Source organism: Myxococcus dinghuensis, from assembly GCF_024198235.1.
GTDB lineage: Bacteria > Myxococcota > Myxococcia > Myxococcales > Myxococcaceae > Myxococcus > Myxococcus dinghuensis.
In genome coordinates this window covers 56,185-105,516 of the sequence record NZ_JAKCFB010000033.1, presented here as the reverse complement: position 1 = coordinate 105,516, position 49,332 = coordinate 56,185, and the positions used below count along the sequence as shown (strand labels likewise).

Below are 49,332 nucleotides of genomic sequence, written 5' to 3'. Positions count from 1 at the left end.
GACCGCCGCTACCTCGACATGTCCCTGCTCAACTCAACCCCAGACACTGCCGCTGCTTGACCCCACCAAGGAGCATTCCTTCCCCGTACCCCTCCGGACCAATTACACACGATTCGGGACTTGACCACGCGCGACCTCACGAGCTACACCAAGCAGCCTTTCGCGCTTCGGATGACTCGTTCCGTGATCAACCCAGGCCAATCAGGAGCCATTGCCGTCGTGGCGGACAAAAACGCCTTCGAGAAGGACGGACAGCTCGTGGATTTGGCCCTCCAGATTTTCCGAGCGGACGGAAACCTCCAGGTCATGGTCAAGATGGATCGCACTCTGGTTCGGCAGTAGAAGTGGCGATCATGCCCACCAGCCGAGCCCGACGACGCCTCTTCACCATCCTACTTGCTACGTCCTCAGCATGCACTACGACCGGTGGCGTCTCCCTACGTTCGGACGGCTCACCTGGACCGCAGGAGTGCCCTGAGAAGGCACTTGAAGCGATGCGATACCTGAAGCTGCATGTCGGTGACGCCGCGCTCGTGGAACTGGACGCCAACCAGATCCGGTCGCGCCGCATCACGCTCTACGACGGCCCCGTTGAGAGCGTCCTTCTGCGTGATTTGGGCCCGTTTGAGGTGCCGACCCGCTTGTATGGGCAGGTCTGGACGAGCGGCCCGCAGGTCGTCATCCGATGGTACGAGGCCCACCCGCCGGACGGCGACAAGGTGCCCATCTGCGCGGTGGCACGGCTCAGCGAAGACCAGATGCGGAAGCGGCCTGAGTCCAAGCCCGGCACGGCTATTCTCGACGGCTCCGTTGCCTCTGCCGTTGTGGTCAACGCGTTCCGGTAAGGACCAGGGGGCGAGCGCACCAGTTCCTGGCCGCGCGACTCGTGGGGCTCAGCTCGGGAAGACCTACTTCTTCCCCTTCAGCAAGCCATGGTTCTGGAGCACGAGGACGGACAGCTCCGCGATGATCTCGTTCTTCCGCGCCAGCTCGGCCTCCAGGAGCCGCACCCGCTTCTCCAGCCCCACGTTGTCGTAGACCGGGTGGTTCGTTTTCTCCTCGCCCTTCTCATGCCGGACTTCTTCGCGCCCAGCCGCCTCCTGGACCTCTTTCCTCCAGGTGTAGAGGGTCGGAACGCTCACACCGGTCTTGCCTGAGATGTCGAGGATGTTCGCGTCAGGAGCCGCGAGCATCTTCAGCACCTGAGCCTTCTGCTCGGGGGTGTAGCGGGTGGTCTTGGGCTTCGACATGGCGCAGACCTGCCTGAGGCAACCCCGTGGCAACAAAGAGAAAGGGCCTGGGTAACCGAAGTCACCCAGGCCCTTGATTTCTTTGGAGCCGACATCCGGATTTGAACCGGAGACCTACTGATTACGAATCAGTTGCTCTACCAACTGAGCTATGTCGGCGGAAGGCGGTGCGCGAAGTACCATGGCGTTTCGGGTGGGGCAAGCAGAATTGATGTGCTCCCTTGCCTGCTGCCCGAGCACGACCGGTTGAGCACGAATGAAATCCTTCAGACCGTGACATCCATGACACGGTGCATCCCGCGTTGCTGACACAGCGCGTTGCCATAAGTCCCCGTCATCGTTCCGGTTTTCGGCATTGGAGGGTGGCGCCTCGGCGGTTGACCCCCTGAATCGCCTATGCGCATAAGGGCGCCGCTATCCCCGAGTGCCTGGCCCGAGCGTGGCTGGGACCACAAGGAGCAACTTTCGTCATGGCCAGTGAAGAGAACTTCATGCGCGCCCCGGCGCCCACGCCGAAGCGCACCGTCTACACCGAGGCGATGGAGATCTTCCATCGGGCGGCGGACCTCATCCGGCTGGACAAGCGCGTCCGCCTCGAGCTCGAGGAGCCCGACTACGAGCACATCTTCTACGTGACGGCGAAGCTGAAGGATCGCCTCATCCCCCTCGCGCCGGAGCGGGCCAAGCAGTTCGCCGACCTGCCGGAGACGCAGGTGCGCAACAAGGAGGGCCTGGAGGCCCTCGCCAACGGCAACATCATCCTGAACGGCCGCGCCCTGCTGGGCTCCGACGTCGCCATCCGCCAGGGCCACCTGCGCCTGCCGGACGGCAAGGTGTACCAGTTGGTCCCCGGCGAGTCGCAGCGCTTCAAGGCGTACCGCGTCCAGCACAACCAGGCCCGCGGCCCGTACAAGGGCGGCCTGCGCTACCACCGCGAGGTGTCCCTGGACCTCTTCAAGGCGCTCGCCGCGGAGATGACCTGGAAGACGGCCATCTCCGAGGTGCCGTTCGGCGGCGGCAAGGGCGGCATCCAGATCGACCCGCGTGAGTACGGCCGCGAGGAGTTGGAGGCCATCACCCTGCGCTTCATGTACCGGCTCAAGAGCCTCATCGGGCCGAACATCGACATCCCGGCGCCGGACGTGGGCACCAACCCGGAGATCATGGCCCTGCTGTACCGCCAGTTCTCCGACGGTGAGCGCGAGCGCCACAACCTGCGCGGCATCGTCACCGGCAAGGACGTGCGCATCGGCGGCTCCGAGGGCCGCGGCAAGGCCACCGGCCAGGGCGTCGCCTTCTGCATCGAGGACTACTACGCCGACCGCGGCGAGAGCGTGAAGGGCAAGACCTTCGTGCTCCAGGGCTTCGGCAACGTGGGCAGCCACGCCGCCACCATCCTCTGTGGCATGGGCGCCCGCCTCCTGGCGGTCAACGACGCCGACGGCACCGTCTACAACGGCGACGGCATCGACGTGCAGGCGCTCGCCGCCTACGTCCAGGACTCCAAGAACCTCAAGCGCAGCGTGCTCGGGTTCCCTGGCGCCCAGAAGATCGAGAAGAAGGACCTGTGGGACGTCCAGGCGGACATCCTCGTCCCCGCGGCGCTGGGTGGTGAAATCACCGCCGACATCGCCGAGCGCCTCAAGGTGAAGCTCATCGCCGAGGGCGCCAACGGCCCCACCACCCCGGAGGCCGACCGCGTCCTCCAGAAGCGCGGCATCGAGCTCATCCCGGACATCATCGCCAACGCCGGCGGCGTGACGGTGTCCTACTACGAGTGGATCCAGAACAAGCGCATGGAGCGCTGGAGCGAGGCCGAGGTCGACCAGCGCCTCGAGCGCGCCATGAAGCGCAACTACCGCATCATCCGGGACATCTCGCGCAACCAGCCGCGCAAGACGGACATGCACGACAGCCGCCAGTACTGCATCGGCGAGGCCGTGGACACCCGCTGCGCCGCGATGATCCTCGCGCTCAAGCGCATCGAGGCCCACTACCTCCTCGAGGGCTTCTCGCAGTAACCGGCGTGCGCGCCTCCGAAGCCTGAAAGCGCCAAGGGCACGGCGCCTCCCATGTCGGGGGGGCCCGTGCCCTCGTCGTTTCCCGGGGCCTGCCTGGAAGTCGCTCGGGCGGCCCCGCCTTCCGGGACCGACAGGCCGCCCCTGGGTCCCTTCCGGGCCCCGGGTGCCGCCTCCCGTCAGTGCATCACCCGCTCGCGGTCCACCAGCAGCAGCGGCGCGTCGTCCTGGATCTCGTACGCCACGATGCGCAGCCCCACCCCGCGGCTGCTGCCCTCGCGCCCGTCCTTGCGGCCGAAGGCCAGCGCCACCTGGTAGCGGACCTCGCACAGGCACGTCATCTCCGTGCCGTCCTCGCCCGCGAACGTCACCTTGAGCTTCTCCCCCAGCCCCACCGCGTCGCGGACCTCCACGAACATGCCCCGCGCGCTGATGTTGCGCCCCACCCCCCTCATCATCCCGTCCTGGGTCGTGAGGTAGACGGTGAAGACCTTGTCGAAGCGCAGGTGACTGCGACGCTCATGAGGACGCTCGAACACTGGGGGTGCCTCCCGGAACAGGTAGTGACAGGCACACCCTACATGGTAGCTAGATGTAGGCAACTTCTTCACCTACATCCACCCCCACTCACCTACGAAAGGGCCGCCTGCCCGGTGAGCGGACGTGGCACCATCCGGCTTCCCCCGTTCCCGGAGTCCCCCGTCTTGAATCGCTTCCTGGTCGCCGCCGCCCTGCTCCTGCCCACCCTGGCCCTGGCCGACGTGGACGCCCGCTTCGCGAAGCTGCGCGACGAGGCAGAGCCCTTGGGGGGGTTGGGGGCCTTCCTGGAGAACTACATCGGCGCGTGCGAGGGCGCGCTCGTGGACGCCCAGTGCAAGTCGAAGGCGGAGGCGTTCCGGAAGAAGTACCAGGGCAAGCGGCTGTACATGATCGTCACCGAGGACGACGCCAGCATGCTGGCCCCGGGGCCGTACTCCCCGGGCACGGGTGAGTACACCATCAACATCACCCCGTTCTTCCCGGGCGGGCGCTCGGCGCTGACCCACGGCGCCCCGAAGAAGGGGGACGCCAACGGCAACCCGGTGCTGCCCTTCATCACCGTCACCGGCACGCTGCCGGAGGGGTGGAACGGGTCGCTGTTCAACCGCATGTTCTCCATGCACGCCATGCGCGTCGCGGTCGTCTTCACGCCGCAGGGCGTGTGGTCGCTGCCGAAGAAGGCCGGCGGGAAGAGCTACGGCGTCACCGCCCGCATCGAGGGCCTCCTCGTCACCGAGGGCCGCACCGGCCATCAGCTGGGCCTGTGGCTCAACGGCAAGGACGCCAACGCCAGCCGCTAGCATGCCGTCCGGGGCGCGCGGCCCGGCGGAGGACGCGCGCGCCTTCAGCGGGCGATGGCGATGTACTGGAGCGAGTCCCCGCGCTTGACGCGCAGGAGGATGCTGGCGCCGGAGCTCCCCCGGGACAGCGCCGCGCGCACGCCCGCCACGTCCTTCACCCGCTTGCGGTTGACCTCCGTCACCACGTCGCCCGCGCGCAGGCCGGCCTCGTCCGCCGGGCTGCGGGGCGTCACCGCGGACACCAGCGCGCCGGCCCAGGCCTCCTGGCCCATGGGCGCCGCCACGTCCGGCGTCAAATCCCGCAGGGCCAGGCCCAGGTCCTCGTCGCTGGAGGTGCGCTGGACCAGCCCCTCGGTGGCCTCCTGCGCCGGCCGCGCCACCAGCCGCACCGTCACGTCCTGCTGCGCGCCGCCCTGGCGCATCAGCGTCAGCCGCGCCTCCGTGCCCGGGGCCAGCAGCGCCACCTTGCGCAACAACTGGAGGTAGGAGCCGATGGCCCGCCCGTTCACCGCCACCAGCCGGTCCCCGGAGCGGATGCCCGCGGCGTCCGCGGGGCTGCCCCGGTAGACGTCCTTCACCACCGGCGCGCGGCGCTCGCCGCTGTCGCGGTCGTCGTTGATGACCACGCCCAGCCAGCCGCGCTCCAGCTTCCCGTTCTCCCGCAGGTTGGGCAGCAGGTCCTTCACCAGGTTGATGGGCACCGCGAACCCGATGCCCTGCCCCTGGCTGATGATGGCCGTGTTCACCCCCACCACCTCGCCCTTCATGTTGAAGAGCGGGCCGCCGGAGTTGCCGGGGTTGATGAGCGCGTCCGTCTGGATGAAGTCGTCGAACTGCCCCACCCCCAGCACGCGCTCCTTGGCGGAGATCATCCCGTGCGACACGGAGTGGTCCAGGCCGAAGGGGTTGCCGATGGCCACCACCCAGTCCCCCACCTCCATCCGGTCCGAGTCGCCCAGGAAGAGCGCCGGGAGGTCCGCCTCCACCGTGCCGCCCAGCCGCAGGAGCGCCACGTCCGTGGACGCGTCGCGCCCCACCACCTCCGCGGAGAACTCGCGGCCGTCCGACAGGCGCACGGCGATCTTGCTCGCCCCGGAGACGACGTGGCTGTTGGTGACCACCAGCCCGTCGGGCGTCAGCACGAAGCCCGACCCGGTGGAGCGCTTCATCCCCGCCTGGCCGCTCTCCCGGGGGCTCACCGTGGTGATGTTGACGACGCCCGCCTCCACCGCGCGAATCAGGGGCGCCAGGGAGGTGGGTGGCACGAAGTTCGGCAGCGCCGTCTCTCCTGGCGCCCGCTCCCGCCACAGCCCGAGCGAGCCCGAGCGGGCCTCGCCGTTCTGCTGGGAGGAGAACCAGGCGGCGTGCTCACGCACCCGCGCCTGGAGCCACGGGCCCACGGGGCCCTCCGTGGCGCCCGCCACCGGGGCGAACGCCAGCACGAACAGGACGGACAGCAGTCGGGAAGACACGGAGCGGCAGCTTATACGGCGACGCATGACGAACGCCGCCAACAACCCGCGCGCCCGCGCAGTTCCCGGCTGCCCGGACCTCAGGCGTCGGCCGGAGCCACGTACTTGGCGACCTTCACCCGGGCGGGGCGGATGAGGCGGTCCTTCAGGCGGTAGCCGGCGCGAATCTCCGCCACGACCTTCTGGTCGTCCTCGGGGGTGGCGGTGATCTCCATGTCGGAGGCCTCGGCCACGTTGGGGTCGAACCCCTGCCCCACCACCTGGATGCGCTCGATGCCCATGCCCTGGGCCTTGGCCACGAGCGAGTCGCGGATCATCCGCACGCCCTGGGCGAGCGGCGAGGCGTCCTGGGTGCTCATGGAGAGGGCCCGGTCCAGCTCGTCGATGGCCTCCAGGAGGGAGACGGCCACGTTGCCGCGCTCCACGTCCATCATCCGCTCGCGCTCGCGGGTGAGCCGCTGCTTGAACTCCTCCTTGTCGCGGTTGACGGCCTGGTAGGCCCGCGCCAGCTCATCCACCCGGCGGCGGGAGGCCTCCAGGTCCGTCTTCAACTGCGCCACCTCCGCGTTGCCGGCCGCCTCCGACACGACGTCGTCGGCGACGGGCTTCTCCTGGCCCTCCCGCGGCCCGGAGGGCTCCCCGGCGCCGGGGGCCGTCGAACCGGTACCGTTGGCGTTCTGGGCGTGCTGGGCTTCCTGGGGAGCGTCGGTGTGGGAATTGCCGGACATGTCGAACCTGGATGCGGGTGGTGGATGCGCTCGCGCGCGGGTCGGGTGAGGCGGGCCCAACCTAACCGCGAGCGAGCGCCTGTCAACGCGCGGGAGCTAGTGCTCCTGCGGGGCGGGGGCCTCGGCCATGAAGCCATGGTCGACCTGGCCCGTCACCTCGTCGATGATTTCCACCTGCGCGGCGCGAAGCGAGTAGTAGAGGAGCCAGCGCTCCGCCGCCGTCAGCGTGCCCGCCGGCAGCGCCTCCTCGATTTCCTGCACCGTGAGCCGCCCCTCCTTGAGCCCCTTGGCGAAGAGGGCCTTCCGGGCCATGTAGCTCTTGCCGATCCTGTTCTCCACGGCGACGCCTCCTTGTTCCGCCACAAGATAATTTCGCCCTCGCGTCACCGCAGGAAGGTGCGGTGACGGAGGGCGCGGGCCCGCCAGGAGGGCAGCCACCCGAGCGGCTACGCGTCCAGCTTCGTCTCGCTGTGCTGGGTGGGTGGGTTCTGCTCCTCGGTGCTCCCCACCGGGTGCGCGGAGATGACCTGCCGGGCCTCGGGGTGCAGCAGCCCCCGCTGCGCCACGACCTTGGGGCCGAGGATGGCCACCATGGTGTCCTCCTCCACCACCTCCACGGCCAGCAGGCGCGCCGCCAGCGCCTGGACCTTGTCCTTGTTGATGGTGAGCACCTCCCGGGCGCGGGCCAGGGCCTCGCTGACCAGCTTGCGCACCTCCTCGTCGATCATCCGCGCCGTCTGCTCGGAGTACGTCCTGGACTCGGGGAGGCCCGCGGAGCGCAGGAAGTTGGGCCCGTGGTCCGCGCTGAGCGCCACCGGCCCCAGGGTGCTCATGCCGTAGTCGCGCACCATCATCCGCGCCACCTCCGTGGCCTGGCGGATGTCGTTGGACGCGCCGGTGGACACCTCGCCGATGAAGATCTCCTCCGCGGCGCGCCCGCCCATCATCCCCGCCATCTTGTCGCGCAGCTCGTCGAGCGACATGAGGTAGCGGTCCTCCAGCGGCAGCGACATGGTGTAGCCCAGCGCCGCCAGGCCGCGCGGGATGATGGAGACCTTCGTCACCCGCTCGGCGTGCGGCAGCATCCACCCCACCACCGCGTGGCCCGCCTCGTGGTGCGCGACGATCTCCTTCTCGCGCTCGTTCATGCGGCGGTTCTTCTTCTCGAGGCCCGCGACGACGCGCTCGATGGCCTCCTCGAAGTCCGCGCGCATCACCGCGTCGCGGTTGCGCCTCGCCGCCAGCAGCGCCGCCTCGTTCACCACGTTGGCCAGGTCCGCGCCCGCGAAGCCCGGTGTGCGCGCGGCGATGGCCTTCAGGTCCACGTCCGGCCCCAGCTTCACGCCCCGGGCGTGGATCTCCAGCACCCGCTCGCGGCCGCGCTTGTCCGGCCGGTCCACCAGCACCTGCCGGTCGAAGCGGCCCGGGCGCAGCAGCGCGCTGTCGAGGATCTCCGGCCGGTTGGTGGCCGCCAGGATGATGAGCCCCGCGCGGCTGTCGAAGCCGTCCATCTCCGCCAGGAGCTGGTTGAGCGTCTGCTCGCGCTCGTCATGGCCTCCCGCGATGCCCGCGTTGCGGCTCTTGCCGATGGCGTCCAGCTCGTCGATGAAGATGATGCACGGCGCCTTCGCCGTGGCCTGGGCGAAGAGGTCGCGCACCCGCGCCGCGCCCACGCCGACGAACATCTCCACGAACTCCGAACCGGACAGGCTGAAGAAGGGCACCCCCGCCTCGCCCGCCACGGCGCGCGCCAGCAGCGTCTTGCCCGTGCCCGGCGGCCCCACCAGCAGCACACCCTTGGGGATGCGCCCGCCCAGGCGGCGGAACTTCTCCGGCGTCTTGAGGAACTCGACGATCTCCCGCAGCTCGTCGACCGCCTCGTCCACGCCCGCCACGTCCTTGAAGCCCACGCCCGTGTCGGACTCCGCCTGCACCTTGGCGCGCGTCTTCCCGAAGCTCATGACGCTCTGCGGCCCCTGGCCGATGCCGCCGGCCACCCGGCGCATCATGAAGCTCCAGAAGAGGAAGAACAGGCCCAGGGGCAGGAGCCAGATCCACAGCGCCTCCCCCAGCCCCGACTGCGGCACCGCCTCGAACTGTACGCCCTTCTGCTCCAGGAGCGGGACGAGCGTCTCGTCCCCCTGGACCCGGTAGGCCATCCACGGCAGCGCGCTGGGCTCGCCACGCAGCGGCCGTTCCCCCTGCGGCGGCGGCTGCGCGGTGTCCTTGAGGAAGCCCTTCACCCACTCGTTGGAGATCTGGACGCGGCTGAAGTTGCCCGCCTCCACCGCGTCGCGGAACTGGCTGTAGCTGACCCGCCGGACACCCGCGTCCTGGAAGACGTTCCGGAAGAGCAGGAAGCCCAGGACGAGCAGCAGGATGTAGCCCAGGGGCGAGCCGAACTTGAACCCCTTGCCCGGCGACCCTGGCTTGTCTGACTTCTTTCCCCGCGGGCCCATACCCGGCGGGAGCTCCTGTGGCTTCATCGTCGGCACGCTCGCCCTCCCCCTCCCCGCGCATGCGGACCCCGTGCCCGCATGGCGACACCTCTAGCCGGCCAAAGATGTTCACCGGCGCGATACCGTCAACCCGGCAGGCGGGCTTCACGACACTCGCGTGGACCGGCGACGCGGATCAGCGACACCCGACACGCCACAAGGGTTGACCGCTGAACTCCGTGCCCTGCAGGTAGCCCTGTCCATCCGACAGGAAGGTGATGGCCTCGCCCTGGGGCTGGCTGCCATGGGGCACCTGCACCACCGTCCCCGTCAGCAGGTCCTCCAGGCTCCCAGCCCCCGCGCGCCGCACCTCCCACACCCGGCTGTAGGTGCGCAGCAGCAGGCGCTCGCCGGACGGATGCAGCGACGCGGCCGTCGTCACGCGGTCCACGTTCTCCGGCGCCGACAGCGTGCCCAGCTTCGTCGCCTGGACGACGGTGCCCGGGCGCAAGCCGTCCAGGGCGTAGACGTCGCCGAGCGACAGGCGCGTCTTGGTGATGAGGGCGAGCCGTCCCGTGCGGGCGTCGGCCACCAGCGCTTCCGCGTCGTGCGCGCCGTCGGGATAGGTGAAGGACAGCACCTCCACCGGCACGGTGGCGTCGGCGAGCGTCTCCGGCTCCGGCAACCGGTACAGCCGCACGTCGTCGCGCAGCGCGAAGTTGTCGCCGATGTCCCCCAGGAAGAGGCACACCCGCGACACGCCCGGCGCGCACGGCCCCAGCGTCACGTCCTCGATGTCGCGGGGTTCCGCGCCGGTGAGCGCCAGGCGGGCGAGGACCTTGCCCGTCTCGTCGATGGCGAACAGCTCGAAGTCGTTCCCCGAGTCGTTGTGCGCCCAGAACACGCCGGGGTGCCGCACGCTGGCGACCAGGCCGGACAGCTCCGGCAACTGTCGGGGCACCACGCCCGTCTTCACCGGCTCGCCATAGGCCGGACACCCGGGCAGTCCCACGGTGGACGGCTCGGGGGCGGCGCTCACCCCGGGGCCGGCGTCCGGGGGCACCGGCTTCGGGCTGGAGCAGGCGCCCAGCGCCAGGGCCAGCAGCAGCGCTCGGCGGGCCGACCCACGCACGTCAGGAATCCAGGTCGAGCAGCTTCGCCAGCGTCTTCGCGTCGGCGTCCGGGAAGCGGTAGCCCGACATCTCCTCCAACGTCACCCAGCGGTGGTCGTGCACCCTCAGGTGCCGGATGTTGCCCTCCGCCTCCGCGAGGCGGCAGCGGAACACGCGGAAGTCGATGTCGTAGGTCGGGTACTCGTGCCGGGTGTGCATGGCCTGGTCGAGCACCTCCACGGCCACGCCCATCTCCTCCTGGATCTCACGGACCAGGGCCTCCGGGTCGCTCTCGCCCTCTTCGACGCGGCCCCCGGGGAACTCCCAGAGCAAGGGGAGCGACGCGGTGGGCGGGCGCTGGGTGATGAGGTAGCGGCCCTGCTCGTTCTCGAGCATCGCACCGACGACGCGGACCTGGCGACGGGTCATTCGCTTCTCCTGGCTCCTGGGCAGGCTTGCGGGGAGGGGCGGCCTAACACAGCCCCCGCCCGGCGCCAATGCCGCAGCCCCCCTGGGCACCGTGCACATGGCCCGGACGGGCGCCCACCCCCACTCCAGGGCAGCCCCGGGCCGTCCCACGCGCCGGGGGCTCCTCCTCCCGTCCCAGGGAGGGGGCGACCCGAGGACCCCTGGCACTGTTGGGGGGCATGCTTCGGACATCAAGCATGTGGTGAATTGGATGACGAGCGGGCCAGATGGCGTCATGCTCGCATCCATGAAGACGAGTCGCGCGGAAAGGGCCGAGGTGCTCGGGGCAGCACTGAAGGCCGCCCGCCAGCAGGCGGGGCTCGGCATGGAGGAGGTCGCCGAGCGCCTGGAGATGCCCGTGGAGGTGCTCGCGCGCGTGGAGCGAGGGGTCATGGTCCCGACCATTTCCACCCTGACGCGGCTGTGCGTCATCCTGAAGCTGGACCCGGACACGCTGCCGGACCTTCCGGAGATGAGCGACTAGCTCGTCCTGGTGTCGTCCCGAGGGGGGAGGCTTCCGTCGGTGCCGCGAAAGCGGCGATGCTGCGACGGGCCATCCGCACGAACGTCGAAGCCCGGCCCCTCCGCAGACGACCTTGATGCGCTGTCCCACCTGCCACCGTCGCGTGGTGGACCGCTGTCCCCTCCACCCGACAGCGCCGCCCCCCTCCCGAGCGCCGCTCGCCGCGCCCCCGCTCCCGGACGTCCCTGGCTTCACCCTGGACGCGCCCCTGGGAAGAGGAGGCTTCGGACGTGTCTACGCGGCGACCCGGCACGGGGACGGACGGCGGGTGGCCCTCAAGGTCTTGGAATCACTCGCCCTCGAGCGGCTCCCCCGCGAGGTCGAGGCGCTGCGGAGAACCGGCCCTCCCGCCGCCCCCGCGCTGCTCGGAGAGCACCGCACCCTCCTGGGCGAACCCGTGGTGGAGATGGAGCTGATCTCTGGCGCCACGCTCGCGCGGGTGCTGGCGGAGCGGGAGGCGACGGGCGCCCTGCCCTGGGTGGAGGCCCGCCCCTGGCTGATCGGCCTCGCCCGGGCCCTGGAGCAGGTCCACGCGGTGGGGGTCCTCCACCGGGACCTCAAGCCGGAGAACGTGATCGCCCATGGCGAGCGCCGGGTGCTCGTCGACTTCGGCCTGTCACGCCTCGCGGGCGACTCCCTGGATGAAGCCCCCGCCCCGACGGTGACGCGGACCGGCCAGCGCCTGGGGACCCACGAGTACATGGCGCCGGAGCAGTGCCTGGACGCGCGGGCGGTGGACGCGCGCGCGGACCTGTACGCCCTGGGCGTCATCGCCTTCGAGTTGCTGACGGGGCGACCGCCGTTCGTGGGGGACGCGGCCGACGTGGTCCACGCCCAGGTCTCCCGGCGCCCGCCCCTCGTGAGCCAGCTTTCCCCAGCCCCCGTGGCGCCCGGGGTGGAAGCGCTCGTCCAACGGCTGCTCGCGAAGGCCCCCGAAGCACGCCACCAAAGCGCGGCGGAGGTCCGCGAGGAGCTGGAACGCCTCGCCGCCGCGAGCCCCTCGTCGCCCCCTGCCGCGAGGGACGCGAGCGAAGACTCCACCTCCCGTCCGTTGGAAGCCACGGCACCGCGTCCCCAGGAGCCCCGGGACGTGGCGCTGCTGGCGGTCCGGACGACGCGGGAGGTTTCCATGCTGCGCACGGCCATCTCGACGACAGGAGCGGAGCTGGCGCGGCTGGAGGCGGGGCTCGCGGTGTTCGCCTTCCCTCGGGCGCTCCACGTGGAGGCCGGCCTGAGGGCCGCGCTCAAGGCCGCCGAGGCGCTGGCGCCCACCCTCCCACCCGGCTCCGCGACCGCGGTGCACGCCGCGCCGCTGCGCCTGCGGGAGCGCGCGGGGCGATGGACGCTCGCTGGCGCCGCGCTGGAGCGACCCGAGCGTTGGTGGCCCGACACGGGCGACGCGTCGCGCCCGCGCGTGACGCCCGAGGCCCGGACCTGGCTCGGGGACGAACCGACCGCCCCCGCCGGGGTCCCCCAGACGGAGTCCTCGGTCGAAGGTCCCCGCTCCGTCGCCTTCGTCGGGCGTGACGCGGAGCTGGACTGGCTGCGCCAGGGGACGCCGCGCCCCCAGGACGACGGCGGCGCGTCGCTGAGTGTCCTGCTGGGTGAAGAGGGCGTGGGGAAGACGCGACTGCTGGAGGCGTACCACCACGCGCTGTCCACGGCGGAGACGGCGCGGGTCCTCCGCATCGAGCCCTCCCGGGAGGAAGCCAGCGCGAGCGACAACGGCCTGCGCCACCTGCTCGTCTGCGTCCTCGGCCTGCCACCCGAGACGGCCACCACCGACGCGGTGGAGCGGCTGCTCCAGGAGGAAGGCCTCGCGCCGGGGCAGCTCCCCTCGCACCCGGCGGCACGACGGCAGCAACTGGCCCGGTGGGTGGCGGCGCGGCTCCATCACCTCGCGGCGCGACAGCCGCTCGTCCTGCTGGTGGACGACGCGCACCTGCTCGACCCCATCGCGCTGGACGCGCTGGAGCTGGCCACCCTCGCGGGCGTTCGTGTCCCGCTGGCGGTCGTCCTCGCGGGCAGGCCCCGGCTGTTGGAACTCCGCCCGTACCTGGGAGAGCGCGCCCGAGCGTCCCGCCGCCTCGAGCTGGGCCCGCTGGACGACGGCGCCGCGCGCGAGCTGCTGCGCCAGTGGCTCTGGCCGGTCGACGTCCCCGCCGAGGGCATCCTGCGGGAGCTGGCCGAACGCGGTGGCCGCTCTCCCCTGCGGATGGTCGAGCTGGTGCGCGCGCTGCGGACCGCGGGTGCCATCCGCGTGAGGCCCGGCGGCGGGGCCTATCTGGTGACGGACGCGCTCGACACCTTCTCCGAGGGGGCGGGTCCGGACGAGCGGCTGGCGGAGCGCGGCCTGATGTCGCTGGCACCGGGACTGCGCGCGCTGCTCCAGGTCGCGGCGGTGCTGGGCGACGACGTGCGGCTGGAAGAGGTGTCCACCGTGCTCCAGCGCCTGGAGTCGAGGGGCGCCGCGCTCGACCTGTCATGGGACGTGGGCGTCGGCCTGGAGCGGTTGGCCCGGACGGGGCTCCTCTCCGCCCGGGGCGCACGACGCTGGCGCTTCGAGCACCCCTCGCTGCGCGAGGCCTTCGCGTCCCGGCTCGCGGAGGCCACCCGACGACAGGTGTGCGCCGTCGCGCTCGAATCCCTTCCGGACCTGTCCGCGCCTCGCCGCGCGCGGCTGGCCCTGGACGCGGGTGACACGCGCCTCGCGCTGGCGCTGCACCACGCCCTGGCCGAGTCGGGACGACGCGCCCACCGCCTGCTGGAGGCCGAGCGGCACTACACCGCCGCGCTGGAGCTGGCACCCCGGGAGGACGAGGGCCGGCGGCTGGAGTTGCTGTCGGGACGTGGACGCCTGCGCTACCGGCTCCAGCGTGTCGAGGAGGCCCTGTCGGACCTCCGCGCGGCGCGGAGCCTGGCCGAACGCCGGGGGGAGGACGTGCTCGAAGCGGACCTCCTCCTCGAGGAGGCCACCGTCCTCGACTGGCAGGACGACACGGAAGGGTCCACCGCGCTGATGGAGCAGGCGCTGCGCAAGGTCGGCGCCCCGGTGCCGCCGGAGCTGGCCGCACGCCATGCCCTCGCCCGCGCGCGCGTCTTCGTCCGTGGAGAGGACATCGTGGGCGCGGTCGCGCCGCTCGAGGAGGCCGTGGCCGCGGCGCGGTCGGCGCGAGACGACGAGACGCAGGCCATCGCCCTGGCCATGCTCGGCGCGATGCTGGGGTGGACGGGACGGCTGGAAGAGTCCGCGCGGCGCTTCGACGAGGCCATCGCGCTCTGCGAGTCCACGGGCGACACGTTGCACCTGGGCGCGGCGCTCAACAACCGAATGGTCCTGCACATCCAGCGGCGAGACATCGCGAGCGCGCGCGGCGACCTGGAGCGCGCGGTGACGTTGGGACGCGAGCTGGGCAACGTGCAGATCGAACGGACCTCGGCCTTCAACCTGGCGTTGCTGCTCGGCTACCAGGGGCGCGCGGCGGAGGCGCTCCCCCTGGCGCGTCGCGCGGGTGTGCTGAGCCAGCGCTTCTTCCCGCGTTCCACGGCGCAGGATGCGCTGCTCGTGGCGCGCCTGTGCTGCGAGCTGGGCGAGCTCGCGGAGACGCGGCGACACCTGGCCTGGCTCGAGGAGCCCGCCACGCTCGCGCACCTGTCCGTGGCGGATCGACACATGCGCGCGGTGGTGCGCCGAGTGGTGGATGAAACAGGCGGCGCCGTCCCCTACGCCGCGGAGTTCTGGCGGGAGCAGGTGGAAGCGGCCCGCACCCAGGTCACCTCCGAGGATCGCATGGAGATCCTCGTCTGGGCGGCGCGGGCGGCACATCGCGCGGGTGACGGGAGTGTGGCGGGCGCGTGGGTCGCGGAGCTGGAGGCCTCGGCCCCGGAGGCCCCCCTGTGGGCCGCGCGCGTGCGGCCGTTGGAAGGCCAGAAGCGAGAGGGTGACGGGCCGTGGTAGCAGGCGGAACACCGGTGGACGCAGAGGGGGAATGATGGCGGAAGACGAGCGAGACACGGCGCCGCCCGACAGCTCGGTGTCCTTGTACGGCAGCGCGCTGGAGGCAGGCGCCCTCGTGGGGCCTTGGGTGGTGGAGGCGCGCGTGCACCCGGGAATCACCGCGTACCTCTATCGCGCGACCCACGTCGTCACGCGCGTGCCCGCGGCCCTCAAGGTCCTGCACCCGGAGCTGAACCACGTCACGGAGGTGCTCCGTCGCTTCAAGCAGGAGGCCGAGACGCTCCAGCGCTTGGACCATCCGAACATCGTCCGCATCCTCGAACACGGTGAGCTGCGGGACGGACGCCCCTGGCTGGCCATGGAGTGGCTGGAGGGCGAGGACGTGGAGTCCTGGCTCGCGCATCGCGGCGCGTTCTCCGTCGAGGAGATGGGGACGGTGATGGAGGAGCTGGGCAGCGCGCTGCGGCTGGCGCACGACGTGGGCGTGCTGCACCGGGACCTGAAGGCGCGGAACGTGATGCTGTTGCCTCGCCCGGAGGGCTTCACCGTGAAGCTGGTGGACTTCGGCATCGCCAAGGTCCAGGTCCCCGACGAAGGCGCCGGGCTGACGAGCGCGGGCGCGGTGCTCGGAACCCCCGTGGCCATGGCCCCCGAGCAGATCCTCGGGCAGCCGGTCGACGTGAGGACCGACGTCTACGCGTTGGGAGTCCTCCTGTACCAGTTGCTCACCGGCAGCCCGCCCTTTCCCGGCACGAGCGCGGTGGAGGTAGAGGAACAGCATCTGCACGCGCCCCCGCCACGGCTCGGTGAGCACGTCCGCGTCCCCGCGGACCTGGAGTCGGTGCTCCAGCGCTGTCTCGCCAAGCGCCCGGAGGAGCGGTGGCCCGACGTGGACGCGTTCCTCGGGGCCCTGCGCGCGAGCCTCACGCGCCAGGACGGAGCCTCCTGGGCGCAGGGGCTCTACGTGGACCTGCGGTTCCCGGCGGGAGAGGACGACCCCACGGACGAAGCGCTCGACGCGCGGGACGCCGCGCTGGATGACGTCCGGGCCGCGCTGGAGTCCTCGGATTGGGGGCTCGCGGTCGAAGGAGGGAACGCCCTGCTCGCGTGGCGCCCCCTGCCGGGCGACCCGGTCGGCAGGGAGCGCGAGGCGCGGTCGGGGCGTGCCCAGGCGGACCGGATGCTCGCGCGGGTCCTGGAGCGCGTGGGGGCCCGGGTCGAGGCGCGCTTCTACGTGTGCGCCGCTCCGAGCGACTTCTCCCGCGAGGGAGCGGGTCCCCCACGCCTGGAGGGAGGCCCGCTGCTCCGCCTGGAGCAGTGGGCCACGGGAGGCGCGGCGGGCGCGGTGACGGAGCGCGAGCCGCGGTGAGGCCGCGTCACTCGCGCAGGCCGCGGCGGCGCAGCAGGCGGTACAGGTAGACGCGGTCCATGTCCGCGGCGGTCGCGGCCTGGGAGACCTTGCCCCCGTGCAGCTTCATGAGGGCATCGAGGTACTCGCGCTCGAACACCTCGAGCGCCCGGCGCCGGGCCTCCGCGTAGGGCTGCTTCGGGTCGACCATGCTGCGGAGCACCCCGGCCGTCCCCACCTCTTCCGTGGACGGCGGCATCGCGTCCTGGAACACCAGGCAGCGCTCCAGGTGGTTGCGCAGCTCGCGGATGTTGCCGGGCCAGGCCGCGTGCTGGAGCTGGGTGATGAACTCCGGAGCGCGCAAGGCGGCGGTTTGCTCGGGCGCGGCGCCGAACGTGCCCAGGATGCGCTCGGCGATGGGCGGGATGTCCTCGGGCCGCTCCCTCAGGGCGGGAATCAGGATGCGCACCACCGCGAGCCGGAAGAACAGGTCGGAGCGGAAGCGCCCCGCGTTCACCTCCGCGCGCAGGTCCCGATGTGTCGCCGCGATGACGCGCACGTTGACGGGTTGGTAACCATTCGAGCCGAGGCGGCGGATCTCCCGCTGCTCCAGCACCCGCAGCAGCTTGGGTTGCAGCTCCGCGGGCAGCTCGCCCACTTCGTCGAGGAAGATGGTCCCACCATCGGCCTCCTCGAAGGCGCCGATGCGTCGCTGGAGCGCCCCCGTGAAGGCGCCCTTCTCGTGGCCGAACAGCTCGCTCTCCAAGAGGTTGCCAGGGATGGCGCCACAGTCGACGGTGAGGAACGGGCCGTTGGCCCGGACACCCGCCCGGTGGATGGCGAGCGCGGCGCGGCTCTTGCCCGTCCCGGTCTCCCCTTCCAACAACACCGTGGCGTCGCTGGCGGAGGCGCGCTCCATGAGCGCGAAGCTCGCACGCGAGACGATGGAGGTCCCCACCAGGTCGCCGAAGTTCGTGCGCTCGGAGAGCTGGAGCCGGTTGCTCTCGGGGCTGAAGTCGAATCGCACGCTCACCCGCCCCAACCGCAGCACGCTGCCACCGCGCAGGAAGGCCTCGCGGATGTGGACACCATCGAGCACCGTGCCGTTGAGGCTGTCCACGTCGCGCACGCGCGCACCATCGCGGTCGATGCGGACCTCGCAATGGAAGCGCGACACGGTGGGCTCGTCGATGACGAAGTCGTTGAGCGCGTGCGAGCCGATGGAGAACGTGTCCGCGTTCGAGTCCTTGGACAACCCCGGTTGAGGACCTTCCAGCACGGTGAAGCGGAAGCGGCGGACCGCGCCCGTGAAGCCCGGCCGGTGGGTACCCGTGGGCCGGGTCTGCTGAAGGTCGTCCTCGCCCTTCGAGGGCGGGCGCCCCGGGCCTGGGGGTCGCTCGGAGGTGCTCATGGATCCACCACGCTACCACGGCGACGCGACGGGCTGTTCGTTGGGGAGGAGTCAGAGGTCCCCGACTCCGAGCCATGGCGAGTGCTCGGCGCTCGCCGTTACAGCCGAGCTTTTCCAGGAGGTCGCCGTGCGTTCCAGCTTCAAGAGTCCCTCGCTGTCCCGGTCCCCCAGCACGTCACGAGCCATGGACGGCGCACAGTCACGTACGCCCAGAGGGGGGATGGTTCCCCAGAACAAACTCCCGGCGCTCATGAAGGAGTACACCTCGGCGCTGCGCCAGAAGAGCGCCGACGCGACCGGTACGTACGCGGGCTTCAACTCCTTCCTCAAGGAGAAGGGTCTGCGACTGAACGCAAAGGACGAGGGCGCGGTGAAGGTGCTGCTGACCAGCAACAACCGACCCGCCCAGTACCTGCAGGACGTCAAGGCGCGGCGGCAGGACGCCTTCGAGGCCCGGCGACACACCACCACGACGCCTGCCGCGCCACAGCCCGCGACCACTACCACCCCGCAGGGCGTCCGACCGATCTCCACGGCGGAGATCGAAGCGCTCCCCAACCGTGTCCTCCAGGACTTCGCGCGAATGGGTTACGGCAACTCCGCCCAGTTCCTGGCGAACAGCCCCACGGCCCTGAAACGCCTGGAGGAGACGTCAAACGCCGGTGTCCGGGTCACCGAGGGCGAGAGTCATGGCCGGTCTTTCACCACGAAGATCAACGGTCAACCCAAGCCCACCGTCTTCATGGCCAAGGGACTCAGGGACGAGCCCTACCAGCACGCCGCGGGCACCTTCTTGTTCGAAATGAACAACGCGCACCGCTGGAACCGGTTCGAGGAACTCAACACCTCCGCCAAGAACAAGATCGGAACGAAGGGGGAGTACGCGCAGAAGAAGATGGAGCTGGAGGTCGAGGGCATGCTGCACACAGGCAAGTCCGGCAAGGAGCTGGTCGTGGGCAAACACGCGAACCTGACGGACATGAAGGGCTGGTACGTGGCCGACTACCACACCTACGACCAGAAGGTGAAAGCCCTCCCGAAGAACATGCCTGCGGAGCAACGCACGGAGGCCATCCGCAACCTCAGGTCCGACATCGCGACGGAGCGACTGGATGTTCCCCATGGCAACACGTCACACCGGAAGGTGTACGAGTCCCAGTTCGAGACCGCTCGCTGAGGCATCGACACACCACGGCCCGGGAGGACCGTGGTGTCGCGTTCGACGACGGATGCACCGGGACCATCAGCCCCGAGCAACGGATCGACTGCTCCGCACGCGCAACCGCACGACGAAGTCCGGGCCGCGCTCATCGAGGCGAGTGGCCTGGGCCAGCACCTGACGGCGCTCATCGCCCGACCAGAGGCTGACGAGTTCCCCCATCCACCACTGCGACAGCGAGCGGGACGTCCGGGCAACGGACTCGCGAGTGATCCCCGCGGTCGAGCGCTGGGTGTCCATCAGCCCCCGCACGAGTCTCGCGGGGACGATGCCGCACTCGGCGCGCGGGAACGGGGGTGCCAGGAAGAGACAGAAGGACGCCTCGGTCCGCGAGAGCAGCTCGTCCACCTGCTTGCGCCCCATGCGGAACGTGGGCAACCACTGGCCCTCTCCGCGCTGCTCCAGCTTCGCGACCTGGAGGAACAAGGCACGCTCCGTCCGCACGAAGCCATCCACGTCCACGTCGAGGATGAACGCGACCTCCACACCGGGCCGACGGGCGGCAGTGACGCGGACGGGCGCGGAGGCGACCTCCGATGCACGGGCCTCCACCGCCGCCTCCGCGGAGAGGCCGCTCGGAGTCGCTTCGGCAACGGACTGAGCGGATACGCCATCGTCCGCCGTGACCTCGTGTTCTGTCGACTCCGGTCCCACGTCGAGGGCGTGGGCCACGGCATCGGCTCCCACGGCTTCGGCCACATCGGCGACGGCAAGCTCGGCGTCTCCCGGGGCTGACGCAGCGCCCACGGATGCGGTCGCCTCCGTCGCGACATCCTGCCCGGGTGCCATGAACGTCTCCACGGGAACAGGGACGTCCTCATCGACGGCGGGGGCATGTTCCGAGCGCTCGGCGGGAACCACCACACCGCCATCCGCGACGAGCCCCGGGACGGACACCGCGTCCCCGACCGGGAGGCCGAGCATCACGTCGCCTGTGCTCTCGCCAGGCACTTCGGCGAGACGCACCTCGAACGCCAGCGAGTCCTCCACCACGACGCCATCGCGCAAGGAGCTGGACGCCGACTCCGCCGCGGAGCCGGCATCGACCGGTTCATGCGCCGCGATGGTCCCAGGCTCCAAGGGCCCGGAAGGCTCCAACACGGACGCCTCCGCCACCTCTCCAGGCACGGGGGCGGACGCCGCGGGCTCGGCGGACGGCTCCGCGCTGGCAGGAGCAATCGTCTCGACCACGGTCATCCCCGAGACGTCTCGGGAGCGCCGCATCCGCCCTGTCGACCTGCGTGACTGCGGAGCCCCCGTGGAGGCAACGCCCCCGACCAGGACCTGCGTCGCCGCGGCCTCTCCGGCCCGCTGCACCGACAAATCGAACTCGAGGGGAGCGGGCTGTCCCTGGGCGAGCAACGCGGCCAGGTCCACCTTCACGCGCTCCATCTCCGCGCGCAGCCCGTCCAGCAGCTCCGCCGTCAACTCCACCACGGGCTGGCGAAACCGGGTCGGATACTTCGACGCGAAGTCCGCCTCCACCCGCGACACCGCGCCGAACAGCACCTCCTCCAAATCCCGATCCCTGAGCCAGGTCCGCCCACCCATCGGCACCGCGCGCGTCACATGCAGGTGCCGCAAGGCCTCGGTGATGGATGCGGGCGCGACCGCGCCCGAAGGCTCGACGGGCGCCCCCTCCTTCGCCGCGCCCTGGAACCAGGTCTGCAGCGTGCGGACGCGGAAGCGAACCCGAGAGGAGGGATGGTCCTTGTACCGCCGCACCTGACGACGGTCCGTCTCCGTCTTCACGAGCGCCAGCACCGCGAGCTCCGCCTCGGACGACGCCGCCTCGGGTGCGCACCACAGGAAGAACTCGATGGCGGCCTTGCGCAACATCGGCTTGCGACCCACGCGCTCGCCCACCTCCTGCCTCCACGCGGCCAGCGCATCCAGCCCCGGGCGCTCCCCCTCCGCGCTCAAGCGGGGCCACAGGTCCGCGCACTCCTCGGAGAGCCAACACAACTGCGCGAAGCCCGTCGCGTGCGGCTCCAGCTTCGCCCGCATGCGGCCCCGGCGCTCGAAAGCGTCCGGCAACCCACGACGCACCGCCGAGCGGAACAGCCGCTCCTCCAACCACAGCAGCGTCAGCACCAGCCCCGGCTCGCCCTTGCGCATCGTGGCCAGGCAGTGGTCGATGACGAAGCGCATCGGCGCCAGGTCCGGCACGCGGTCGAAGTCGCTGTTCACCAGCGCCCCGAGCGCGCCTCGCAGCCCGTCCACGGGCGGGGTGTCGAACCGCCCCAGCAGCTCGCACAGGTTCTCCAACACCTGGGGCGCGCCGCCCGCCTCCAACGTGCGCGCCAGCAACACACCCGCCCGCGCGCACCAATCCGGCTCCTTGCGGCCGTTCGGATAGCACGCGAGGAACCCCCGCATGGCCCCACGGCCCTCCGGTGACGTGGCCAGCGAGAACAAGCGCTCGGCCAACACCTCCGAGGCCTCCTCCCAGGGCACACGCGCGGCCCGGGTGCGGATGAAGTCCGCGAGCCGATCCCTCCCCTCCTCCGCCGTCGCGGGCAGGAGCGCGCGCAACTGCTCCAGGAGCCCGATGGACTTCACGCCCGTGGCCAACGCCTGCTTGAGGTCGACCTCCACGGTGCCCTGGAAGCGCAGCGCCCTCCCATCGAAGGTGCAGGGCACGCCGCCCACCAGCGCGCTCAACGACTCGGGCTGCCGCTTCAAGAAGCGCGTGAGCACCGTCGACGTCGCGGCGTCCGTCTCCCGCCGCACGCGGCTCTCCGCCTCCGCGTCGCCCAGGGCACTCAGCGCCCCGAGCACCTCCGCCTGTCGCGCCCGGAGTCGGGCCAGCAACCCGGAGGTCCGCGCGGTGTAGGGCCAGAGCAGCTCACTGGCCGACGACAGCAGGAACAACAGCTCCGCCGGGGAGCACGCGCCCCCCGACAGCCGGCCCCACGCGGCGACCTGCGCCGCCGTGCGCTCGTCGAGCGACGCCCCGCTCACCCAGTGGGCGAACGCGGCCTTCCACTCCACGGACGCCGCCACCGCCTCCGCGGTGGGCGTGCTCGCGACTCGTTCCAACAGCGACCGGAGCGACTCCGGCCAGACGGCCTCACCCAAAGGCGACATGCGCGCTCGCGAGCCTCATGGAGTCGGTCCCGCGCCGAGCGCCGCCGACTCCTCGGAGGGCGCCACGGTGATGACCACGGACTTCGACGCGGGTGTGCGGCTCTTCTCCGCGAAGCTGTCCACGGGCACCAGCACGTTCGTCTCCGGGAAGTACGTCGCCGCGCACCGACGGGGAATGTTGTAGGGGACCACCACGAAGCGGCGCGCCACACGCGTCTCGCCCTGGAAGTGGCTGGTCAGGTCCACCATCTGCCCGGCCGCGAGCCCACGCTCCTGGATGTCCTTGGGATGCATCATCACCACGCGCCGCCCACCTCGGATGCCCCGGTAGCGGTCGTCCAGTCCATACACCGTGGTGTTGAACTGGTCGTGCGTGCGCAGCGTCATCATCATCAACTGCCCGGGCGCCAGCACCTCCGGAGGCATCGCGTGGACCGTGAAGTGCGCCTTGCCACTCTCCGTGGTGAAGCGCCCCTCGCGAGGTCCGTTCGGGAGGAAGAAGCCGCCCGGCTCGCGGACGCGCCGGTTGAAGTCCTCGAAGCCCGGGATGACCCGCGCGATGCGCTCGCGCACCCGGTCGTAGTCCTCCACCAGCGACAACCACGGAACACTCGAGCGCGAGCCCAGCACCGCCGAGGCCAGCCGCGCCACGATGACCGGCTCGCTCAAGAGATGCTCCGACGCCGGCGCCACCGCGCCCCGCGTCGCGTGCACGACGCCCATCGAGTTCTCCACCGTGACGAACTGGGGCCCCGTCGCCTGGACGTCGCGCTCCGTCCGCCCCAGGCACGGCAGGATGAGCGCGCGGAGGCCATGCACCAGGTGCGCCCGGTTGAGCTTGGTGGAGACATGGACGGTGAGCCGCGTCTTGCGCAGGGCGCGCGCGGTGAACTCCGTGTCCGGCGTGGCCGACAGGAAGTTGCCGCCCAGGGCGAAGAACACCCGGACGCGGCCCTCGTTCATCGCGTGCAGCGCGGCCACGACGTCCAGGCCATGGTGGTGCGGCGGCTCGAACCCGAACTCGCGGCCCAGCGCCTCCAGGAACGCCGGGCGAGGCCGCTCCCAGATGCCCATGGTCCGGTCGCCCTGCACGTTGCTGTGGCCGCGCACCGGGCACACGCCCGCGCCCTGCTTGCCGACGCTGCCCCGCAGCAGCGTCAGGTTGACGATCTCCTGGATGTTCGCCACCGCGTTGCGGTGCTGGGTGAGCCCCATGGCCCAGCAGAAGATGGTGCGCTCGGAGCGCGCGAGGATGTCGGCCGCGGCGAGGATCTGCTCGCGCGACACCCCGCTCTGCTCCACCACGTCCTCCCACCGCACCTCGCGCATGTTCCGCGCGTAGGCCTCGAAGCCGAGCGTCTTGTCCTCGATGAACCCGCGCGCCACCACCGAGCCCGGCTGCGCCTCCTCGCGCTCCAGCAGGGCCTTGCCCAGGCCCTGGAGCAGCGCGACGTCGCCGTTGATGCGCACCTGGAGGAACAGGGAGTTGAGCGCGGTCCCTGGCCCCAGCAGGTGCAGCACCTCCTGCGGGTGCTTGAAGCGGTTGAGGCCCGTCTCCGGCAGCGGGTTGACGCTGACGATTTCACAGCCCCGGCGCGCGGCGGCCTGGAGCGTGGTGAGCATGCGCGGGTGGTTCGTCCCCGGGTTCTGCCCGATGACGAAGATGGCCTGCGCGTGGTCGAAGTCCTCCAGCGTGACGGTGCCCTTGCCGATGCCGAGCGTCTCGCCGAGCGCGGTGCCGCTGGACTCGTGGCACATGTTCGAGCAGTCCGGCAGGTTGTTGGTGCCGAACTGCCGCACGAACAGCTGGTAGAGGAACGCCGCCTCGTTGCTCGTGCGCCCGGACGTGTAGAAGCTCGCCGCGTCCGGCGTGTCGAGCGCGTTCAGCTCCTCGGCCACGAGGGCGAAGGCCTCGTCCCAGGCGATGGGCGTGTAGTGCGTGGCGCCCTCGCGCAGCACCATGGGCTGCGTCAGCCGCCCCTGCTTGCCCAGCCAGTAGTCGCCCTGCGCGGACAGCGCCGCCACGCTCCACTGCCGGAAGAAGTCCGGCGTCACGCGCTCGGTGGTGCCCTCCTCCGCGACCGCCTTGGCGCCGTTCTCGCAGAACTCCGCGACGGAGCGGTGCCCCGGGTCGGGCCAGGCGCAGCCCGGACAGTCGAAGCCGTCCTTCTGGTTCACCTTGAGGAGCAGCCGCGTCCCACGCACGGCGCCCATCTCGCCCCACGCGTGCTTCATCGTGGAGATGACGGCGGGGATGCCACCGGCGACCTGGGACGGCGCGTCCACGCGCGGAGGAGTGGACTCCTCGGGTGGTTGGACGGGAGGCAGCACGGGCGACAACGCGCTCGTCGCCGTGTCCGGGGTCCCCTCCTCGCTCCGCTGTACCTCGGCCATGACCCGTCCTTTGGGCGCCATGCGGCCGACTGCCCGGCCGCGGCGAGGCCGGAGTCTACCGCTCCCGGGCCTCGCGGGAATGCTCGGTCGCTCTCTCACGCCGCCCTCCACCGCGTCACCGCCGGTGACACTCCCGCCCGGTGCCCGCCCGGACGACCGACGGGGCGAGGCCACATTGCCAGCCACCCGCGGGGTCCCAAGCGTCTGGAGACGGGGTGTACCCGACACGCCACGAGGAGGCACGACCATGGGCAACAGGCGCGACGAGGACCGGAGGGGTGGCGGACCGCGCCACCCACGCGACGACCACCAGCGGGGACACGGCCACCCCATGGGCCGAGGCCCGGAGGACGCCGGCCCCGAGCGAGGGTCCGGGCGCGACTCCTCGCGGGACTGGCACGTCGCCCCCGGCCGCCACCGCGACCCCTGGTACCCCTCCCGCGACCTCGACAGGGATCGCGACTACCGCACCCTGCAGGAGGACCGGGACCGGCTCGACTACGAGATCGACCGCGACTTCGGGGACTCCGCGCGCGAGATGGACCGCGCCCGCCCGCCCGGCCGCTCCCACGACGACTACTACCGCGCGCTGGACCGGCGGGCACGCGCCATGGACCCGGAGCGCATCGCCCGGCGTCCGGGCTACAGCCCCAGCGGCACGTTCCGCGCACTCGACGAGCGGTCCCCCCGCGACGCCTCTCGCGGTGGCCCGCCAAGCCGGCCGCCGCCTCGGGACGGGCCCCCACCCCATCGCCAGGGCGAGGTCGGCCACACGCGCTACGGCCAGCGGGGCGTGGATGAATGGGACGAGCCGGATGCGTGGCTCGACGAGCTGCGCGAGCTGGGGCCGCGCGAGCGTCCCGCCGAGGCGGACGTACGCCTGGGCGGCACCCAGCCCTCCGGCCATGGCCCCGGCGTGGAGAACATGGCGCCGCCCGTCACCGGCTTCTCCACCAGCCCCTCCCGGCGCGGCGACCACGACCTGGGCCACGGGGGCTACGTCGGAAGCGGCGCCCGCCCCCGGCCGCCCATGGACGCGCGACGCGCCGCGACAGGCCGCCCGCCCCGGGGCTACCAACGCGGCGACACGCGCATCCGCGCGGACATCTGCGACCGGCTGATGCAGGGGTGGATGGACGTCGGGGACGTGGAGGTGCAGGTCGAGGACGGGGTGGTGACGCTGATGGGCCGGGTGCGGGGGCGCGACGAGAAGCGCGCCATCGAGGACGTCGCGGACGCCGTGCTCGGAGTGAAGGAAGTCCTCAACCACATCCGCCTCGACCGGACGGAGGGGGTGCTGCATCCGCCGTCGTCGCGGGAGCCGCTCCAGGCCACGGGTGAAGAGGAGGAGGATGAGCACGGCCCGTTGCACGCATGAGCCGAACTCACGGGGCGCCGCGCCACGGAGCGCGTGACGCCCTGCCCCGTGGGACGGGGCGTCCCGCACTGTCTCGGACAGTGACGCGCGGGGCCACACGGTGCTGTGCCGCGGCCTCGCGGGTTCGGCTAGTGTGCCGGGCCTTTCGTTCCGCCACCCCTCAGGAGTCTGTTCATGTCCCGCGTCATCCGTGCCCCCCGTGGTTCCACCCTCTCGTGCAAGGGCTGGGTCCAGGAGGCCGCGCTCCGGATGTTGATGAACAACCTCGACCCGGATGTCGCCGAGCGCCCCGAGGACCTCGTCGTCTACGGCGGCACCGGCAAGGCCGCTCGCGACTGGCCGTCGTTCGACCGCATCGTCTCCAGCCTCCAGTCCCTCTCCGACGAGGAGACGCTGCTCGTCCAGTCCGGCAAGCCGGTGGGCATCTTCCGCACGCACCCGGACGCGCCGCGCGTGCTCATCGCCAACTCCAACCTCGTGGGCCGCTGGGCCAACTGGGAGCACTTCCACGAGTTGGAGAAGAAGGGCCTGATGATGTACGGCCAGATGACGGCCGGCTCGTGGATCTACATCGGCACGCAGGGCATCCTGCAGGGCACCTACGAGACGTTCGCCGCCGCCGGCCGCTTCCACTTCGGCACCGAGGACCTGTCCGGCCGGCTCATCCTCTCCGGAGGCCTGGGCGGCATGGGCGGCGCGCAGCCCCTGGCCGCGACGATGAACAACGCCGTGTTCCTGGGCGTGGAGATCGACCCGACGCGCGCCCGCCGCCGCGTGGAGACGCGCTACCTGGACGTGGTGGCCAAGGACCTGGACGAGGCGCTCGCCCTGGCGAAGGACGCCCAGCAGAAGCGCGTGGGCCGCTCCATCGGCATCATCGGCAACGCCGCGTCCGTCTTCCGCGAGCTGTACCGGCGCGGCATCAAGCCGGACCTCGTCACGGACCAGACGAGCGCGCATGATCCGCTCAACGGCTACATCCCCACGGACCTGTCGCTGGAGGCGGCGGCCGAGCTGCGCCAGCGCGACCCGGAGGAGTACGTGCGCCGCGCGCGGGAGTCCATGGTGATGCACGTGGAGGCGATGAACGACTTCCAGCGCGCCGGCAGCCACGTCTTCGACTACGGCAACAACCTGCGCGGCCAGGCGCAGCTGGGCGGCATGGAGGACGCGTTCGAGTTCCCCGGCTTCGTCCCCGCGTACATCCGCCCGCTGTTCTGCGAGGGCATGGGGCCGTTCCGCTGGGTGGCGCTGTCGGGCGACCCGGAGGACATCCGCCGCACGGACCGCGCGGTGGCGGAGCTGTTCCCGCAGAAGCAGTCGCTGCAGCGCTGGCTGAAGATGGCCCAGGAGCGCGTGGCCTTCCAGGGCCTGCCCTCGCGCATCTGCTGGCTGGGCTACGGCGAGCGCGCCAAGGCGGGCCTCGCCTTCAACGAGCTGGTGCGCAAGGGCGAGGTGAAGGCGCCCATCGTCATCGGCCGCGACCACCTGGACTGCGGCTCCGTGGCGTCCCCCAACCGCGAGACGGAGGCGATGAAGGACGGCACGGACGCGGTGGCGGACTGGCCCATCCTCAACGCCCTGGTCAACGCGGTGAACGGCGCGTCGTGGGTGTCGTTCCACCACGGCGGCGGCGTGGGCATGGGCTACTCGCTGCACGCCGGCCAGGTCATCGTCGCGGACGGGACGCCGGAGGCCGCGCGCCGCATCGAGCGCGTGCTCACCAGCGACCCGGGCATGGGCGTGCTGCGCCACGCGGACGCGGGCTACCCGGAGGCCATCGAGGTGGCGAAGCAGCGCGGGGTGAAGATTCCCGGCATCACCGTGTAGCCTCCCCCTCGCCATGGCCCACGTCCGCAAGCGCCTGAACGACCTGCTGTTGCTGGCCACCTCGCTCGGAGCGCTCGCGGGCTGTGCGCCCACCGCCATGGGCCCCATGGTGATGCGCCTGGGGCCCGGCGCTCCGGACCACCGGATGCTCCAGGGCGGCATCCGCACCGGGCCCCGGCTCAGCGCGCCCATCGCCGGGGCGCGCGTCAACGGCACCGACGCCGACCGGTTCCGGGGCGACGAGGACAGCTTCTCCACGCAGCAGTGGGGCATGGCCTTCGACCTGGCGATGACGTGGCCCGTCACCGAGCGGCTCCACCTGCACACCGGCGCCCAGGGAGAGATGTTCCTGCTGCCCCTGCCCGGGTACGGCCTGTACGCGGGGGCCTCGTACTACCTGGGCTCCGAGCAGCTCGGGCTGGCCCCGGCCATCGCGCTGCGCGGCGCGTCCGACTTCGGACTGACGTCGAGCCACGGAGGGCCGGGCAGCATGGCGGGGGCCGAGGCCACGTGCGCCTTCACCTTCCAGCCCGAGCCCCACGTCTCCGTGGGCGTCGTGCCCTTCTTCGCGGTCCACACGTTGTCGTCCGCGGGCACCAGCCAGACCTCCACGTACTACGGCGGCGTCGTCGCCGCGCGGATGCAGTGGGGCTTCTTCAGGTCGTTCGAGATTTCAGGCGGCTTCGGCCGCGCGAAGGTGGGCTCCAGCGCGAGCTGGAACGTGCCCATCATGGGAGTGCGGGGAGGCCGCTGACATCATGGGAGCGCTGGAGCTGCTGGTCCGCAACACGTCGGAGGTCCTCACGCTGGAGGGCACCCACCGCGAGCGCGCGGAGGACGCGCTCACCCCGCACCCAGGCGCCTGCGTGGGTGTGCGCGACGGCGTCGTCGCCTTCGTCGGCCCGGAATCGGACCTCCCGGCGGGCGCCGTGGGTCCGGGCACCACCGTGCTGGACGCCCAGGGCGGCTTCGTGGGGCCCGGCTTCGTCGACCCGCACACGCACCTGGTCTTCGCCGGCGAGCGCTCCGCGGAGTTCGACCTGCGCAACCAGGGCGCCACCTACCTCGAGATCGCCAAGGCGGGCGGCGGCATCGTCGGCACCGTGCGCGCCACCCGGGCCGCCAGCGAGGACGAGCTGGTGCGGCTCGCCCTGCCCCGCCTCCAGCGCCTCCTGTCGCACGGCGTGACGGTGGCGGAGGTGAAGAGCGGCTACGGGCTGGACGTGGAGAACGAGCTGAAGATGCTGCGCGTGGTGCGGCGCCTGGGCGCGCTGACGCCCGTGGAGCTGGTGCCCACGCTCCTGTGCGCGCACGCGGTGCCGGAGGAGTACCGCGGCCGCCGCGAGGACTACGTCCGGCTGTGCATCGACGAAATCCTCCCCGCCGTCGCGCGCGAGGGCCTGGCGCGCTTCTGCGACGTCTTCGTCGAGGACAGCGCCTTCACCGTCGACGAGGGCCGCCGCATCCTCACCGCCGCGCGCGCCCTGGGCATGGTGCCGCGCCTGCACGCCGACCAGCTCACCGCCTGCGGCGCCTCCGAGCTCGCCGCCGAACTGGGCGCCGCCACCGCCGACCACCTGGAGCAGGTCACCGACGCCGGCCTGCGCGCGCTCGCCGCCGCCAACGTCACCGCCGTCCTCGTCCCCACCTCCACCCTCTTCCTGCGCATGCGCCCCTACGCGCCCGGCCGCCGCCTGCGCGACGCGGGCGTCAACATCGCTTTGGGCTCCAACGTCAACCCTGGCTCAGCCATGAGTGAAAACGTGGCGTTGGTGCTCGGGCTGGCGTGTCTGGAAAATGGTTTGAGCGCCGCGGAAGCGTATTGGGCCGCGACACGCGGGGCCGCTTTGTCATTGGGACTGCAACGACAAGGCAGGCTGGCTGTCGGTGACGCGGGCGACCTCGTGACGTTCAGCTGTGCGTCCTACCGCCATCTGCCCTACCATCTCGGAATAGGGCACGCGCGCACGGTGGTGAAGGCCGGTCGTGTCGTCGCCCAGCAGGACCTGAATTCCTGCGGGTGAGGCGACGTCGCCTGGCAACACGGACGTCGCACGGGAGGGCAGGAGAACTTCCCGTCGGGGCCGGCCGTTATAAGTACCAATTGCAGCCATGTGCCGACTTTTTGGATTTCGTTCATCTGTTCCCGCCGCGGTCCATCCCTCGTTGGTGACGGAGAAGAACTCGCTGCTCATCCAGTCGCGCGAGCACAAGGATGGGTGGGGAATCGCGGCGTACGGTGTGGAAGCCATGCCCGTGGTGGCTCACGGTGTGGGCCCCGCGCACAGCGACCCTGATTTCGAGCGGGTCAGCAGCCGTGTGTCCTCTCACACGGTGGTCGCGCACATCCGCCTGGCGTCCGTGGGAGCGGTGGAGCTGCGCAACTCGCACCCGTTCCTGCACGGCCGCTGGTCCTTCGTACACAACGGCACCGTCCGCGACTTCGCGAAGCACCGCGCGGCCGTCGAGGAGCTCATCTGTCCGACCCTGCGCGCGGGCATCCGCGGCACGACGGACAGCGAGCGGTGCTTCTACGTCTTCCTCACCCGGCTGGCGGCCGTGTACCCGATTGCCCGCCCGGTCCCCGTGGAGGGCGTCGCCCGGGCGCTCGCCGAGACGATGAGCCTGGTGTCCGCCATCACCGACGTGGGCGAGTCCGAGAAGCCGCGCTCGGCGATGAACTTCCTCGTCACGGACGGCGAGGTGATGGTGGCCTCGCGGCGCAACCGCAGCCTCTTCGTCTCCGCCGGCGGTATGGGCGAGCTGCCGGCGGTGGGCACGCGCCTGGAGCAGCTCATGGTCGCCAGCGAGTCGTTGTGCGGCAGCCCCACGTGGGTCCCCGTGGCGGAGGAGGACGTCATCGGCGTGGACGCCGGCCTCGTCTTCCACAAGTGGCGCGTCCCGGAGCTGTCGAAGGACCTCCCGCCCGGCTCGCCGCGCCACGCGGCCTGAGGAGGGGCTCGCGGGTCGTCACCGCGGCGGGGGTGGCTGCAGCTCCCGCAGGTGGGGCACGAGCGACTCCTCGTAGCACGCGCCTCACGGCGAAGGTGTGGGAAGCCACGCCCCCAGCAGGACCGCGGGGCGCGTCCCGAATGCCTCGGCGACGAGCTGTCGGGCCTCTCCTCCCGCGTGGCTCAGCGTCACGCGCAGGTACTCCCGCGGCGCGGCCTCCGGCACGCGGTCCAGCCACTCGACGAGCACCGCCCCCTCCCCGCCCACCAGGTCCATGAAGCCGGTGGCGTAGAGGTCGTCGTAGCCCGTCAGCCGGTACAGGTCCGCGTGGTAGAGCGGGATGCGCCCCGAATACGGATACACGATGGCGAACGTCGGGCTCGCGACCTCCGAACGAGGCACGTGCGCGCCCTCGGCCACGCCGCGCACCAGGTGCGTCTTCCCCGCGCCCAGGTCACCGATGAGGCCCACGAAGTCACCGGACTCGAGCAGCCCGCCCAGGCGCACGCCCAGCCGATGTGTCTCGTCCGGAGACGCCAGCGTCAACGTCCGCGTCACGACCTCCCCGCCGCTCATCGCCCCCACCTCACCCAGACCTCACAGAGGCCCTGTTCGATCAAATCCCCGGCCACCAGCCCCAACTGCCCTCGCCGCGCGGCCACGAGGTCCCCCGCGAGCCCGTGCGCGTACACGGCCGTCCAGACCGCGTCCGGGATCGGCAACGACTGCGCGAGCAGCGCGCCCACGACGCCGGACAGCACATCGCCCGAGCCCCCCGTCGCCATGCCGGGATTGCCTGTGGTGTTGATGAACACGCGCCCATCCGGATGCGCCGTCAACGTCCGGTCGCCCTTGAGCACCACCGTCACGCCCAGCCCGGTCGCGAGCCGACCTACGATTTCCAGTCGCTCGGATTGGACCTCCCGGGTTGACTTGCCCGTCAGTCGCGACATCTCTCCCGGATGCGGCGTGAGGACGACGGGAGCCTTCGCCCGCCTGAGCACGGACACGTCGTCCGCCACGGCGTTGAGCGCGTCCGCGTCGAGCACGACGGGGATGTCCAGGCGGGACACCAGCTCGCCGATGAGCGCGCCCGTCCCCGGCCCCCGCGGGATTCCCGGCCCCATGACGAGCGCGTCCTTGCCCTCCGCGGCGGCGAGCAGCGCGTCCAGGTCTCCCAGCCCGAGCGGCCCGGCTGCCTCCAGCGGGATGCCCATGATCTCCGCCGAGTGCGCCTGCACGGCGTCCAGCACGTCCGAGCGCGTGGCCACCGTGACCAGCCCCGCCCCGCTGCGCAGCGCGGCCTTCGACACCAGCGCCGCCGCGCCCGTCTTGCCCCGGCTGCCGGCCACCACGAGCACGTGTCCGTAGGTGCCCTTGTGCGTGTCCGCCTTGCGTACGGGCAGCACCGCGCGGGCGTCCGACTCCTCCACGCGGAACAGGGAGGGGCCCGTCACCTCGCGCGACGCCTCGCCCCCCATGCCGATGTCCACCCGCGCCACGCGACCGCACAACGACGCCCCGGGCTCCAGCACCTGCCCCGGCTTGAGGAAGCCGAACGCCACGGTGACGTCCGCCTCCACGCATGGCGTGAAGGCCTGCCCGGTGTCGCTTTGAAGTCCCGAGGGCACGTCGGCCGCCACCACCTTCGCGCCCGCGTCCCGCCACCGGCGGATGGCGCTGATGGCCTCCGCGAACGCGCCCGCCGGCGCCCGACTCAGCCCCGTGCCGAACAAGGCGTCCACGACCACGTCGCCGTGGCCCGGCGCGCCCACCGCGTCCAAGGACTGAGGCACCAACCCGAAGCCCTTCAGCGCCTCCAGGTTGCGCCGCGACTCGGGCGTCAGCTTCGCGCGGTCTCCCACGAGCACCACCCCGACGCGCGCCCCGGACTCCTGGAGGAAGCGCGCCGCGACGAGTCCATCCCCGCCGTTGTTGCCCGGGCCGCACACCACGACGAAGCGCCCCGAGGGCCCCAGCGCCGCGCGAGCCACGTCCGCCATCCCCCGCCCCGCGTTCTCCATCAGCAGCGAGGAGGGCATGCCGTGGTGTTGCTCGGCGGCCTGTTCTGCCTGGCGCATCTGGGCGGCGGTGAGGACTCGGAGCATGGGGTCAGCTCTCCTTCTTCTGGAGCACCACCGTGGCGGCGGCCACGTCTGCGTCGTGGGTCAGCGCGAGGAAGGCCTCCAGCCCGCGCGCCTCCATGACCTCGCGCGCCACGCCGGACAGGGCGAAGTACGGCGCGCCACCGTCCCGCCGCACCTCCATGTCCTTCCACCGGATGCCGGGAGGCGCGCCCAGGGCCTTCACCAGCGCCTCCTTGGCGGCGAAGCGCGCGGCATAGGCGCTGGCGGCGTCATGCCGCTGGCCGCACAGGGCGCGCTCCGCCTCCGTGTAGACGCGGTTGAGGAAGGGTTCGGCGCGCGGCCCGTCCATGATGCGCTGGATGCGCGAGATGGAGCAGATGTCCAGGCCCAGCCCGAGGATTCCCATGGCGCGCTACCCCGGGTTGCGCATCAGGTCGAGCATCTCCCGGACCGCCCGGTCGAAGCCCACCAGCACCGCGCGCGCGACGATGGAGTGGCCGATGTTCAGCTCGTCGATCTCCCCGATGCGGGCGATGGGCTGCACGTTGTCGTAGTTGAGGCCGTGCCCCGCGGCGACGCCCAGGCCCAGCTTGGTGCCGGCCTTGGCCGCGTCGACGATGCGCGCCAGCTCCCGCGCGCGCTCCTTCTCGTTGCGCGCCTCGCAGTAGCGGCCCGTGTGCAGCTCGATACGGTCCGCGTTCACCTTGTGGGCCGCGCGCACCTGGTCCAGGTCCGGGTCGATGAACAGCGAGACGGCGATCTCCCCGTCCTTGAGGTTCTTGATGATCTTCGCGACGTGCTCGCGCTGGCCGGCGACCTCCAGGCCCCCCTCGGTGGTGAGCTCCTCGCGGCGCTCGGGCACCAGCGTGACGACGTCCGGCTTGTGCTCGTAGGCGATCTTCACCATCTCCGCGGTGGCCGCCATCTCCAGGTTGAGCAGCGTCTGCACCGTCTCGCGCAGGATGCGCAGGTCGCGGTCCTGGATGTGGCGCCGGTCCTCGCGCAGGTGGATGGTGATCTGCTGCGCGCCGGCCAGCTCCGCCATGGCGGCGGCCGTCACCGGCTCCGGATACGTGGTCCGCCGCGCCTGACGCAGCGTCGCCACATGGTCCACGTTGACACCCAGTCGCTGTCCCATCTCGACCGCACCTCGCTTGACGCGCGGGGCCGGGATTGTCGGGGGCCCCGGCGCGCGCCGGTCCCTCTAATCGCGGGCAGCGTCTGGAAGTCAACCACCGTGAAGGCTCCACCGGCGGGTCGCTGTCCGCTTCCGTCGGCTAGAGTGTCGGGTCGCCATGTCCCTGCCCTCCTGGTGTCGCGTCCTCCGGGCGTTGCCGCTCCTCCTCGCGACGGCCGCCTCGGGGAGCCCGCCGCGTCCTGCGCCCCGCCTGTCCGTCGAAGGCGTCGTCGTCGCGAGCAGCGGGCTGGTCCCCGACATCGAGGTCCGAGCCACCCTCGGCGAGCAGCGCGTCACCACCCGCACGGACCCCCAGGGCCATTTCGTGTTCAAGGGCCTCTCCGAGGGCTGGGGCTGGAAGCTGGCGGCCTCGCGGGGAGAGGAGCGCGGCGAGCGGGGCATCGAGGAGTCGTCGGGCGCCGTGAAGCGGTTCGTGCTCGAGCTCGGCCCTCCCCGGACCCTGAAGGGGCTGGTTCGCGCGGCCTCCGGGATGCCGATGAAGGGCGCCAAGGTGCAGGCCGGCCTTCATGACGGGCACTCCTCCGCCCTGCCCCATTCGACCCTGACGGGAGAGGATGGACAGTTCGAGATTCCGATGACGGGGTTCTCGCCTGCCACCGTGCACATCTCCGCGCCCGAGCACCTGGAGCTGAGCACCGTCCACGTCCCTTCCAGCGGAAAGCTGGACGTCACCCTCCAACGAGCGGAGACCTTGCGCGGGCACATCACCGACCACAGCGGGGCTCCGCTGGCGGGCGTCATCGTCCGGCTGAAGCGCTTCGGACAGCTGATGTTCCACATGAACTGCGTGGGCAACGACCCGCTGACGACGCGGACGGGAAGTGCCGGTACGTTCGAGCTCCAGGGGCTCGAACCGGGCCGCTACGTGTTCTTCCTCGATCCCCAGCTCCACAATCCGCTCATGGGGACCGTGGAAGTTCCCTCGGGGGACGTCCGCTGGATCCTGTCCCGAGGCACTCCTGTCCGGGTGGTCCTGTCCCCGCCCAATGACGGGAAGGCGAAGGACGTCGCCATCCTCGATGGCGCCGCCCAGAAACCCAACACGTTCTCGTCGTATCGATACCGGGACGTGGACGACTCGGGCACCGTGACCTTCGACGAGGTGGCCGCTGGTGCCGCCTACTGGATGAAGGCGGAGCGCACCACTTCGACCGAGTCCCGCGCCGTCGCTCGACGACTCCAGGTCTCACTCGACAGCGAGAACCTCGTCCGCGCGGATTTCGGAGGCCCGCACTCGCTGCGGCTGCGCCTCGTCGACTCCATGGGGAGGCCCGTGCGAGGCGACGTGACGTTGGAGGATCCAACGGTCTCCACGTACTCCGATCGCCACCGGTTCAGGCTCATCCGGAAGATGCCCTCCCATGCCTTCGACTTCACCGGGCTGCCTGACGGGCCATTGCGCGTCTCGGTCTCCGCGCCCGGCTTCGAGGATCCGGCCGCCGAGGTCGCGCTCCCCCAGCAGCAGACGCTCCGACTCGTGCTGAAGCGCAAACCGAGGGAGCCACGAACACCGCCCTCACCCGCAGGGGACGCGACCGCGTCCGGCTCACGCGCCCAGGCCAAGAGGGTCCTCACGGGCCGGGTGGAGACACCGGATGGACGCGGGCTCGCCGGCGCCGATGTGCGGTGCATCGCTCCGGAGAGCCACCCCGAGCCGGGATACGCCGACTGCCACGCCTACTCCCTCCCGGAAGGAAGTGTCTACCTGTCCGAAGCCCCCAGCGGAGACTTCGACCTCGTGATCTCCCATCGGGACTGGCCACGCGCGCGGGTGTCCGTCGCCGCCGGAGTGGCCTCATTCCAGCTGCGGCTGACCCCGGGCCTCACGCTGCACGGTCGCGTCCAGGACCCGGAAGGCCGCCGACTCGAGCGAGGCCAGATCGAAGTAACGATGGGCAAGCAGTGGTACGCCGCCCCCATCCACGACGACGGAACCTACGAAATCAGGGTCCCCCCTGGCGAGGGCACCGTCGCGGTCCTCAACCGGATCGGGGCCCGGCTCCAGCCGTTCTCGGGGCGCGAAGGCGAGCGTGTTCGCGTGGACGTGCTCGCCCCTCCAGGCCCGGTCCTCGGGGGCCTGGCGGAATGAAGAACGGGCCCGGGCATGGCGCCCGGACCCGCTCGGAAACACCTGGGAGACGAGCCGACGCTCAGCGGTTGAGCGCCTTGACGAGCACGTCGGCGATCTCCTTCGCGAACGCCTCGTTGCGCGTGGCGGTCTCGCCCTCGACGAGGACGCGCGCCTTGGGCTCCGTGCCGGAGAAGCGGACCAGGACGCGGCCCGAGTTGCCCAGCTTCTGCTCCACGGCCTTGATGACCTTCATCACGTCCGGCAGCTCGCCCAGCTCCTTCTTCTGCTTCACCACCACGTTGAGCAGCGTCTGGGGCACCGGCTCGAAGATGGAGGCCAGTTCGCTCAGCGGCTTGCCCGCGCGGCACATGACCGCCAGCAACTGGAGCGCGGCCAGCGTGCCGTCACCCGTGGTGGTGTGGTCCAGGAAGATGAGGTGGCCGCTCTGCTCGCCACCCAGGTTGTAGCCGTTGCGGCGCATCTCCTCGACGACGTAGCGGTCGCCCACGCGCGTGCGAGCCACCTTCACGCCCCAGCGGGACACCGCGCGCTCGAGGCCGATGTTGCTCATCACCGTGGACACCAGCATCTTCTTCTTCAACTGCTTGCGGGCCACCAGCTCACCCGTGCAGATGGCCATGATGGCGTCGCCGTCCACCACCTTGCCCTTCTCGTCCACGACGATGAGGCGGTCGGCGTCACCGTCCAGCGCGATGCCCAGGTGGGCGCCGTGCTTGAGCACCGTGCGCGCCAGGTTCTCCGGGAACAGCGCGCCACACTTGTGGTTGATGTTCTTGCCGTCCGGCGACACGCCGAGCGTGATGACCTTCGCGCCCAGCTCCTCCAGCACCGCGGGCGCCGTCTTGTAGGCCGCGCCGTTGGCGCAGTCGACGACGATGGTCATCCCCTCCAGCGTCAGCTCGCGCGGGAAGGTCGCCTTGAGGAACACGATGTAGCGGCCCCGCGCGTCCTCCATGCGGAAGGCACGGCCGATCTTCGTCGCGGTGGGCCGGATGGAGTCGATGGCGCCCGTGGACAGCAGCTCCTCGATCTTCCCCTCCGTCTCGTCCGGCAGCTTGAAGCCGTCGCGCCAGAAGAACTTGATGCCGTTGTCCTCGTACGGGTTGTGGGACGCGGAGATGACCGCGCCCGCGTCCGCGCGCATGGACGTGGTGAGGTTGGAGATGCCCGGCGTCGGCAGCGGCCCCACCAGCTCGACGTCGACGCCCATCGAGGTCAACCCGGCGGCGAGCGCCTGCTCCAGCATGTAGCCGGACAGCCGCGTGTCCTTGCCCACGATGACGCGGTGGCGGTGCGGCCCGTTGCGGATGAGGAACGCGAGCGCCCGTCCGAGCTGCATCGCGACTTCCGCTGTCATGGGGTGGACGTTCGCCTTGCCGCGCACACCGTCCGTGCCGAACAGCTTCTGCGACGCCCGCTCCTCCTTGGGAGCGATGTTCATCCTGTACGCCATGGTGCTGCTCCGCCTTTCCCACGCCGGGCCTGCCGCGCCGGTCAGTCGACGTCGGGGCTTATACCCCGCCCACCGCCGGGGCTCGAAGGTAGGGCTCCGGCGTCCCCCTGGCAACGGCCCAGGCATGCAGCCTGTATCACCCGCCCCCACCAGCTGGTTGCGAAATCGATACCAGCCGCGCCCCGTGGCTCCACCGCCACGCCTCCTCACCTCCCCATGAGCGCGCCGCCGTCGCGAGCGAGCCGGAGAGCGTCCGCCACGGCGAGCGCGTCACGCGTCTGTGCGACGTCGTGGACACGGACCACATCCGCCCCCCCGAGCGCCGCCATCGCGGCCACCGACCCCAGCGTCGCCGCCAGCCGCTCGGCCGGCGGCCTGCCACCCGTCAGTTGCCCCAGGAAGCTCTTGCGGCTGGTGCCCACGAGCAGCGCAAGCCCCAGCGCGCGCAGCTCGCCCAGCCGCCTCAACAGGTAGAGGTTGTGGTCCACCGTCTTGCCGAAGCCGATGCCCGGGTCGAGCAGGATGCGCTCGCGCGGGATGCCCGCGTGCGTCGCGCGCGCCACCGCGCCCTCGAGCACCGTGAGCACGTCGTCCACCAGGTCGTCGTAGTGGGGCGCCTGCTGCATGGTGCTCGGCGTGCCCTGCATGTGCATCAGGCAACAGGCGGCCCCCGCCTCGGCCACCACGCGCGGCAGGTCCGGATCGAGCCCGAAGCCGCTGATGTCGTTGACGAGGTGGGCCCCGGCGCGCAGCACCTCGCGCGCCACCGCCGCCTTCGTGGTGTCCACGGAGAGCGGCGCGTCCGTGCGCGCGCGCAGCCCCTGGATGACGGGCAGCACGCGCGCCAGCTCCTCCTCCACGCCCACGCCCTGGGAGCCCGGGCGCGTGGACTCACCGCCGACGTCGAGGAGGTCCGCGCCGGCCTCGACCAGGGACAGGCCATGGGCGATCGCGGCCTCGGTCCCCAGGTAGCGCCCCCCGTCGGAGAAGCTGTCGGGCGTCACGTTGACGATGCCCATCACGTAGGTCCGTGAACCCCAGACGAACGACCTGCCGCCCAGGGTCAGCGGCGGGGCCGGCCGGTCCGCGTCCAGCGCCCGCTCCACCGCCACGGCCAACGTCCCGAGCCGCCCGCCCGGCTCCGCCCGGGCCGCCGCGAGCAGCCGCGTGAACTGGTCCCGTCGTCCCGACAACAGCCCCGTGCCGGGACGGGTGCGCCCATCCCCCGGCACCCACGCCGGGAACTCCTCGCGCCCGGGCGCCTCCGACCGCTCGTGCAGCCCCTGGAGGAAGCGGCCCTCCTCCTTCTCCAGCCCGGTGACGAGCACCTGGGAGTGGGGGACCTTCTCCAGCAGGTACTCGCGGGCCGCCGTGGGCAGGCCCATCCGGCGGAAGGCCAGGACCAGGTCGTCCGGGCGGTCGGAACACAGGGCGCGGGCTCGAATCATCGCCGCGCACCCTATCGCAGCGTCGCGGGCGCGGCGGGCTCACCGCACGGGGGGCCGTGCCCCGCAACGCGGAAGGCCCTCCCCACACGCGGTGGGAAGGGCCTTCGTCACTTCGTCGGCGGATGCCGGCTTACGCCTTGTTCGGCTCCATCTTCGGCAGGCCCTCGAGCGCGTCGAGGATCTTCCGCTTGTCCTTCTTCTCCGTCGCCTTCGGCGGCGCGTTGATGCGCGGAGGCGGGCGCTCACGGGTGAGCTGGCCACCCTGCAGGAGGATGTTCACGTCCTCGGCGTCGAGCGTCTCGTACTCCACCAGGGCGTCGGAGACGCGCTTGAGCGCCTCCAGGTTCTCCACGAGCAGGTTCTTGCCGCGCTCGTAGCAGCCCACGACGATGCTGCGCACCTCGGAGTCGATCTGCCGCGCCGTGTCCTCGGAGTAGTCCTTGGACGCGTTGAAGTCGCGGCCCAGGAACACCTCGCCGTCGCTCTTGCCGAACGCCAGGGGCCCCAGCTTCTCGCTCATGCCCCAGCGGCACACCATGGCGCGCGCCGTCTCCGTCGCCCGCTCGATGTCGTTCGCCGCGCCGCTGCTCATCTCGTTGAAGAGCAGCTCCTCGGCGATACGGCCACCCATGGCCATGGAGATCTGGTCCAGCATCTGCTTCTTGTAGCCGTTGACCTTGTCCTCGGTCGGCAGGCTCCAGGTGACGCCCAGGGCCTGGCCACGCGGGATGATGGTGACCTTGTGGAGCGGATCGCAGCCGGGCAGCAGCTTGGCGAGCAGCGCGTGCCCCGCCTCGTGCACCGCGGTGTTCTTCTTCTCCTTCTCGGTCATGATCATGGACCGGCGCTCCGGGCCCATGAAGACCTTGTCCTTGGCGGCCTCGAAGTCACTGAGGTCCACGCGCTCCTTGTTCTGCCGCGCGGCCATCAGCGCCGACTCGTTGACCAGGTTCTCCAGGTCCGCGCCCGTCATGCCCGGCGTACCGCGAGCGATGACCTCCAGGTCCACCTCCGGCGCCAGCGGCACGCGGCGGGTGTGCACCTTCAGCACGCCCAGGCGGCCCTTCAGGTCGGGACGCGGCACCACGATGCGCCGGTCGAAGCGACCGGGACGCTGCAGCGCCGGGTCCAGCACGTCCGGACGGTTGGTGGCGGCAATCAGGATGACGCCGTCGTTGGACTCGAAGCCGTCCATCTCCACGAGCAGCTGGTTGAGCGTCTGCTCGCGCTCGTCGTGACCGCCGCCCAGGCCCGCGCCACGGTGGCGACCCACGGCGTCGATCTCGTCGATGAAGATGATGCAGGGGGCGTTCTTCTTGCCCTGCTCGAACAGGTCGCGCACGCGGCTGGCGCCGACGCCCACGAACATCTCCACGAAGTCCGAGCCGGAGATGGAGAAGAAGGGCACGCCGGCCTCGCCGGCCACCGCGCGAGCAAGCAGCGTCTTGCCCGTTCCCGGGGGGCCCATCATCAGCACGCCCTTGGGGATGCGGCCGCCCAGCTTGGTGAACTTCTTCGGATCCTTCAGGAAGGCGACGATCTCCTCCAGCTCTTCCTTGCACTCGTCCACGCCGGCCACGTCCGCGAACGTGACCTTGTTGTGGCTCTCGCTGAGCAGCTTGGCCTTCGACTTCCCGAAGGTCATCGCCTTGCCGCTGCCGCCCTGGAGCTGGCGCATGAAGAAGATGAAGAAGAGGAACAGGAAGACGACCGGCATCCACTGACCGAGGATGGTCAGCCAGAGGCTGTTCTGCTCTTCGCGCTCGTACTTCACGTCGACGCCGTTGTTGCGAAGCTGGTTCAGCATCGCGGCGTCGGGAGCCGGGCCCGTCGTGCGGAACTTCTCGTTCGTATCCGAGAACTTGCCGGAGTAGGTGTTGCCCTTGACGGCCACCTCCTTGACCTTCTTCTCCTCCACCTTCGTCAGAAGCTGGGTGAAGGAGGGCTCCGTGACCTGGTCATTGCCCTGGGAGAAGAAGTTGTAGAAGGCGACGAAGAGGACGATCAGGATGACCCAGAGCCCGATGGTCTTGTAAGTCGAACGCACGTGTCAGCTGCCCTTTCGGTACTCGGCGGGATGAGGGCCGCGCCGGGAGGAACCCCAGCCTTTTCAATCATTTGCCCGACACCAGGCGAGCCACCTGTCGTCGGACCGTATCAGCAACAGCAAAACGCCCTCAACTATTTAGGGGTGCGCGGCCTACCCCCGACAACGCTCATTCCACTCTATAACGAAGGGGTCCGTTGATTGCTCGGACCCGGAGGTGTCGCCCAGAGGTAATGTCCGGAAACCTCCGCCCGGGGCGGGGGTGACCAGAGGCCTGGGAGCCACACCACCGTGCCCGCGGCGTCCAGCACCACCGGCCGCGCATCTCTCGACTCCGCGGGCACTCGAAGATCCACCAACAGGTCCTGGAGCCTGCGTTGTCCCGCGGCGGTGCGAATCCGGTCTCCGGGCTTGCGCGTCCGCACGGTCAGCGGCCAGCGCGTGCTCGCCCCGAGCGCCAGGCCGTGGACGCCCGCCGGCGGCGCCCCTCGCGCCACGCGGAAGCCCCAGCCCGTGCCCTCCAGCTCGCCCGAGGCGCCCTCGTCCCGCAGGCGGAGCTCCGGCCCGGGCCCCCCCCGCGCGCGCCCCTCCGGCGCCACGCAGCGCACGCGCCCGCCGGTGGCCCGGAGCCGCAGGCCACGCCCCACCGTGGCGCTGCCACCCTCCTCCACCGCGCGCAGCACGCGCGAGAGCGTCGCGTCGTCGGCCTCGACCGCGTGCTCGGTCAACAGGCGGGCGAGGACACGGCGGCGCAAGGGCGACTCCAGCGCGCGCACGCCCACCGCCTCCAGCGCGCCGTCCTCCATGCGGAGCCTGCGCCACGCCGCGTCCGCCATGCTCGACAGCAGCGCGTCGTCCTCCGCCGCCAGCCGCGCGAACGCGGCCAGGTGCGCCTGCACCGGGAAGCCCGCGGCGCGCGACAGGGCCGGCAACGCGTCCCCGCGGACCCGCGCCCGGAAGAACGAGGGGTCGGCGTTCATCGGGTCTGTCGAGTAGTCGACACCCTGCTCCGCCAGGAACGCCACCAGCTCCTCGCGCGTCCGCCCGAGCAGCGGCCGGACGAGCCCGGGGCGGGATTCCTGGATGCTGGCCGCCCCGCGCAGCGCGGAGCCCCGCGCCAGCCGCATCAGCAGCGTCTCCGCCTGGTCATCCGCCGTATGCGCGGTCGCCACCACGTCCAGCCCACGTGCCACGCGCACGGCCTCCAGCGCCGCGTAGCGCGCCGTCCTCGCCCGCGCCTCGACGCCGGCCCCACCCAGCAGGTGGAGCTCGCGCGCGTGACACACGAGCCCCCGCTGCCCGGCGGACGCGACCACGGCTCGCACCTCCGCTCGGGACTCGACCCGCAGGCCGTGGTCCAACGTGGCGACCTCCACGCGCAGCCGCAGCCGCTCGCGCACGAGCGCCGTGCCCACCAGCAGCGCGACGGAGTCCGCCCCTCCGGAGACGGCCAGCAACACGGAGCGGCCCTCGAGTCCGAGGCGGACGTACGCGTCCACCAGCGTCCTGGTGAGCAAGGAGGTCATGGGGCCAGTGAGTGCCATCGGACAGGCGCGGAATGGAATGTCGGGTGACGAGGTTGCAGAGGCGCGTGCGGTTGAAGGCAAGGGGGTCGGTTCTTATGATCGTCACACCGGGCGGGCGCGGTCGCGGAGCGGAAATATGCGCGACCCAGGGCGTTGTTGAGGCAACGGTCGACTTTTCAAGCTGTTGGGCCTAGGGGTCCCCCCCCTCCCCCTCTGGGCCCACGGGTCCGCTGGGAGAATCACTCCCCGCGGTCCCTCTTTCCGAGACGCCCCGGCCCTCTTCGCGAGGTCCGGGGCGTTTCCTTTTCGCGCCCGGCTGGATACGTCAGGTACGGCTGAACGTGCCCGCGTGTGGGCCCGGCGAGCGCGGAACGAGTCCTCCGAAACCGTTGACCCTCTTGGGCGTCTGTCGGATAACGGCCCCGGTGTGTTCAGGTCGTCACCTCGAATCCGCCCCGGAGACTCAGGTATGGCAGGCACCGACAAGCGCAAGCAGTCGCTGTACTTCCCCGAGGAGATGCTGAAGGAGATCCAGGAGGAAGCGAACCGCCAGGACCGCTCCCTGTCGTGGGTCGTGCAGCAGGCATGGAAGATCGCCCGCGAGCGCATCAAGTCGTTCCCCGCCGTCAATGACGTGACTGGCGACGAGCGCCAGGACCCGCGCGAGGAGTAGCGCAGGCATGGCCACCACCGACCACCGCAAGCAAAGCCTCTACTTCCCCGAGGACATGCTGCAGGAGATCCAGCGCGAGGCGAACCGGCAGGACCGCTCGCTGTCGTGGATCGTCCAGCAGGCGTGGAAGGTGGCCCGAGCCGACATTCGGAAGATGCCGTCGGTCAACGACGTGCTGAGCGCGCCTCCGCGTCCCGCCGCCTCGGCGACGGGCTCCGCGGTGGCGGCCACGACCGCCACGCCCCTGGTGGCGGCCGCGCCGAACTCGGACGAGCCCAAGTCCTGATTCACCCCGCGGCCCCCGGCGCTCACCCGCCGGAGGGCCCCGCGGGCAGCGCGCAGTTCACGAACTCCACGCGCGGATGCACGGTGAGCGCCTGGACGGTCGTGGGGTATTTCTCTCGCATGTACGCCGACGCGATGTTGGCGTCCGTCCCGCCCAGCTTCCGCGCCTGGACGGGGTTGCGGTTCGGGTCCTGGCCCGCGTTGCCGAACACGGCGCCGTAGCCATCGCCGCCCTCGAGCAGGAAGCTGGGCATGGCCACGCGGTAGCGGATGCTCGCGTCCTGGCGCGGCGGCAGGGCCACCGTGGCGCCATCGACCTCCAGGGCGACCACGCGCGAGCCGGCCGGCCGCTCGCAGTCCACGCGCACCTTGGTGCCTTCGGAGACCTGCAGGAAGGCGCCGGACGGCGAGGTGATGGACTGCCCCGCCCCGTAGAGGCTGGCCACGCTCGCCTCCAGCATCCGCACGAGCTCGTCCTCGGTGAGGTCCACCGTCACCACGAGGTTCTCGAAGAGGATGACCTCGTGGAGCACGCCGTCGGTGAGCGGCCCCTTCTTCAGGGACATGCGCGTGTAGCAGAGGCCCTCGGCGCGCAGCGAGCCGCCGTTGACGATGCCCAGCTTCGCCGGGCGCGCCGAGCCGTCCTCGGCGTGCATGAACGCGTCCGCGACGAGCTGGCCGAGCGCGTTGTTGGCGTGGCGGGTGTAGGGCTTGTCGAGCTGCACGTCCTCGCCCAGGTAGCCGACGACGGCCTCCGGGTCGGCCACGAGCGGCTGGCAGGAATCGTTGTACGAGATGCACCCGGCCAGCGGCGAGGCCAGGGCGACGGCGGTGAGCAGGAAGCGGGAAGGACGCATCAGAAGTGGGCCCTCACGGTGAGGTAGCCGGACATGCCCTCGCGCGGGAGGTTGTCCGTGACGCGGTCCGGGCGGGGGACGTCGTCACGCATGTCGTGGTCGAAGACGTTGTGCGCCACCAGCGACACCTCCCAGATGTCGAGGATGGGCTCGCTGCGGATCTGCGCGGTGATGAGGCTGTAGGCGGGAATCTTGTACCGGCGGATGAGCTCCAGCACGGAGCGGCTGTTGTTGCGCCGCTCGGCGCCGGCGCGCACCACGAGATCGAAGTTCACCCAGGCGCCGATGGGCATCGACACGCCCGCGTTGAAGCGGGCCTGGGGCGTGTCCGTGAGCAGGCGGGACTGCGGCGGCAGCTCCATGTCCTGCGCGCGGGAGATGCTCGCGTTGAACCACGCGCTCGCGCGCTTGGAGGCCTCCAGGCGCGCCTCGCCCTCGACGCCGTACACGCGCACGCCCAGCTCGCGGTTGCGCAGGGGCACGATGTTGCCGGACGTGTCCACGGGGACGATGGGCGAGGAGAACAGCTCCAGGAACGCGTTGGCGCGCAGGCGCACGCGCGCGTCACCCGCGGACTGGATGAGGTCGGCGCCCAGCTCGAAGGTGTCCACGGTGGCGGGCTGCAGGCGGGGATTCCCCTCGAAGCGGCCCTGGCTGTAGTCGGTGTCCGGGATGCGCTCCGCCAGCTCCTGGAGCGTGGGCGCGCGGAAGGCGCGGCCGTAGAGGGCCTTGAGCACCAGTGAGTCCGTGGCGGAGAACACCAGGCCCACGCGCGGGTTGATGCGCGACACGAAGCTCGTGCCGGTGATGGTGCCGCTGCCGTCCACCTCCGGCAGTTGGGTGGCGTCCAGCCGCACCCCGAAGGTCAGCGTCAGCGCATCGACCACCGTCCACTGGTCCTGGGCGAACAGGCCCACGCTGAGGCGCCGGGACGCGGCGCCGTCCGCCAGCTCCAGCAGATCCGCGAGCCCCTCCGGCCGGGCGAAGCCCCCCGGGCGCACGCGCGTGTCGAGCGTGTAGTTCGTCTCGTACTCGTAATCCCCCAGCGACTGCTGCTCCACCACGACGCCCAGCGACAGGCGATTGGTGGGGGCCAGCGCGACGTCGGCGTCCAGGCCGCCGGTCAGCGTGCGCACGGAGACGCGCGACTGCTCCTGCATGCCGTTCTCGAAGAGCTGGTTCGCGTCCGAGCCCGTGCGGAAGCCGCTGGGCGTCAGCTGGAAGCGCCGGTCCGTGGACTGCTGGTCGAAGCCCGCGCGGGCGCGCAGCAGCACCGAGGCGCCCACGTTCTTCTCCCACGAGAGGTCGGCCATGAGGACGTTCCACTTCAGCTCCGAGTCCTCGGCCACCGCGTCGAAGAGGCCCAGCAGGGCGGTGCGGTTCTCCGTGAGGAAGCGGACGGAGGCGCCCAGCTTCCCCGCGTCGCCCATGGCGTACGTGGCGCCGCCGCCGAGGTTGAGCAGGAAGCGGTCGTCCTGCGTCCTCCCGGCGGGGTCCTCCACGGCGCGCAGGCCCTGGGAGATGGCCTCGTCGTCGAGGCTGTCGTGGGTGATGATGTTGGAGTCCCCCTTCTGGCTCCAGAGGTCCACGTCCGCGAAGAGCCGCAGGTCGCCGAACGTCTGGCCCGCGGAGACGTGGCCGTTCACCGTGACGGCGAGCCGGTCGTCCTTCTCCGGGAAGCCTCCCGCGGACACCGCGGTGCGCAGGCCATCCGAGGTGTCCGTGACGATGTTGACCACGCCCAGGAACGCGCCCGCGCCATAGAGCGCGGAACCCGGTCCACGGATGACCTCGATGCGCTCCAGGTTCTCCACCGGGAGGTTCATCAGGGCCTTGCCGTCGAAGAAGTTGTTGAGGCGGTGGCCGTTGAGCAGGAACAGCACCTCCGCGTCGTTGCGCAGGCCGCGGATGGCGGTGCGATGGAAGCCCTGCACGTCCCGGCTGACGGTGAGCCCCGGCACCACGTCCAGCACGTCCGCGACCGTGCGGGCCCCGAGCGCGCTGATCTGATCGCGGTTGAACGACGCGCCGATGGCCGGCACCTTCTGGACCTTCTCCTCGTGCCGCGTCGCCAGCGCCAGCGTGTCCTCCGCGCTGTAGAGGGCCAGGTCGTCCTCCAGCGCCGAGCGCCCCGGCTCCGCGTCCATGGGCGCGAAGGCGTCGCGGCTGGAGCCCGCCGGAGGCTCCCGGTGGGATGGGGAATCGTGTGAGGCCCCCGCCCCACGGCCGGAGGAAGCCGACTCACGGCCTCCCGTCCCGCCCTCGCGCGTGGACGACGCGACCTCGCGGCCGGAGGTCGACGCGCGAGGCGACGCGGTGGGCTCGCGCGTGGGCGTCGACGTGGACTCGCGAGGAGGAGGCGTCGCGCGCGCCGGAGTCTTGGGCGCCGGCGGAGCCTCCTCGGGCAGCTCCGCCGTGAGCGCGGCCATCGAGTCGTCGCTGCTCGCCGCAGGCGGAGGCGGGCGCGAGGACGCGGTCCCCGCCTTCGGCTTGTCGGACGGGGGCGGCGGCATCGGCAGGCGCGCCGGGGGGCGCTCGTCGGTGTCGGCGGAGATCGACGGCCGCGACTCGGGGCCCGTCGTGGGCCGGCTCGCCGTGGACGTGGACGCGGGCGAGTCCCCCGCCACCAGCACCCGCGCGGGGCGGGCCGCCGTCTGGAAGATCGCCACGCGCTCGCCGTCGGCGGTGACGCCCTCGACGTAGTACTCGACGCCGGGCGCCGCCATGTGCTCGGCGGGGATGATGCCGCGGTAGAGGTCGCCGTACTGGCGCTCCATCTGCACGCGGGCGTAGGGCTCCCCCGGACCTCGGTAGCGCACGAACATCTCGAGGATGCGTGCGCCGTCCACGAGCGTCCCATCCAGCTTCAGCGGCAGGCCGGCCTGGGCGCGCGCGGGCGCGGAGTGGAGAAGCGAAGGTTCCTCGGCGCGGACGGGTACCGCCACGAAGAGCACGAGGCTGAGGAGGGTCGCGCGAGCGAGTGCGGTCTTCAAGCAGGGCGATGGTCCTTTGCTCCGATTCCCGAGTCAAGGAAGGGGCCTCCACGCCAACCACGCGCGCCGATTTTTTGCCGGGTCTCCGAGGCCATGCGAGGGATCGCCGCACTCCATGCGCGACTCGCTCGCCCTGCACCTCGCCCTCTTTCGTCGTCAGCGGGCGCAAATCGCCCGCGTGGTGGACGGGCACACGAATGCATTCCGAACCTACGAGGCCCGCTACCGGCGGCGCACGTCCAGCTACCGGCGCGTCCTGCCGCTGACGGACGTGCACCAGCGGGTGCGCGCCGCGGACGTGGTCTACGTCGGCGACTACCACACGCTGCCGCTCGCGCAGCAGACCTACCTGGAGCTCGCCGAGCGCGCGCTGGGCGCGGGGCGTCGCGTCGTCCTCGCCCTCGAGTGCATCGAGGGCCGGCACCAGGCCGCGCTCGACGCGTGGAACACGGGTCGCCTGTCCGAGCGCTCGTTGCTGGCCCGACTGGGCCACGGCACGCAGGACACCGGCTTCGGCCCCGGCGGCACGGTGCGCACCCTGCTCGCCTTCGCGCGCCGGCATCGCCTGGAGGTCGTGGGCATCGACCGCCGCGCGCAGGGTGAACGTTCGCTCGCACTGCGGGACGCGTACGCGGCCGAGCGCATCGCCCGGGTCGCCCGCGCCGAGGACCGTCCCCTCGTGCTCGTCCTGGTGGGCCAGTACCACATCGCCCCCTGTCACCTCCCGGCGCAGGTGGAGCAGGCGCTCGGTGACATCGTGCGTCGCGGACTGGTGGTGTACCAGAACGCGGAGGGGGTCTGGTGGCGGCTGGCCCGCGAGGGCCACATGGGCGTGGCCGAGGCGGTGGAGCTGTCCGACGACGCCGTGTGCCTCCTCAACGCCTCTCCCGTCGTGTGCCAGCAGAGCTTCCTGGACTACCTGGAGGCGGAGGCTGGTGACTCGCCCCTGCTGGACCGGGGCGCGACGGAGCGCTTCCGGGAGATGGCGGCGCTGATCGGCCGGCTCGCGGGCGTGCCGGTGGTGCGCGCGCTGGAGTCCGTGGAGGTCGCCACGGTGGCGGATGGGGACGTGCTGGCGCGCATCCAGCGCCGGGGGCGCTTCACCCAGGCGGAGCTGTCGCAACTGCGCCGCCACATCCTGTCGCGCGAGAGCAGCTACATCCCGCGCGCCCGCACCGCGTACCTCGCGTCCCTGTCGCTGAACCACGCGGCGGAGGAGGCCGCGCACTTCGTGCGGCACTGCGCGGTGGGCGACGCGATGGAGGCCCCCCGCTCCGCCTCCGAGGCGTTCTATGCGCGGTGCATGGAGGAGGCGCTCGGCTTCTTCGGCTCGCGGCTCGTCAATCCGCGCCGCACCTGCCTGGGGCTCGCCGAGTGGGCGGGACGCTTCGGCGAGAGCCGGGGCGTGGACCGGCAGATCGCCGCCTTCGTCCTGGCCCACAAGGCCACCGAGGTGGAGGCGCCGGAGGAGGCCGTGAAGCTGCTCCCCCTGCGCAAGGACCGCCTGTTCCACGGCGTCAGCCACGCGCTGGGCTACCTGCTGGGAGACCGGCTCTACCGCGCCTTCGACGCGGGCGACGTGGACAAGGCCGCGGTGCGGGCCCTGTTCCGGGACCCCTTCGCGGACGCCCGCGCCTCGTACTTCACCTGGGCCGAGCGCCTGCGCGATTGAGCGGCGTCAGGGGGACTCCGCCTGGGACGGCGCCGGCTCGGGCGCCTCCAGGTCGCTGAACTCGAACGTCCC

General features: G+C 71.3%; 39 protein-coding genes and 1 tRNA gene (1 of these 40 only partly in view). 17 read left to right on the top strand and 23 right to left on the bottom strand.

Features of this window, described 5'->3' with window-relative positions:
• The first annotated feature begins 120 nt into the window (after positions 1-120).
• Together LZ198_RS32120 and LZ198_RS32115 are read left to right on the top strand one after the other, a co-directional pair.
• On the top strand, positions 121-342 hold the full coding sequence (locus LZ198_RS32120; RefSeq protein WP_253975938.1) for a DUF2381 family protein: 222 nt from the start codon (positions 121-123) through the stop codon (positions 340-342).
• Between the two features lie 11 nt (positions 343-353).
• Positions 354-845, top strand: coding sequence for a serine/threonine protein kinase (locus tag LZ198_RS32115; protein ID WP_253975937.1), 492 nt, complete (start codon positions 354-356; stop codon positions 843-845).
• Positions 846-908: 63 nt separating this feature from the next.
• Here LZ198_RS32115 and LZ198_RS32110 read toward each other — a convergent pair whose 3' ends face one another.
• Positions 909-1,250 carry a transposase gene (locus LZ198_RS32110; protein ID WP_253975936.1) on the bottom strand — a complete coding sequence of 114 codons (342 nt, stop codon included), beginning with the start codon at positions 1,248-1,250 and terminating at the stop codon, positions 909-911.
• A gap of 83 nt (positions 1,251-1,333) precedes the next feature.
• Positions 1,334-1,409 (bottom strand) — tRNA-Thr (locus tag LZ198_RS32105).
• A 311-nt stretch (positions 1,410-1,720) separates the two neighbouring features.
• On the opposite strand from LZ198_RS32105, the gene LZ198_RS32100 reads away from it, so the two are divergent.
• Positions 1,721-3,271: a Glu/Leu/Phe/Val family dehydrogenase gene (locus LZ198_RS32100; RefSeq protein ID WP_253975935.1), complete on the top strand. Its 1,551-nt coding sequence runs from the start codon at positions 1,721-1,723 to the stop codon at positions 3,269-3,271.
• A 176-nt stretch (positions 3,272-3,447) separates the two neighbouring features.
• On the opposite strand, the gene LZ198_RS32095 is transcribed toward LZ198_RS32100, so the two are convergent.
• Positions 3,448-3,807 carry a PilZ domain-containing protein gene (locus LZ198_RS32095; RefSeq protein ID WP_253975934.1) on the bottom strand — a complete coding sequence of 120 codons (360 nt, stop codon included), beginning with the start codon at positions 3,805-3,807 and terminating at the stop codon, positions 3,448-3,450.
• A gap of 165 nt (positions 3,808-3,972) precedes the next feature.
• Here LZ198_RS32095 and LZ198_RS32090 point away from each other — a divergent pair, with 165 nt between their 5' ends.
• Positions 3,973-4,608, top strand: a complete 636-nt coding sequence (locus LZ198_RS32090; RefSeq protein ID WP_253975933.1) for a DUF6066 family protein — start codon at positions 3,973-3,975, stop codon at positions 4,606-4,608.
• 44 nt (positions 4,609-4,652) lie between these two features.
• Here the strand turns inward: LZ198_RS32090 and LZ198_RS32085 are convergent, their stop codons facing one another.
• From LZ198_RS32085 to LZ198_RS32060, 6 genes are all read right to left on the bottom strand, one after another.
• Positions 4,653-6,107 (bottom strand): trypsin-like peptidase domain-containing protein, encoded by a 1,455-nt coding sequence (locus LZ198_RS32085; protein ID WP_253975932.1) that lies wholly within the window; start codon positions 6,105-6,107, stop codon positions 4,653-4,655.
• Between the two features lie 53 nt (positions 6,108-6,160).
• Entirely contained in the window at positions 6,161-6,808 is a 648-nt protein-coding gene (locus LZ198_RS32080) for a nucleotide exchange factor GrpE (RefSeq protein WP_253975931.1), read from the bottom strand.
• Between the two features lie 96 nt (positions 6,809-6,904).
• Entirely contained in the window at positions 6,905-7,147 is a 243-nt protein-coding gene (locus LZ198_RS32075) for an RNA polymerase sigma factor region1.1 domain-containing protein (protein WP_253975930.1), read from the bottom strand.
• 107 nt (positions 7,148-7,254) lie between these two features.
• The gene (ftsH, locus tag LZ198_RS32070; protein ID WP_253975929.1) at positions 7,255-9,267 is read right to left on the bottom strand and encodes an ATP-dependent zinc metalloprotease FtsH; all 2,013 of its coding nucleotides are present in this window, start codon (positions 9,265-9,267) and stop codon (positions 7,255-7,257) included.
• A gap of 175 nt (positions 9,268-9,442) precedes the next feature.
• Positions 9,443-10,378: a hypothetical protein gene (locus LZ198_RS32065; protein WP_253975928.1), complete on the bottom strand. Its 936-nt coding sequence runs from the start codon at positions 10,376-10,378 to the stop codon at positions 9,443-9,445.
• Position 10,379: 1 nt separating this feature from the next.
• Positions 10,380-10,787 (bottom strand): (deoxy)nucleoside triphosphate pyrophosphohydrolase, encoded by a 408-nt coding sequence (locus LZ198_RS32060; RefSeq protein WP_253975927.1) that lies wholly within the window; start codon positions 10,785-10,787, stop codon positions 10,380-10,382.
• A 274-nt stretch (positions 10,788-11,061) separates the two neighbouring features.
• Between LZ198_RS32060 and LZ198_RS32055 the strand changes: the two genes are divergently transcribed.
• From LZ198_RS32055 to LZ198_RS32045, 3 genes are all read left to right on the top strand, one after another.
• Complete coding sequence (locus LZ198_RS32055; RefSeq protein WP_141649552.1) at positions 11,062-11,310, top strand: helix-turn-helix domain-containing protein; 249 nt, start codon at positions 11,062-11,064, stop codon at positions 11,308-11,310.
• A 115-nt stretch (positions 11,311-11,425) separates the two neighbouring features.
• A complete protein-coding gene (locus LZ198_RS32050) occupies positions 11,426-15,307 on the top strand; it encodes a serine/threonine-protein kinase (protein ID WP_253975941.1) in 3,882 nt (1,293 codons plus the stop codon).
• Between the two features lie 31 nt (positions 15,308-15,338).
• Positions 15,339-16,676, top strand: coding sequence for a serine/threonine-protein kinase (locus tag LZ198_RS32045; RefSeq protein WP_253975926.1), 1,338 nt, complete (start codon positions 15,339-15,341; stop codon positions 16,674-16,676).
• A 7-nt stretch (positions 16,677-16,683) separates the two neighbouring features.
• On the opposite strand, the gene LZ198_RS32040 is transcribed toward LZ198_RS32045, so the two are convergent.
• Entirely contained in the window at positions 16,684-18,066 is a 1,383-nt protein-coding gene (locus LZ198_RS32040; protein ID WP_253975925.1) for a sigma 54-interacting transcriptional regulator, read from the bottom strand.
• A gap of 220 nt (positions 18,067-18,286) precedes the next feature.
• On the opposite strand from LZ198_RS32040, the gene LZ198_RS32035 reads away from it, so the two are divergent.
• The gene (locus tag LZ198_RS32035) at positions 18,287-19,243 is read left to right on the top strand and encodes a hypothetical protein (protein ID WP_253975924.1); all 957 of its coding nucleotides are present in this window, start codon (positions 18,287-18,289) and stop codon (positions 19,241-19,243) included.
• 66 nt (positions 19,244-19,309) lie between these two features.
• On the opposite strand, the gene LZ198_RS32030 is transcribed toward LZ198_RS32035, so the two are convergent.
• On the bottom strand, positions 19,310-22,375 hold the full coding sequence (locus LZ198_RS32030; protein ID WP_253975923.1) for a hypothetical protein: 3,066 nt from the start codon (positions 22,373-22,375) through the stop codon (positions 19,310-19,312).
• A 15-nt stretch (positions 22,376-22,390) separates the two neighbouring features.
• Positions 22,391-24,769, bottom strand: coding sequence for an FdhF/YdeP family oxidoreductase (locus tag LZ198_RS32025; protein WP_253975922.1), 2,379 nt, complete (start codon positions 24,767-24,769; stop codon positions 22,391-22,393).
• 247 nt (positions 24,770-25,016) lie between these two features.
• Here LZ198_RS32025 and LZ198_RS32020 point away from each other — a divergent pair, with 247 nt between their 5' ends.
• The 5 genes from LZ198_RS32020 (at position 25,017) to LZ198_RS32000 (ending at position 30,929) form a co-directional block, all read left to right on the top strand.
• A complete protein-coding gene (locus tag LZ198_RS32020) occupies positions 25,017-26,147 on the top strand; it encodes a BON domain-containing protein (RefSeq protein WP_253975921.1) in 1,131 nt (376 codons plus the stop codon).
• A 174-nt stretch (positions 26,148-26,321) separates the two neighbouring features.
• A complete protein-coding gene (gene hutU, locus LZ198_RS32015; protein WP_253975920.1) occupies positions 26,322-27,977 on the top strand; it encodes a urocanate hydratase in 1,656 nt (551 codons plus the stop codon).
• A 13-nt stretch (positions 27,978-27,990) separates the two neighbouring features.
• Positions 27,991-28,731, top strand: a complete 741-nt coding sequence (locus tag LZ198_RS32010; protein ID WP_253975919.1) for a hypothetical protein — start codon at positions 27,991-27,993, stop codon at positions 28,729-28,731.
• A gap of 4 nt (positions 28,732-28,735) precedes the next feature.
• On the top strand, positions 28,736-30,001 hold the full coding sequence (gene hutI / locus LZ198_RS32005) for an imidazolonepropionase (protein ID WP_253975918.1): 1,266 nt from the start codon (positions 28,736-28,738) through the stop codon (positions 29,999-30,001).
• A gap of 88 nt (positions 30,002-30,089) precedes the next feature.
• Positions 30,090-30,929 (top strand): class II glutamine amidotransferase, encoded by an 840-nt coding sequence (locus LZ198_RS32000; protein WP_253975917.1) that lies wholly within the window; start codon positions 30,090-30,092, stop codon positions 30,927-30,929.
• Positions 30,930-31,013: 84 nt separating this feature from the next.
• Here the strand turns inward: LZ198_RS32000 and tsaE are convergent, their stop codons facing one another.
• The 4 genes from tsaE to LZ198_RS31980 are packed head-to-tail and all read right to left on the bottom strand — an operon-like array spanning position 31,014 to position 34,154.
• The gene (tsaE, locus tag LZ198_RS31995) at positions 31,014-31,505 is read right to left on the bottom strand and encodes a tRNA (adenosine(37)-N6)-threonylcarbamoyltransferase complex ATPase subunit type 1 TsaE (protein WP_253975916.1); all 492 of its coding nucleotides are present in this window, start codon (positions 31,503-31,505) and stop codon (positions 31,014-31,016) included.
• A complete protein-coding gene (locus tag LZ198_RS31990) occupies positions 31,502-33,037 on the bottom strand; it encodes an NAD(P)H-hydrate dehydratase (protein ID WP_253975915.1) in 1,536 nt (511 codons plus the stop codon). Before LZ198_RS31990 ends, tsaE begins: the two co-directional genes overlap by 4 nt.
• A 4-nt stretch (positions 33,038-33,041) precedes the next feature.
• The gene (gene acpS / locus LZ198_RS31985) at positions 33,042-33,422 is read right to left on the bottom strand and encodes a holo-ACP synthase (RefSeq protein WP_253975914.1); all 381 of its coding nucleotides are present in this window, start codon (positions 33,420-33,422) and stop codon (positions 33,042-33,044) included.
• Positions 33,423-33,428: 6 nt separating this feature from the next.
• A complete protein-coding gene (locus LZ198_RS31980; protein WP_253975913.1) occupies positions 33,429-34,154 on the bottom strand; it encodes a pyridoxine 5'-phosphate synthase in 726 nt (241 codons plus the stop codon).
• Between the two features lie 157 nt (positions 34,155-34,311).
• Between LZ198_RS31980 and LZ198_RS31975 the strand changes: the two genes are divergently transcribed.
• The gene (locus LZ198_RS31975) at positions 34,312-36,303 is read left to right on the top strand and encodes a carboxypeptidase-like regulatory domain-containing protein (RefSeq protein WP_253975912.1); all 1,992 of its coding nucleotides are present in this window, start codon (positions 34,312-34,314) and stop codon (positions 36,301-36,303) included.
• A gap of 61 nt (positions 36,304-36,364) precedes the next feature.
• On the opposite strand, the gene glmM is transcribed toward LZ198_RS31975, so the two are convergent.
• The 4 genes from glmM to tilS form a co-directional block, all read right to left on the bottom strand.
• A complete protein-coding gene (gene glmM, locus LZ198_RS31970; RefSeq protein ID WP_253975911.1) occupies positions 36,365-37,759 on the bottom strand; it encodes a phosphoglucosamine mutase in 1,395 nt (464 codons plus the stop codon).
• 206 nt (positions 37,760-37,965) lie between these two features.
• The gene (gene folP / locus LZ198_RS31965; RefSeq protein ID WP_253975910.1) at positions 37,966-39,207 is read right to left on the bottom strand and encodes a dihydropteroate synthase; all 1,242 of its coding nucleotides are present in this window, start codon (positions 39,205-39,207) and stop codon (positions 37,966-37,968) included.
• Positions 39,208-39,337: 130 nt separating this feature from the next.
• Positions 39,338-41,254: an ATP-dependent zinc metalloprotease FtsH gene (gene ftsH, locus LZ198_RS31960; protein WP_253975909.1), complete on the bottom strand. Its 1,917-nt coding sequence runs from the start codon at positions 41,252-41,254 to the stop codon at positions 39,338-39,340.
• Between the two features lie 179 nt (positions 41,255-41,433).
• Positions 41,434-42,780, bottom strand: a complete 1,347-nt coding sequence (gene tilS, locus LZ198_RS31955; RefSeq protein WP_253975908.1) for a tRNA lysidine(34) synthetase TilS — start codon at positions 42,778-42,780, stop codon at positions 41,434-41,436.
• A 469-nt stretch (positions 42,781-43,249) separates the two neighbouring features.
• Here tilS and LZ198_RS31950 point away from each other — a divergent pair, with 469 nt between their 5' ends.
• On the top strand, positions 43,250-43,453 hold the full coding sequence (locus LZ198_RS31950; RefSeq protein WP_015350409.1) for a TIGR04563 family protein: 204 nt from the start codon (positions 43,250-43,252) through the stop codon (positions 43,451-43,453).
• 7 nt (positions 43,454-43,460) lie between these two features.
• Positions 43,461-43,739 carry a TIGR04563 family protein gene (locus LZ198_RS31945; protein WP_253975907.1) on the top strand — a complete coding sequence of 93 codons (279 nt, stop codon included), beginning with the start codon at positions 43,461-43,463 and terminating at the stop codon, positions 43,737-43,739.
• 22 nt (positions 43,740-43,761) lie between these two features.
• Here LZ198_RS31945 and LZ198_RS31940 read toward each other — a convergent pair whose 3' ends face one another.
• A complete protein-coding gene (locus LZ198_RS31940) occupies positions 43,762-44,595 on the bottom strand; it encodes a 5'-nucleotidase C-terminal domain-containing protein (RefSeq protein WP_253975906.1) in 834 nt (277 codons plus the stop codon).
• Positions 44,595-47,588, bottom strand: coding sequence for a TonB-dependent receptor plug domain-containing protein (locus LZ198_RS31935; RefSeq protein WP_253975905.1), 2,994 nt, complete (start codon positions 47,586-47,588; stop codon positions 44,595-44,597). The genes LZ198_RS31940 and LZ198_RS31935 overlap by 1 nt, the downstream gene beginning before the upstream one ends.
• Before the next feature lie 115 nt (positions 47,589-47,703).
• Here LZ198_RS31935 and LZ198_RS31930 point away from each other — a divergent pair, with 115 nt between their 5' ends.
• Entirely contained in the window at positions 47,704-49,260 is a 1,557-nt protein-coding gene (locus LZ198_RS31930) for a ChaN family lipoprotein (protein ID WP_253975904.1), read from the top strand.
• Positions 49,261-49,266: 6 nt separating this feature from the next.
• On the opposite strand, the gene LZ198_RS31925 is transcribed toward LZ198_RS31930, so the two are convergent.
• Positions 49,267-49,332, bottom strand: the 3' portion of a protein-coding gene (locus LZ198_RS31925) for a hypothetical protein (protein WP_253975903.1). The gene runs 864 nt beyond the window's last position; the window shows 66 of its 930 coding nt (coding positions 865-930); its start codon lies off the right edge, out of view; the stop codon is at positions 49,267-49,269.

Bases quoted from the DNA above. Each gene is read 5' to 3' on its own strand.
- LZ198_RS32115 (WP_253975937.1), top strand. From the start codon at position 354: ATGCCCACCAGCCGAGCCCGACGACGCCTCTTCACCATCCTACTTGCT.
- LZ198_RS32110 (WP_253975936.1), bottom strand. From the start codon at position 1,250: ATGTCGAAGCCCAAGACCACCCGCTACACCCCCGAGCAGAAGGCTCAG.
- LZ198_RS32100 (WP_253975935.1), top strand. From the start codon at position 1,721: ATGGCCAGTGAAGAGAACTTCATGCGCGCCCCGGCGCCCACGCCGAAG.
- LZ198_RS32085 (WP_253975932.1), bottom strand. From the start codon at position 6,107: ATGCGTCGCCGTATAAGCTGCCGCTCCGTGTCTTCCCGACTGCTGTCC.
- LZ198_RS32080 (WP_253975931.1), bottom strand. From the start codon at position 6,808: ATGTCCGGCAATTCCCACACCGACGCTCCCCAGGAAGCCCAGCACGCC.
- ftsH (WP_253975929.1), bottom strand. From the start codon at position 9,267: ATGGGCCCGCGGGGAAAGAAGTCAGACAAGCCAGGGTCGCCGGGCAAG.
- LZ198_RS32060 (WP_253975927.1), bottom strand. From the start codon at position 10,787: ATGACCCGTCGCCAGGTCCGCGTCGTCGGTGCGATGCTCGAGAACGAG.
- LZ198_RS32055 (WP_141649552.1), top strand. From the start codon at position 11,062: ATGCTCGCATCCATGAAGACGAGTCGCGCGGAAAGGGCCGAGGTGCTC.
- LZ198_RS32050 (WP_253975941.1), top strand. From the start codon at position 11,426: ATGCGCTGTCCCACCTGCCACCGTCGCGTGGTGGACCGCTGTCCCCTC.
- LZ198_RS32045 (WP_253975926.1), top strand. From the start codon at position 15,339: ATGATGGCGGAAGACGAGCGAGACACGGCGCCGCCCGACAGCTCGGTG.
- LZ198_RS32040 (WP_253975925.1), bottom strand. From the start codon at position 18,066: ATGAGCACCTCCGAGCGACCCCCAGGCCCGGGGCGCCCGCCCTCGAAG.
- LZ198_RS32035 (WP_253975924.1), top strand. From the start codon at position 18,287: ATGGTTCCCCAGAACAAACTCCCGGCGCTCATGAAGGAGTACACCTCG.
- LZ198_RS32030 (WP_253975923.1), bottom strand. From the start codon at position 22,375: ATGTCGCCTTTGGGTGAGGCCGTCTGGCCGGAGTCGCTCCGGTCGCTG.
- LZ198_RS32025 (WP_253975922.1), bottom strand. From the start codon at position 24,769: ATGGCCGAGGTACAGCGGAGCGAGGAGGGGACCCCGGACACGGCGACG.
- LZ198_RS32020 (WP_253975921.1), top strand. From the start codon at position 25,017: ATGGGCAACAGGCGCGACGAGGACCGGAGGGGTGGCGGACCGCGCCAC.
- hutU (WP_253975920.1), top strand. From the start codon at position 26,322: ATGTCCCGCGTCATCCGTGCCCCCCGTGGTTCCACCCTCTCGTGCAAG.
- LZ198_RS32010 (WP_253975919.1), top strand. From the start codon at position 27,991: ATGGCCCACGTCCGCAAGCGCCTGAACGACCTGCTGTTGCTGGCCACC.
- hutI (WP_253975918.1), top strand. From the start codon at position 28,736: ATGGGAGCGCTGGAGCTGCTGGTCCGCAACACGTCGGAGGTCCTCACG.
- LZ198_RS32000 (WP_253975917.1), top strand. From the start codon at position 30,090: ATGTGCCGACTTTTTGGATTTCGTTCATCTGTTCCCGCCGCGGTCCAT.
- tsaE (WP_253975916.1), bottom strand. From the start codon at position 31,505: ATGAGCGGCGGGGAGGTCGTGACGCGGACGTTGACGCTGGCGTCTCCG.
- LZ198_RS31990 (WP_253975915.1), bottom strand. From the start codon at position 33,037: ATGCTCCGAGTCCTCACCGCCGCCCAGATGCGCCAGGCAGAACAGGCC.
- acpS (WP_253975914.1), bottom strand. From the start codon at position 33,422: ATGGGAATCCTCGGGCTGGGCCTGGACATCTGCTCCATCTCGCGCATC.
- LZ198_RS31980 (WP_253975913.1), bottom strand. From the start codon at position 34,154: ATGGGACAGCGACTGGGTGTCAACGTGGACCATGTGGCGACGCTGCGT.
- LZ198_RS31975 (WP_253975912.1), top strand. From the start codon at position 34,312: ATGTCCCTGCCCTCCTGGTGTCGCGTCCTCCGGGCGTTGCCGCTCCTC.
- glmM (WP_253975911.1), bottom strand. From the start codon at position 37,759: ATGGCGTACAGGATGAACATCGCTCCCAAGGAGGAGCGGGCGTCGCAG.
- folP (WP_253975910.1), bottom strand. From the start codon at position 39,207: ATGATTCGAGCCCGCGCCCTGTGTTCCGACCGCCCGGACGACCTGGTC.
- tilS (WP_253975908.1), bottom strand. From the start codon at position 42,780: ATGACCTCCTTGCTCACCAGGACGCTGGTGGACGCGTACGTCCGCCTC.
- LZ198_RS31950 (WP_015350409.1), top strand. From the start codon at position 43,250: ATGGCAGGCACCGACAAGCGCAAGCAGTCGCTGTACTTCCCCGAGGAG.
- LZ198_RS31945 (WP_253975907.1), top strand. From the start codon at position 43,461: ATGGCCACCACCGACCACCGCAAGCAAAGCCTCTACTTCCCCGAGGAC.
- LZ198_RS31940 (WP_253975906.1), bottom strand. From the start codon at position 44,595: ATGCGTCCTTCCCGCTTCCTGCTCACCGCCGTCGCCCTGGCCTCGCCG.
- LZ198_RS31930 (WP_253975904.1), top strand. From the start codon at position 47,704: ATGCGCGACTCGCTCGCCCTGCACCTCGCCCTCTTTCGTCGTCAGCGG.